General features: G+C 32.8%; 45 protein-coding genes and 1 other RNA gene (2 of these 46 running past the window's edge). 24 read left to right on the top strand and 22 right to left on the bottom strand.

Features of this window, described 5'->3' with window-relative positions:
• The 7 genes from trpC to QBK95_RS02815 all read right to left on the bottom strand — a co-directional run.
• Window positions 1-298, bottom strand: the 5' end (the start) of a protein-coding gene (gene trpC / locus QBK95_RS02845; RefSeq protein WP_280930346.1) for an indole-3-glycerol phosphate synthase TrpC. Its footprint begins 488 nt before the window's first position; only the first 298 of its 786 coding nucleotides appear in the window; its start codon is at window positions 296-298; its stop codon lies off the left edge, out of view.
• Window positions 298-819 carry a hypothetical protein gene (locus QBK95_RS02840; RefSeq protein ID WP_280930344.1) on the bottom strand — a complete coding sequence of 174 codons (522 nt, stop codon included), beginning with the start codon at window positions 817-819 and terminating at the stop codon, window positions 298-300. The genes trpC and QBK95_RS02840 overlap by 1 nt, the downstream gene beginning before the upstream one ends.
• 9 nt (window positions 820-828) lie before the next feature.
• Complete coding sequence (gene trpD / locus QBK95_RS02835; protein ID WP_280930341.1) at window positions 829-1824, bottom strand: anthranilate phosphoribosyltransferase; 996 nt, start codon at window positions 1822-1824, stop codon at window positions 829-831.
• A gap of 2 nt (window positions 1825-1826) precedes the next feature.
• Window positions 1827-2396 carry an anthranilate synthase component II gene (locus QBK95_RS02830; RefSeq protein WP_280930339.1) on the bottom strand — a complete coding sequence of 190 codons (570 nt, stop codon included), beginning with the start codon at window positions 2394-2396 and terminating at the stop codon, window positions 1827-1829.
• A 27-nt stretch (window positions 2397-2423) separates the two neighbouring features.
• The gene (locus QBK95_RS02825; protein WP_280930337.1) at window positions 2424-3821 is read right to left on the bottom strand and encodes an anthranilate synthase component I family protein; all 1398 of its coding nucleotides are present in this window, start codon (window positions 3819-3821) and stop codon (window positions 2424-2426) included.
• Window positions 3822-4049: 228 nt separating this feature from the next.
• Window positions 4050-4616, bottom strand: coding sequence for a YceI family protein (locus QBK95_RS02820; protein WP_280930335.1), 567 nt, complete (start codon window positions 4614-4616; stop codon window positions 4050-4052).
• 29 nt (window positions 4617-4645) lie between these two features.
• Window positions 4646-5098 (bottom strand): MarR family winged helix-turn-helix transcriptional regulator, encoded by a 453-nt coding sequence (locus QBK95_RS02815; RefSeq protein ID WP_280930333.1) that lies wholly within the window; start codon window positions 5096-5098, stop codon window positions 4646-4648.
• Window positions 5099-5318: 220 nt separating this feature from the next.
• Between QBK95_RS02815 and QBK95_RS02810 the strand changes: the two genes are divergently transcribed.
• From QBK95_RS02810 to QBK95_RS02795, 4 genes are all read left to right on the top strand, one after another.
• Window positions 5319-5840 carry a TlpA disulfide reductase family protein gene (locus QBK95_RS02810; RefSeq protein WP_280930331.1) on the top strand — a complete coding sequence of 174 codons (522 nt, stop codon included), beginning with the start codon at window positions 5319-5321 and terminating at the stop codon, window positions 5838-5840.
• Window positions 5841-5891: 51 nt separating this feature from the next.
• A complete protein-coding gene (locus tag QBK95_RS02805) occupies window positions 5892-6518 on the top strand; it encodes a thioredoxin family protein (protein WP_280930329.1) in 627 nt (208 codons plus the stop codon).
• Window positions 6519-6633: 115 nt separating this feature from the next.
• Window positions 6634-6948: a rhodanese-like domain-containing protein gene (locus tag QBK95_RS02800; protein ID WP_280930327.1), complete on the top strand. Its 315-nt coding sequence runs from the start codon at window positions 6634-6636 to the stop codon at window positions 6946-6948.
• An 18-nt stretch (window positions 6949-6966) separates the two neighbouring features.
• Entirely contained in the window at window positions 6967-7368 is a 402-nt protein-coding gene (locus QBK95_RS02795; protein WP_280930325.1) for a rhodanese-like domain-containing protein, read from the top strand.
• Window positions 7369-7583: 215 nt separating this feature from the next.
• On the opposite strand, the gene QBK95_RS02790 is transcribed toward QBK95_RS02795, so the two are convergent.
• The 5 genes from QBK95_RS02790 to QBK95_RS02770 form a co-directional block, all read right to left on the bottom strand.
• Window positions 7584-8897: a lytic polysaccharide monooxygenase gene (locus tag QBK95_RS02790; RefSeq protein WP_280930323.1), complete on the bottom strand. Its 1314-nt coding sequence runs from the start codon at window positions 8895-8897 to the stop codon at window positions 7584-7586.
• A 469-nt stretch (window positions 8898-9366) separates the two neighbouring features.
• Window positions 9367-10338: an aldo/keto reductase gene (locus QBK95_RS02785; protein WP_280930321.1), complete on the bottom strand. Its 972-nt coding sequence runs from the start codon at window positions 10336-10338 to the stop codon at window positions 9367-9369.
• 166 nt (window positions 10339-10504) lie between these two features.
• Entirely contained in the window at window positions 10505-12316 is a 1812-nt protein-coding gene (locus QBK95_RS02780; protein ID WP_280930319.1) for a sodium:solute symporter family protein, read from the bottom strand.
• Between the two features lie 107 nt (window positions 12317-12423).
• On the bottom strand, window positions 12424-13152 hold the full coding sequence (locus tag QBK95_RS02775; RefSeq protein ID WP_280930317.1) for a LytR/AlgR family response regulator transcription factor: 729 nt from the start codon (window positions 13150-13152) through the stop codon (window positions 12424-12426).
• Window positions 13149-13952, bottom strand: a complete 804-nt coding sequence (locus tag QBK95_RS02770; RefSeq protein ID WP_280930315.1) for a sensor histidine kinase — start codon at window positions 13950-13952, stop codon at window positions 13149-13151. The genes QBK95_RS02775 and QBK95_RS02770 overlap by 4 nt, the downstream gene beginning before the upstream one ends.
• A gap of 475 nt (window positions 13953-14427) precedes the next feature.
• Here QBK95_RS02770 and QBK95_RS02765 point away from each other — a divergent pair, with 475 nt between their 5' ends.
• The 14 genes from QBK95_RS02765 to QBK95_RS02700 all read left to right on the top strand — a co-directional run bounded on the left by QBK95_RS02765 (window position 14428) and on the right by QBK95_RS02700 (window position 38818).
• A complete protein-coding gene (locus QBK95_RS02765; RefSeq protein WP_280930312.1) occupies window positions 14428-17538 on the top strand; it encodes a SusC/RagA family TonB-linked outer membrane protein in 3111 nt (1036 codons plus the stop codon).
• Window positions 17539-17578: 40 nt separating this feature from the next.
• Window positions 17579-19114: a SusD/RagB family nutrient-binding outer membrane lipoprotein gene (locus tag QBK95_RS02760; protein ID WP_280930311.1), complete on the top strand. Its 1536-nt coding sequence runs from the start codon at window positions 17579-17581 to the stop codon at window positions 19112-19114.
• 128 nt (window positions 19115-19242) lie between these two features.
• The gene (nagB, locus tag QBK95_RS02755; protein ID WP_280930309.1) at window positions 19243-21168 is read left to right on the top strand and encodes a glucosamine-6-phosphate deaminase; all 1926 of its coding nucleotides are present in this window, start codon (window positions 19243-19245) and stop codon (window positions 21166-21168) included.
• Window positions 21169-21248: 80 nt separating this feature from the next.
• Window positions 21249-22100 (top strand): SMP-30/gluconolactonase/LRE family protein, encoded by an 852-nt coding sequence (locus tag QBK95_RS02750; RefSeq protein WP_280930307.1) that lies wholly within the window; start codon window positions 21249-21251, stop codon window positions 22098-22100.
• Window positions 22101-22127: 27 nt separating this feature from the next.
• Complete coding sequence (locus QBK95_RS02745) at window positions 22128-23006, top strand: N-acetylglucosamine kinase (RefSeq protein WP_280930305.1); 879 nt, start codon at window positions 22128-22130, stop codon at window positions 23004-23006.
• Window positions 23007-25340, top strand: coding sequence for a family 20 glycosylhydrolase (locus QBK95_RS02740; protein WP_280930304.1), 2334 nt, complete (start codon window positions 23007-23009; stop codon window positions 25338-25340).
• 9 nt (window positions 25341-25349) lie between these two features.
• The gene (acs, locus tag QBK95_RS02735; RefSeq protein ID WP_280930302.1) at window positions 25350-27266 is read left to right on the top strand and encodes an acetate--CoA ligase; all 1917 of its coding nucleotides are present in this window, start codon (window positions 25350-25352) and stop codon (window positions 27264-27266) included.
• A 138-nt stretch (window positions 27267-27404) separates the two neighbouring features.
• Window positions 27405-29027 carry a carbohydrate-binding protein gene (locus tag QBK95_RS02730; RefSeq protein ID WP_280930300.1) on the top strand — a complete coding sequence of 541 codons (1623 nt, stop codon included), beginning with the start codon at window positions 27405-27407 and terminating at the stop codon, window positions 29025-29027.
• Window positions 29028-29326: 299 nt separating this feature from the next.
• Window positions 29327-33901: an Ig-like domain-containing protein gene (locus tag QBK95_RS02725; RefSeq protein WP_280930298.1), complete on the top strand. Its 4575-nt coding sequence runs from the start codon at window positions 29327-29329 to the stop codon at window positions 33899-33901.
• A 765-nt stretch (window positions 33902-34666) separates the two neighbouring features.
• Window positions 34667-36517, top strand: a complete 1851-nt coding sequence (locus QBK95_RS02720) for a hypothetical protein (protein WP_280930296.1) — start codon at window positions 34667-34669, stop codon at window positions 36515-36517.
• Window positions 36518-36526: 9 nt separating this feature from the next.
• Window positions 36527-36856 carry a hypothetical protein gene (locus QBK95_RS02715; RefSeq protein WP_280930294.1) on the top strand — a complete coding sequence of 110 codons (330 nt, stop codon included), beginning with the start codon at window positions 36527-36529 and terminating at the stop codon, window positions 36854-36856.
• A gap of 63 nt (window positions 36857-36919) precedes the next feature.
• A complete protein-coding gene (locus tag QBK95_RS02710) occupies window positions 36920-37618 on the top strand; it encodes a hypothetical protein (protein ID WP_280930292.1) in 699 nt (232 codons plus the stop codon).
• Window positions 37619-37911: 293 nt separating this feature from the next.
• Complete coding sequence (locus QBK95_RS02705; protein WP_280930290.1) at window positions 37912-38112, top strand: hypothetical protein; 201 nt, start codon at window positions 37912-37914, stop codon at window positions 38110-38112.
• Window positions 38113-38122: 10 nt separating this feature from the next.
• Window positions 38123-38818 carry a hypothetical protein gene (locus QBK95_RS02700; RefSeq protein ID WP_280930288.1) on the top strand — a complete coding sequence of 232 codons (696 nt, stop codon included), beginning with the start codon at window positions 38123-38125 and terminating at the stop codon, window positions 38816-38818.
• Window positions 38819-38943: 125 nt separating this feature from the next.
• On the opposite strand, the gene QBK95_RS02695 is transcribed toward QBK95_RS02700, so the two are convergent.
• The 4 genes from QBK95_RS02695 to ssrA all read right to left on the bottom strand — a co-directional run bounded on the left by QBK95_RS02695 (window position 38944) and on the right by ssrA (window position 42237).
• A complete protein-coding gene (locus tag QBK95_RS02695; RefSeq protein WP_280930287.1) occupies window positions 38944-39699 on the bottom strand; it encodes an HNH endonuclease in 756 nt (251 codons plus the stop codon).
• A gap of 425 nt (window positions 39700-40124) precedes the next feature.
• A complete protein-coding gene (locus QBK95_RS02690) occupies window positions 40125-40631 on the bottom strand; it encodes a hypothetical protein (RefSeq protein WP_280930285.1) in 507 nt (168 codons plus the stop codon).
• A 10-nt stretch (window positions 40632-40641) separates the two neighbouring features.
• A complete protein-coding gene (locus QBK95_RS02685; RefSeq protein WP_280930283.1) occupies window positions 40642-41613 on the bottom strand; it encodes a hypothetical protein in 972 nt (323 codons plus the stop codon).
• A gap of 227 nt (window positions 41614-41840) precedes the next feature.
• Window positions 41841-42237: a transfer-messenger RNA gene (gene ssrA, locus QBK95_RS02680) on the bottom strand.
• 145 nt (window positions 42238-42382) lie between these two features.
• On the opposite strand from ssrA, the gene QBK95_RS02675 reads away from it, so the two are divergent.
• The 4 genes from QBK95_RS02675 to QBK95_RS02660 all read left to right on the top strand — a co-directional run bounded on the left by QBK95_RS02675 (window position 42383) and on the right by QBK95_RS02660 (window position 46397).
• Window positions 42383-43591: an NAD(P)-dependent oxidoreductase gene (locus QBK95_RS02675; protein ID WP_280930281.1), complete on the top strand. Its 1209-nt coding sequence runs from the start codon at window positions 42383-42385 to the stop codon at window positions 43589-43591.
• Window positions 43592-43619: 28 nt separating this feature from the next.
• The gene (gene pyrF / locus QBK95_RS02670; protein WP_280930279.1) at window positions 43620-44441 is read left to right on the top strand and encodes an orotidine-5'-phosphate decarboxylase; all 822 of its coding nucleotides are present in this window, start codon (window positions 43620-43622) and stop codon (window positions 44439-44441) included.
• A gap of 301 nt (window positions 44442-44742) precedes the next feature.
• A complete protein-coding gene (locus tag QBK95_RS02665; protein ID WP_280930277.1) occupies window positions 44743-45525 on the top strand; it encodes an ABC transporter substrate-binding protein in 783 nt (260 codons plus the stop codon).
• 86 nt (window positions 45526-45611) lie between these two features.
• On the top strand, window positions 45612-46397 hold the full coding sequence (locus tag QBK95_RS02660) for an alpha/beta fold hydrolase (RefSeq protein ID WP_280930275.1): 786 nt from the start codon (window positions 45612-45614) through the stop codon (window positions 46395-46397).
• A gap of 5 nt (window positions 46398-46402) precedes the next feature.
• Here the strand turns inward: QBK95_RS02660 and QBK95_RS22930 are convergent, their stop codons facing one another.
• From QBK95_RS22930 to QBK95_RS02645, 4 genes are all read right to left on the bottom strand, one after another.
• Window positions 46403-46576, bottom strand: coding sequence for a Lacal_2735 family protein (locus tag QBK95_RS22930; RefSeq protein ID WP_445012616.1), 174 nt, complete (start codon window positions 46574-46576; stop codon window positions 46403-46405).
• A gap of 189 nt (window positions 46577-46765) precedes the next feature.
• Window positions 46766-48127 (bottom strand): RagB/SusD family nutrient uptake outer membrane protein, encoded by a 1362-nt coding sequence (locus QBK95_RS02655; RefSeq protein ID WP_280930273.1) that lies wholly within the window; start codon window positions 48125-48127, stop codon window positions 46766-46768.
• Window positions 48128-48175: 48 nt separating this feature from the next.
• Complete coding sequence (locus QBK95_RS02650; RefSeq protein WP_280930271.1) at window positions 48176-51190, bottom strand: SusC/RagA family TonB-linked outer membrane protein; 3015 nt, start codon at window positions 51188-51190, stop codon at window positions 48176-48178.
• A 280-nt stretch (window positions 51191-51470) separates the two neighbouring features.
• The gene (locus QBK95_RS02645; RefSeq protein ID WP_280930269.1) at window positions 51471-52190 is read right to left on the bottom strand and encodes a DUF4197 domain-containing protein; all 720 of its coding nucleotides are present in this window, start codon (window positions 52188-52190) and stop codon (window positions 51471-51473) included.
• A 60-nt stretch (window positions 52191-52250) separates the two neighbouring features.
• Here QBK95_RS02645 and QBK95_RS02640 point away from each other — a divergent pair, with 60 nt between their 5' ends.
• Window positions 52251-53183, top strand: coding sequence for an MBL fold metallo-hydrolase (locus tag QBK95_RS02640; protein WP_280930267.1), 933 nt, complete (start codon window positions 52251-52253; stop codon window positions 53181-53183).
• Here QBK95_RS02640 and purU read toward each other — a convergent pair.
• Both purU and QBK95_RS02630 read right to left on the bottom strand, forming a co-directional pair.
• Window positions 53178-54032, bottom strand: a complete 855-nt coding sequence (gene purU, locus QBK95_RS02635; RefSeq protein WP_280930265.1) for a formyltetrahydrofolate deformylase — start codon at window positions 54030-54032, stop codon at window positions 53178-53180. The genes QBK95_RS02640 and purU overlap by 6 nt on opposite strands.
• A gap of 186 nt (window positions 54033-54218) precedes the next feature.
• Window positions 54219-56831: a zinc-dependent metalloprotease gene (locus QBK95_RS02630; RefSeq protein WP_280930263.1), complete on the bottom strand. Its 2613-nt coding sequence runs from the start codon at window positions 56829-56831 to the stop codon at window positions 54219-54221.
• 273 nt (window positions 56832-57104) lie between these two features.
• Here QBK95_RS02630 and QBK95_RS02625 point away from each other — a divergent pair, with 273 nt between their 5' ends.
• Window positions 57105-57671: the 5' end (the start) of a methylmalonyl-CoA mutase family protein gene (locus QBK95_RS02625; protein ID WP_280930261.1), read on the top strand. The gene runs 2868 nt beyond the window's last position; 567 of the gene's 3435 nt are visible here — the first part of the coding sequence; the start codon lies at window positions 57105-57107; the stop codon falls past the right edge of the window.

Raw genomic sequence — 57671 nt, 5'->3', positions numbered from 1 at the left:
CTAAGGACCCACCAAAGTATTTTCCATCAGTTAACACAGACATACCGCAGACTCCAGCTGTTTGATAGCCTGTAGCTACATCTTGTACACTTACTTTTTGATTGATAACCGATTTTGAAGGCGATCTTCTTTTATGCTCAGCAATTATTCCTGTGTTACTGTTACGTAACGCAGTAGCTAATGAGTTTGTTTCACGATCAAACAAGATCGAATTCTCTAATTGAGTAATAGGGATTATGCTCTTTTTTAGAGCTACTTCCTTATATTTATCCGCTATTATTTTATCTAGTATGTTCATTACACTTTCTTTAATTGAGGAGCTCCTTTTAGTTCATCGTTCATTAATAAACGAACGGATTCAAAATAGTCAGACTCGAATCCAATGATTTGTATTTCTTCTGTTATGAATTCATAATCGTAATCAGGTTCTATTTTACCATTAACTTTAATCATATCTATGATAAAACGGTGATCTTCTGTAGCATTTAATTTTCCATAGAAAAGTTCAGATTCGTGATCCTGAAACTCAAACAATCCATAGGTTTTTTCGCTCCATTTTAAGATGTCTAGCTCATTACCAAAATTGAAGTTTGTTGGTTTTTCTATTGTGATGTTTTTTAATCTAAGAACTCTAGCAATTTTTTCTTGTTTAGCTTTTGATTTCCTTTTTTCTATATATTTCTTTTTATATAATCTATACCCATCAATAACATAATCAACAGGTATGTGTTTTACTAATATCCATTGATCATTTTCTGCAATGAGTAATCCTGTTTCTTTTTCAGGGTATCCTTCTATTGTATAGGTTTCTACAGTCATATCCAGTGTTTATGCTTTGCTAAGTTCCTGTACTTTATTCAGTGCTATTAGCCCTTTGCCAGAAAGTAACGATTCTTTTGCTTTTTCGAACCCTTGAATTGGAGAGAGGTTTTCTACTGTTGCAATCGCCATTCCTGCATTAGCACAAACTACATTATTTTGTGCCTGGGTACCTTTACCACTTAGGATATTCATGAAAATCGCAGCTGAATCTTCGATGGAGTCTCCACCTACTATTTCTTCCATTTTTAACGCTTTTACTCCAAAATCCTGAGGTGTCAACATCCCTTCAGTGTTGTTAGAAATGGTTTTGGTGTTTCCTGTAAGGGATATTTCATCATAACCATCTAATGCATGAATAATGGTAAAATTTTTATCTGTGTTTTGATATAAATAACCGTACATCCTAGCCAATTCTAAATTAAAAACACCCACTATTTGATTTTTAGGAAATGCAGGATTTACCATTGGACCTAGCATATTGAAAAATGTTTTGACTCCTAATTCTCTTCTAATTGGCGCTACGTTTTTCATGGCAGGATGAAATAGGGGAGCATGCAATACACAAATTCCAGCTTCGTCGATACTACGTTTTAGAAAATCTTTATCATTACTAAATTTAATACCTAAATGTTCCATAACATTAGAACTTCCGCACTTGGATGAAACACCATAGTTACCATGTTTAGTAACTTTGATCCCAGCACCTGCCGAGACAAAAGAAGAAAGTGTAGAGATATTAAAGGTATCTTTTCCATCTCCACCAGTACCGCAAAGATCTATGGGGTTATATTCTTGAAGATCTATAGCTACACATAGTTCTAATAAAGCATCTCTAAAACCTTCCAACTCTTCTACAGTGATACTACGCATCATATATACGGTAAGGAATGATGCAATCTGGCTTTGATTATAATCTCCTTTGGATATATTTACCAAAACCTGTTTGGCTTCTTCTTTAGAAATGGTTTCGTGATTGATTAATCTGTTTAATAAATTCTTCATGATTAATTGTTTATCCAGTTTTCTAACATTTTTTTACCATCAGGAGTAAGCACTGATTCTGGGTGAAATTGTACGCCTCTAACATCTAATTCTTTATGGCGTAAGGACATGATTTGTCCGTTTTCATCAAATGATGTTGGTTCTAGACAAGAGGGGAGATCATGGTCTGAAACTACCCATGAATGATATCTGCCAACATCAAAAGTATTATTAAGCCCTTTGAAAAGCAATTCATCTGATACTGTGAGTTTAACTTCTGTGGCAACACCATGATATACATCATTAAGATTAATTAGACTTCCTCCAAAAACCTCACCAATTGCCTGTTGTCCTAAACAAACGCCAAATATACTTTTGGTATCTGCATAGGTTTTAATAATCTCTTTTAATAATCCTGCTTCTTCTGGAACTCCTGGTCCAGGAGAAAGCAATATTTTATCAAAAGGAGCTACATCCTCTAATCTTAATTGGTCATTTCGTTTTACGATTACCTCACAACCTAGATCTTCTAGATAATGGACTAAATTGTATACAAATGAATCGTAGTTATCTATTACTAATACTTTTTTCATCTCATTTTGATGGAGTTTATAAGCTCCTTATATTTCTTCTGCTAGTTTTAACGCTTTGGTTAATGCTCCTAATTTATTATATACTTCTTGTAATTCGTTTTCTTCGTTTGATTCATTGACTAATCCTGCTCCAGCTTGCCAATGTAAATGATGGTTTTTACTTAAAAATGTTCTAATCATTATAGCATGATTAAAATTACCTGAGAAATCCATAAAACCAATTGCACCTCCATAAAAGTCACGATTTACAGTTTCGTATTTTTCAATAAGTTGCATTGCCATGTGTTTGGGAGCACCACTAAGTGTTCCCGCAGGAAACGTATCAGCTACGACCTGCATAGTTGTGGTGTCTTTATGTTTTTTACCTGTTACTTTACTTACCAGATGAATGACATGAGAGTAAAATTGTACCTCTCTATAAGTGTCTACGGTAACTTCACTTCCATTACGACTTAAGTCGTTACGTGCCAGATCTACTAACATGACGTGTTCGGCATTCTCTTTTTCATCAGCGGATAGTTTTTTTGCCAACTCAGCGTCCTGCTCATCATTACCAGTTCTTTTAAATGTACCAGCAATAGGATGGATTTCTGCAATTTCGTCCTTAACTACCAATTGTGCTTCTGGAGAACTCCCAAAAATTTTGAAATCACCGTAGTCAAAATAGAATAAGTAAGGAGAAGGGTTGATACTTCGTAATGCTCTGTATACATTAAATTCATCGCCTTTGAACTTCTGAGAAAAACGTTTTGATAAAACCAATTGAAAAACATCACCACGCTGGCAATGTTCTTTCGCTAAGGCTACGTGTTCTTTATATTGTTCATCATCTAAATTAGATGTGGTTTCGTTAACAGAGGTAAAGTTATAAGAGGCAAAGTTCTTGACTTTTAATAAAGATTCTATTTCATCGATATTACTTTCTGATTGATAGCAATGGGCAAAAATACAGGCTTCGTTTGTGAAATTACTAATCGCAATTATATTTTGATATACCGTGTATTGCATGTCAGGAATATGTAATCCACCTTTTTTTTTGGTAATCTTAATATCTTCAAAATAACGAACAGCATCATAAGATATATAACCAAATAAGCCATTGTTTATAAACTTAAAATCACTTTTTGTAGTTTCAAACCTTTGACCAAATTGCTCAATCAATAATGGGATATCTGTAGATGCAGTTATAGGGGTTTCTTTGGTAGTTTTATCAGGAAACGATTCATAAATGATTTCATTTTCAATCTTAATAGTAGCGATAGGATTACAGCATATATAAGAGAAACTGTTTTCACTTCCTCGGTAGTCATTATTTTCTAATAATAAACTGTTGGGAAATCGATCCCTAATTTTTAGATAAACACTTACTGGAGTAATAGTATCCGCAAGAATTTGTTTGAAATGTGTGGTTAATGTATAACTCATGTTACATTTTGATATTAATAATTTATAAAACCCCTGATTTATATGAACAAAAAAAAGGCTTGTCGTGATTTGACAAGCCTTTGATATGTTTACTTAACTATATGACAGGATCTATCTCACGACGTTTTCGTTATAAGATGACCACCACCAAGTATTAGTTAAGATTAAATTCATTTTTTTATTTATTGAGTCAAATATATAAATTTATTATAATTCAGAAAACAAAAATTACATTTTTAAATTTATTGCTAGTTCGAACTCATCACTAATAGCTTTATCTCCTAGATTGTCAAAGAAACTTCCAGATCCATATTTGATGTCGTATTTAGTTCTGTCCACATTAAGAGTGGTCTTTGCAGAACCACGATTAACTTCTAAATCAAAGGTAATAGGATTTGTTTTTCCTTTTATGGTAAGATCACCAGTAACTTGGTAACCTCCATTTATTCTTGTAGATTTTGTAATTACTAACTTAGCATCTGCATGATTTTTGATGCCAAAAAAGTCATCTGAGCTAAGGTGTCCTTCTAATTTTTCTTTTCCTTTTCCAGCCTCAAGATCTGTTACCTCTATTGAAGTCATATCAACAACGAACTCTCCTCCGCTTAAAGCGTTATTTTCAAAAGTTAAGAATCCACTAGTAAAATTAAGAGTTCCAGTATGTTGACCTGTAACTTTTTTACCTGTCCAATTAATAGTACTTTCTGAGGTCTTAATTGTTTTTTGCTGAGCATAAAGAGATGCAGTTGCAATCAAAGTTATAGCTAGGATTAATGATTTAAGTTTAGTTTTCATGATTTTTAAAAATTAATTATTATTAGTATTTAGGTTCTAAGTTTAGTAAGCAATTGATCTAATTGCTCTAATTCTGTGTCTGTTAGATTAGCAGTAAGTTTGTGTTCTAACGAAGTAATTGTTTTACTTACCGAATCCAAAAATTTGCTGCCTTCTGACGTAATAATGATTTCTACTTTTCTACGATTTGAAGGACATATGTTTCTATGGACTAGGCTTTTTTTGATTAGTTTGTCTACCAGTCTTGTAGTGTTACTCATTTTGCTTACCATTCGATCTTGTATGGTAGACAAATTCGCAGGTTTTCCTTGTTGACCTTTTAATATTCGAAGTACGTTAAATTGCTGTATTGAAATGTCATAGGGTTTTAAGGAGGTGTTCATTTGTTCGGTCAGCCATTTTTCTGTAAAGAATAAATTTACAATCGCTTTTCTCGATAAGGGCATCTCCTTATTAGTTTTTAAAATGGTTTCAATATTCATTTGTATGAACAATATTTGTATATACAAATGTATGATATTGATTGCTTCAGGAACTACTTATAGATACTAATTCTTTGTTAAAGTTCTAATCAGTGCTATTCTTTAATATTATTATTGTTTAGTTAAACGATTATAAAAAAATGCTAAAATTCTCTTTATGAATTATATAAACCTTGTTAATTTCCTTTTTGATCATAAAGCGTTTTAATACATTAGTATTATGCAGAAGTGGATTTTATATATAGGATTGATGATATTGTTTGTAAATTGTAAAGGAGAGCAAAGGGTAGCTGCAGAAGCTACCAATGTTTTTTCTAGCAAAGGAGTAGAGATTCCAGTATATGATTTCAACAATTTTGAATCTTTACTGGATATTGATGATGGAAAAACATATATCATTAATTTTTGGGCTACTTGGTGTAAACCTTGTGTTGCAGAATTGCCTTATTTTGAGCTAATTAATAGTAGATATCCAAAAGATAAAGTGGAAGTGATATTGGTAAGCCTAGATCTACCTAATCATGTAGAATCAAAATTAATTCCTTTTGTAAAAAAACACAGAATAGAGAGCAGAGTTGTGTTGTTGGACGATCCAGATGCTAACAGTTGGATTCCTAAAGTAAACGAAAATTGGTCAGGTTCTATTCCTGCAACGATTATTTATAAAGGAAATTCTACCAATTTTTATGAAAGGTCTTTTACGTATAATGAGTTAGAAAAGGAATTAAAAAAAATGTTGTAAAACATATAGATATAGAATAACTCTTTTGAAGAAACATAATAGAACAAACAAATGAAAACTTTAAAAATTTTAGTAGTAGTTGCTTTGGTAATTGCAGTTAGTGCATTTGCCATTGATAAAGTTAATGTTCCAAACACTGATGCTGGATATTCGATAGGAGATACGGCAACAGATTTTAAGCTTAAAAATATTGATGATACAATGATCTCATTAGCCGATTATAAAGATGCTAAAGGTTTTATTGTCATATTTACCTGTAATCACTGCCCATATTCTGTTGCTTATGAAGATAGAATTATTGAATTAGATAAATCATTTAAGTCTAAAGGATATCCTGTAATAGCTATTAACCCGAATAACCCTAAGGCATATCCAACTGATAGTTTTGATCATATGAAAGTTAGAGCTAAAGAAAAAGAGTTTACTTTTCCTTATTTATTTGATGATGGGCAAAAAATATACCCACAATATGGAGCTACAAAAACACCACATGTATACATCTTAGAAAAAACTTCAGAAGGTAATAAAGTACGTTACATTGGTGCTATTGACAACAATTATAAGGATGCCTCTTCTGCGGATAAAAAATATGTAGAAGATGCTGTTAACGCCTTACTTAAGGGAGAAAAGGTTCCTTTAGAAACTACCAAAGCTATCGGTTGTAGTATAAAAGCATAATTCTGTATTATTTTTTGGATAAATGATTGTACGATTTCGTACATTTCATTTAGGACTCTTATATTTGTAAGTAATAGAATACTATATAGTCCAATACAAAAACATAAAATATACAATGGCCGAAGATATAACACAAAATCAATGGGAAGATTTAATTTCTAAAGACGATAATGCAATAATTTTGGATGTAAGAACAGAAGAAGAGGTAGAAGATGGCTTTATACCTAACATGCTTAATCTGGATATACGTCAGGGACAAGGTTTTCTGGATGAGGTAGAGAAATTAGATAAATCCAAGAATTACTATGTATATTGTCGATCAGGTGCAAGAAGTGCTCAAGCCTGTGCATTGATGAATCAAATGGGTTTTGATACAACATATAACCTTATTGGAGGTTTTATGAATTGGGATGGCGAAGTTGCCGAATAATATTACCTAACTATAATTATGAAAATTAAAACCATATTAACTATAACCCTTCTTTCTTTGTTGTTTTTTAATTGCAAGGAAAATAATAGTGGTGATACCGCAGCTGTAAAGTTGATTACAGTTGAAGAAATGGACTCATTATTAGAAATGGAGAAAGTACAGTTGGTAGATGTCCGCACACCAGAAGAGTATGCAGAAGGTCATATCGAAGGTGCAATAAATATCAATTTTAGTGATGAAAATTTTGAAACTTTGATTTCTACTGTAGATAAATCTAAACCAGTAGCGGTATATTGTGGACGAGGAGGAAGAAGTGGTAAATGTTCTGCATACATGAAAAAAGCAGGATTTACTAAGATATATGACCTTGATGGAGGAATCATTGAGTGGAAATATAAAGGTAAAAAAACAGTTAAATAAAATAGTATAATCACTTTATATATCAAAAAAGCATACTTCTAGAGGTATGCTTTTTTGATATATATCTTATCTAGAAATTTGTAGAGACAAAATCTTATTTTATCACCATTTAAAATTGTAAAGCTTTTACCTTTAAATAGATAATAAAAGGGCTGTCTACACTTTTCTAGACAGCCCTTTTGTAAATACAAGGTAAAATGATACTTCTTTTTATATTATTTCACAAAAACCTTATGGATCAGTGTCTTACTTTTTGTGGTAACATGAATAAAATAAATACCTGATGATAGATTATTTAGTGTTATTATTTGATCTACTTTAGCTGTTCCTTCTGGTGTTTTTAATTGTATGGTTTCTACAGTTTTTCCATTAATGTTTTTAATACTAATGGTAGAAGAAGATCGAAGATTGTAAATCTCCAGATTAAGAATATCTTTTGCTGGGTTAGGGAAAGCAATAAAATTTAACTCTTCGACCTGCGATGATTTATTATTGTCATTAGACCTTGAGATACAAGAACCAAGATTCTTCCAGACTTCCCATTGACCTGAGTTTTGCGCTGGATTTTTTCCTGTATTCCACCATTTGGCTTCATATTCGACCTCATTGTATACGACTTTGTTACTAATAACATAAATAGCATCAGAGGACCAGTTGTTTAAACCGTCACAACCGCCACCTCCTTCATTACATTCTCCTGTAGAAGTATAGGTCGTTTGATCGCAAACAATAGTAAAATTTCCTATTTGATTTCCTGAGGAATCCCGAGTTTCCCACTGGCTTCCTATAGTGGTATTTGCAGTATAAGAACCTCCTGCATTGGCAGACCCTTGTAAAGAGTTATTCTGGTAATATTGTAATGTACAATCTGTATTATTGGCAAAAGTAGCATTTGTAGCATCTCCAATAGAACATTCACCATCATTACGATTAACTACGATATCACTAACCGAATAAAATGCTTCATGGCTATCATTATAATCTCTTTGCCATATGCTTACTAAAGCTGCTCTTTTACCAGCATAAGAATCGGGAATAAAAGACCTAATAGTAGTAAATGATTCTGCAGGTCCTTGACCCACATGACCAATTTCAATCAGGTCATTCCACCGTAATGGTTTTGTAGGATCCCAATTTAACTGAGTAATGTAAACTTTAAAATATTGAGTCTTATGAGGTGCTGTATTTCGCCATCTAACATCGATATAACCATGATCTACCCTTGTTGTTGGCCAATCAGTAGTTAATGCATTAAGACAACTAAAATCTACTGCACTTCCGTTTCCACCACTGGCAATTTGACCATCTGGAATTAAAGCTTGGTGATTCCCGAAATTAGTATCGGGTTGTAGAACCCCCATCCAATCATAAATAGCGTTGCCGCAAGGAACGCAAACGGAGGAAGATGGATTATTGAAACAATTGTAAATCCTGCTAGGAGGATAAATAACAGTACCGTGTGATAATACTGGTTGAGATATACTCAACAAGAAAAGAAAAAATCCGAGAAGTTTAAGAGTTTTCTTCATAATTGAAAATGATATTAGGTTATAAATGGATTAGCTGTCTAAGATTTTATATAGCGATCTTAGGATTAATTTTTATTTGCTACAGTATATCCAAAATAGATGTATAAGTCATTTGTTAAAGAATAGTAATAATGCGAACTAATCAGTATAATGACTCTGAATATTACTATCTATTTTGTCTGTTAGATAATTGTTGACAGGCATTGTTAATCAATTCTTTATGCTACTGTAAAGCGTAACAAAAAATTGAATAATTCATATGTAATCTTGAAAAACTTTAGATAGGTATAGAAGTCTTTAAGAGTAGAAGATTAATTGTGTTCATGTTGGTTTTTGTTTTTAAGAGTTGAGTAAACTTAAACAGAACTTAAATCAAAAGGAAAATATTTAGACAAACGACAATACTTAATAGATATCACGTTTCTAAAATCATATAAACTGCTTTTTAGGTTTTAATGTTTGAGGGTATTTAACAAGACCAATTTGTAGGTACTCTATCCCATCGATGTTTTTTTAAATCTGATATCCATTGTTCGGATAAACCAATACCATCACTTATGGTCATATTAGCTTTTACGTTTTGTAATTGTCGCATTCCAGGAATCATCGTATTTACTATTGGATTAGATGCTATAAAACGCAATGCTAATTCTGCCATTGACATCTCTTCTCTTAGTATTTTTTTTAACCGCGAAATACGTTCAATTGTTGGAGGCAAATTTTCTATTCCAAAATATGTGTTTCTAAAATCACCTTGTTCCCACTTTGAGTCTATGGATAGTTTTCCGGTAAGAGAACCTTCGTCAAAAGGTACTCTGGCAATAACACCAATATTATTTCTTTTACAGTAAGGAAATAATTCATCTTCGGGAGATTGATCGAATATATTGTAAATAACTTGTACAGTGTCAATCAATCCGCTTTCTAAAGCTTTAATGCAATTAGAAGGTTCCCAGCGATTAACACTAATTCCGAAGGCAGAAGCTTTTCCTTCTTTTTTTAATTTCAAAATCATTTCTTTCCACTCATCATTATCCGCCCAGCTATCTTCCCAAACATGAAATTGTAATAAATCTATAGTTTCGACGCCAAGGTTCTTTAAACTTTTTTCTGTGGAAGAGATTATATGATCTGACGGATATATATCTTTTAGTAATGATAATTTGCTAGGAGGCCATTGATCTATTTTAGGTGGTATTTTGGTAGCAGTATATAATCGCTTACTTTTATGTCTGCTCAATAGACTAGATAAAATGCGTTCACTTTTACCTTCGCCATAAGCCCAAGCAGTATCAAAAAAATTACATCCTAATGCCACAGCTTTGTCAAGAGATTTGTGCGAAGTAATATCATTGGATTTTGACCATCCCGCCATTCCCCACATACCATACCCAACTTGACTAATTTTCCAGTCTAATTTTCCGAGTTTTTTATAAATCATATTTTATGAATTGATGATACTTTTATTTCTCATAGGTAAACGAAATGTAAGACTATAAAGGGTTAATTCACTAGTAAAAATATTAGTTCATCGAGTAGTTGATTAATGCTATTAAGTACAACAATAAATACCCTTTAGAAACTTATTGATGAAACTCTCACTTTGGTTATTTCATGAGATTTCTGCCTAGACTTTTCCACACTCTTTTAAGTAAAAAACCAGCTAGCAATGTTATAATACCCGTAATTAAGGCGTTTTGATATGCTCCATACAACAAATATCCTGTTGTAAATAGGGCACCATATACTAAACAACAACCTAATAACATTGCTAATACACCTGATGGAACTGTCCATTTTTCATCGTTTGTTATAAGGTCGATTTCTTTTTTATCAGCCTTATTTATTACATTTTTCCATCCTGGTCCTCCAGGCTGTATTTTTTTGTAAAAACTAAAAAGCTTCTCATCTGTATCGGGTTTGGTTATAAATGTTACCGAAACCCATATCAGTGTTGTTATAAGTACAACAAATGGTATGCTAAACCAGTTTGGAAAAACACCATCAGTACCAAAAAGTATTTCGTTTATTTCTGGTTGAGTGATTAGTAAGGATATAATTCCTGATGAAAACATGGCAGAGATTTCGCTCCAGGCATTGATTCTCCACCAAAACCATCTAAGGATAAAAATTAGCCCAGTTCCTGCGCCAAACATTATGATATAGGTAAATATTTGTTCAGCATTGTTTAAGGCTAATGCTAGCAAAACACTCAGTGCCATAAGTACTACCGTAGATAATCGACCAAATCGAACCATTTCTTTTTCAGATGCATCTTTTTTAATGAATTGACGATATACATCATTTACCAAATAAGAAGCACCCCAATTAAGATGGGTTGAAATACTAGACATATATGCGGCGATTAGTGAAGCAACTACAACACCTAAAAGTCCACTAGGTAATTTAGTTAACATTGCGGGATACGCAAGATCGTGCCCTAATTTATCAGCTGTTACATCAGGGAAAGCCTCTTGTATACTCGCTAAATCAGGAAAAATCACTAAGGATGCTAATGCAACTAATATCCATGGCCAAGGACGTAGTGCAAAATGCATAATATTAAAGAAAAAGGTGGCTCCAATTGCGTGATTTTCATTTTTTGCAGCAAGCATACGTTGGGCTACATATCCTCCTCCTCCTGGCTCTGATCCTGGATACCAAGAACTCCACCATTGAACGGCTAATGGAATTACTAATAGAGTTATTACGGCTTCTGTATTACCAAAATCAGGTAATAAAGAAATTTTGTCAACTACATTAGGGTGTGATATTAAGTTATTCAATCCGTTTACTTCAGGTAAGTTTACACAATAATATGCAGCACCTATTGCACCAGCCATTGCAACAAAAAATAATAAGAAATCCGAGTACACCACTCCTTTAAAACCGCCTAAAGCACTAAAAATTACAGTTACTACTGCAGCATAGCCTACAGTCTCTATTGCCGATAACCCAAGCATTACCTGTCCAATTTTTATAGCGGCTAATGTGATGCCAGACATGGCTAAAACATTAAAAATTAGACCTAAATAAACGGATCTGAAAATTCTTAAAAATCTGGCTGGTTTTCCAGAGTATCGTAACTCATAAAATTCCATATCGGTATTTACGTTTGAGCGTCTCCACAATCTAGCATATATAAAAACAGTCAGTAAACCTGTTAGTAAAAATGCCCACCAAGCCCAATTTCCAGCAACTCCTTTTTGTCGAACTAAATCTGTAACTAAATTAGGTGTGTCTGTAGAAAATGTGGTAGCAACCATAGAAAAACCTAGTAACCACCAAGGCATGTTCCTACCTGATAAAAAATATTCTGAAGTACTTTTTCCTGACTTTTTAGATACTATTAACCCTATAAATAATGTAGTTAAGAAAAAAAATATAATAATTCCGTAATCAAGTGTGCTTAAATTCATTGTAGTCGGTTATAAGTTTATTTTAATATGAAGGCAATACGGTAGCATGTCAGAGCGTATTACCCTAATTGATGTGAATGCTTAAAAGTGTTGTTGTTATTAAAGAATTACTCTTTTAAAAGATTCCCTTTGTTTTTCAATATTTTTTGTTTTGCATGAATTGTGTAATTCCTTCCAATAGGAATTCGTTTGTTCTCTATTTCTATTTGATTCCCTTCAATAGATTTTACTTTATCAATGGCAATGGTGTAAGATTTATGGACTCTTATAAAGTTTTCTTCGGGTAGTTCTTCTGTAATGCTTGTTAATGATTTGTGAGATACATAATTTCCTTCTATACTACATACTTTTATATAATCTCGTAGGCTTTCTATATACAAGATGTCATTAAGAAATACTTTCACGAGTTTTCGATCTACTTTCAGAAAAATATGAGGCGCTTGTGCAAATTCTGTAGATGATTTCAACTTTTCTAAAGAAGTAAAACGAGCCATTAACTTATTAATAGATTTCAGAAAACGACTAAAAGGAATTGGTTTTACCAAATAGTCTAATACTTCTAACTCATAACTTTCTATCGCATATTCTTTGTATGCAGTTGTTATAATTATCTGAGGGTATTTTTGTAAACTTTTTAAAAATTCTATACCATTCATTCTAGGCATATTAATATCTAAAAAAACAACATCAATTTCACCTTCCTCCAGAATTGGTAACGCTTCGATAGGGTTTTTATAAACTCCTACAATTTCAATGTTCTTAAATTCCTCTAAATAGGATTCAATTATACTTACCGCTAAGTATTCATCATCGATTATGATACTTTTAATAATCATGTCTTAGGAATTTTTAACGTTACTGTATACGTTTCATTAGTAGTATTTATATCTAAATTATAGTTTTCGGCGTATAAAAGTTCCAATCTTCTAACAACGTTTTTAATGCCAATACCGTTTTTAGATTTTTTAGTTTCTATTGGATTATAGTTATTTTCTGAAGAGAAAATTAGTTCTTTTTCAGTGACTTCAAAATTAACTTTTAAATCCATTGCACCATTATTTTTATAACCGTGTTTAAATGCATTTTCAATAAATGGTAAAAATAATAATGGAGTAACTTTTACGGTATCTATATTACCAATAATAGTTACTTCTGTATTGATTAATTCTCCATATCTAATATTTTCAAGTTCAATATAATTATCTATATAACGTATTTCTTGCAATAGAAATACCTCTTTTTTATTAGCATCATAAATAATATACCCCATAAACTCTGATAATTTAAGTACCACTTCTGATGCCTTTGATGATTTATGAAGAATAAGTGCATATAGGCTATTAAGCGTATTAAAAAAGAAGTGTGGTTGGATCTGGGCTTTGAGATATTGTAATTCTGTTTTATAATGTAATTCTTGCAGTTGTTGGGTTTTATTTCGTTCTAAAATAAAATCAACACTAAATTTTATTGAAGAGGTGATTCCTAAAACATATAATTCTCCAAGAGTAACTGCTATAATGTGATTAAATCCATAAGGTTGATTCTCTCCTTGCGCTTCAGGCCAAATATTTTCGGTTACTAACCAATAATTTAATCCTGATCGTATTAAATAATGAACTCCTAAGCTTAGAATCAATAAGAATATATAAGTCGAATATTTTTTTCTTAATAAATATTTAGGAATAAGGTAATATATATTAAAATAGACAATAATAAGGTGTAAAGGAAATTCTACTAAATTGGATTTTAAGGAATACCAATAATCATTAAAATAGCTTCCCCAACGTATCACATTGAAAATGAAGTAAACAATCCAAAAAAGAAAATGATACTTTCTTTTAATCGTCTTACTTATGGTATTATCATAAACGTTGCTTTTTTGCGAATACAAAATAGAATTTCTTAATTTATTATTAATTACAGGCAAAAAGTATTGCTATTTATATTAAAAAACAAAAAATATACAAATTGCGAAAAGTCAAAAAACGGGATGTCATACACCAAATGTCGTTTGTTGTCGTTTTGATGCAGTTGGCATAAAAAAGATTTTTAAGATTCTCTTAACTCCTATATTGGATTCGCAAATAAATAATCATACAAAAGGTGAAAACATGAAAAAACTATTTTTATTTCTTTTACTATTAAGCAATAGTATTTTCTCTCAAGAACAGCAAGTTTCTGGAGTTGTTACAGATGCTGAGGGTAACGTGCCTCTTCCTGGGGTTAATATAATAGTAAAGGGGACTTCTACTGGAACACAAACTGATTTTGATGGGGGTTATCAGATCACAACAACTAAAGGAAGCATCTTGGTATTTTCTTTTTTAGGTTTTAAAACAATAGAAGTTGAAATTGGTACATCCAATACTGTAAATGTTCAAATGGAACAGGATTCAGAGCAATTAGACGAAATTGTTGTTACTGCGTTTGGGATAAAACAAGAAGCCAAAAAACTTGGGTATTCTGTTCAGCAGCTAAAATCAGAAAGTATTGTAAGCACTGCCGATCCTAATATTGGGTCAGCGATCAAGGGAAAATTAGCAGGAGTAAATATTAATTCTAATGCAGGTGGTATTGGATCATCTGTTTCAATCAATGTAAGAGGAATCAGTTCATTGAGTCCTAATAACCAACCACTAATTGTTTTGGATGGTGTTATCATTGATGATAATCAAGGAGGTCAGGCAGATTTTGCAGATGGTATTGATTATGGTAACACACTTTCTAATTTAAATCCAAATGATATAGAGAATATATCATTATTAAAAGGAGGTAATGCTACCGCTTTATACGGATTTAGAGGAATCAACGGGGTATTAGTAATTACTACAAAAAAGGGAAGGTCTGATCGACCAGTTGTTGAGATAAGTTCATCGGTTACGGCAAGTTCTGTACTTGTTGCTCCGGAGTTTCAGAATGAATATGGTCAAGGAATTTATGATACTGCAAATAATCAATTGGTATATGATATCACTAACGGAAGTAGTTTTGGACCGCGATTAGATGGTTCTCAGCGAGAACGATTCGATGGAATCGGAACTTCATTATATGCTGCAAATGATAATGATTTCAAAGATTTTTTTAGAACAGGATATTCTTTCCTTAATTCTGTGGCTGTATCCCAAGGAACAGAAGCGTATGATTATCGTTTTAGTTATGCTAGATCTGATGATGAATCCATAGTTTCTGGGAGTAATTTAACAAGACAAAACTTTAGTATAAAAGCTGGAGCAAAAATCACAGACTGGCTTAAAGCGACAGGAAAGATAGATTATATCAATCAAGATGCGAGAAACAGACCAGAACTTACAGGAGGTCAAACAAACATAACGAGAGCACTTTCATTAAGGCCTAGAAATATTTCTAATGGTTTATTGAGAGATAATAGTACAGAAGCCGATGGAACTCCAAATAACTGGGCAGGTGCTTTTATAACGAACCCTTATTACACTTCTAATGTCTTACTAAATCAAGATGAAACCGATCGTTATTTAAGCTTGTTAGAATTAAATATAGACATCGTAAAAGGACTTAAGGCATTGACACGAATTTCGCAGGATCATATCACAACAAGTCAACAGATATTTAATCCATTAGGAGCCTTCGATATTGCAGGAAATGGTAGGTTTACAGATGTTAATTCTGTATCTAAAACCAACAACTATGACCTAATATTTACGTACAATACGTATCTAAATCCTAATATAAGTTTAGCTTCTACATTAGGGTTTAGTCACTCAGATGTTTCATTTAAAGCACTGCGTGCAGTAGGAGAAACTTTTTTAATACCTAACTTCTTTTCGTTAAACAATTTCGAAAGTACTACAGTTGCTCCAGCAGCAGCAAAAAACTCTTCTAATTCTGTGTTTGGTTCACTTACATTAGGACTTAATGATTATTTGTTTGCTGAATTTACAGCGAGAAATGATTGGAGTTCAACACTTCCAATAAACGAAGCTTCATTTTTCTACCCATCAGTAGGACTTAGTTTTGTCGCCACAGATGCTATTCCTGCTCTTAAAAATAATGATGTATTAACAAAGTTAAAGCTAAGAGGTAGTTACGCACAAACAGGAAACGCTACTGGTGCTTTTTCTTTGGTAAATACCTATAACGTTTCTTCAGGATTGTTTAATGGACAACGTTTTTTCTTTTTCGGTGATAATGAAGAAGGAGCAGGAGCTGGACCACAGTTAAGAAATCCTGACTTGGTACCAGAAATATCTAGTACTTTAGAGTTTGGTCTGGATGCAAGCTTTTTAGATAATAGAATAAACCTTTCTGCAACGTATTATAGTGTTAGAACCGAAGATCAGATTCTTAGATTGACGCTTCCACCTGCTAGCGGTGCCGCAAATCAAGTTATTAATGCAGGTTTAGTTACTAACAAAGGAATTGAACTATCGTTGGGAGCAGATATTATTAAAACTGATGATTTTTCTTGGTCGACAACTATAAATTATACTTCGAACGAAAATCAAGTAGAGGAACTTGCACAGGGAATCACGCGAAATCCTTTAATTACTGATTTTAATGGTCGAATTATACTAGCTGCAGAGGTAGGAACAAGCCCGCAAGCTTTATTCGGGCCTACATTTAATAGAGATGCTGCAGGAAATATTATTTATGATCCTAATGGATTACCTGAGATTGGCACTGTAGGAAAGATTGGAGACGCTGCACCTGATGCTTTTTTAAATTGGGGAAATAACTTTACTTATAAACAGTTTTCTTTAGGGTTTTTATTTGATGCTCGATTTGGAGGAGATATATACTCTTTTTCAGATAGTCAAAGACATACACAAGGTACTGCTGTAGAAACACTTCAAGGACGAGAGTTTTTTACAGGAGGTCAAGGAATTGCTGTTCCGGATAATGCGGTAATTAATGGAACTCTAGATCCAGACGTTGTTGCAAACGGTGTAAATCCACAAGCATATTGGGGTAGAGTAGGTCAGATTTCAGAAAACTGGATTGTCGATGGAAGTTTCGTGAAATTAAGAGAAGTTACTTTAGGGTATTCATTCCCTAAAAAAATGATTAAAAGATTAAGCTTATCAAACTTGTCATTGAGCTATGTTGGAAGAAACTTAGCGATACTGCATAGCAATACTGATAATTATGATCCGGAAACAGGGTTTAATACAAGCTTTAGCGGATTAGAGTTCTTCGGAATACCATCGGCTTCAAGCCACGGATTAAGAGTAAACCTTACTTTTTAAATGATTACAAATGAAAATGTTTGATGTAAATATAAAAAATATGAAAACTAAACAGAATATAATATTAGCATTAGCTACTGTTTTTATACTGACATTCGCTGTGTCTTCTTGCACCGAAGACTTTGAAGAAATTAATACAAATCCCGTTGACCCACAAAATGCAACTGTAGAAGGTATTATGGCTGGAGTTCAATACTTTGAGTTTGCAGAACCACGTTTTTTAACCTGGCGAGGTAATTTAATATACTCTAGTCAGTTTGCGAATCAGTTTAGCTATAATGCAGAAGGCTCATGGTTCGCAGGTGATGCTTACCAAAATAATCAAGGTTGGACCGATGCAGTTTTTAATGCTTCATATCAAAAAGTATCCTTGAATATTAGAAACTTATTGAAAACATATAAAGATCTTGGCGATTCTAATGGTGAGGCAGTAACGAGAATTATGATGTCCTGGTTTTATCAAAAGATGACCGATATCTATGGAGATATTCCTTATAGCGAGGTAATAGGAGATGAACTTATTTTAGATAATCCTCAACCCAAATATGATGCTCAAAAAGATATCTATATGGGTATTTTAACAAATCTTAAAGAGCAAATGGATGCGATTGGATCTTCTACTGAGACAATTGAAGGAAGTGAAGGTGATTTTGTATACGGAGGAGATCCTCAACAATGGAAAACTTTTGCGAATACACTAAGACTTAGATTAGCATTAAGATCTAGAGATGCGTTTATTCAATCAGGAGATCAATCTTTCATAGACGGTATTATTAATGACTGTTTAAACAATCCTCTAATTGATGAATCCAATCAGGCATTGGTATCTAAATCAGAATCTCCGTTAATATTATCATTCCTTGATGGAGGTTTTGAGGATGTGTATTGGGGATTTGGTGGATTTGGTTCTAAGTGGGTGTTTTCTGATCGATATATGAATCTGTTAAATGATAATAATGACCCAAGAAGAGAGCAAATGGCTGATCCTTCTTCTTCTGGTATGTACGAGGGAACGGCAATATCACAAAGAGGAATAATCCCTAGAGATGATCTTGCAATTCCATCCGAAAAAATAATAGGTGGTTCTACAACTGAGGTAACAAACGTGTTACCAACTCAGGTATTTTCTGCCGCAGAATCATATTTTTTACAAGCAGAAGCAGCTCTATTAGGATACTCAGGAAATGCGCAATCTTTATATGAACAAGGAATTAGAGCAAGCATGAGTTTTTGGGGAGTTCCTTCAGGTGATATTGAATCCTTTATACTCAATGAATCTATTGTTACATTAACAGGTTCAACAGAACAACAGCTTAACAGTGTGTGGAATCAACGTTGGTTAGCGCTTTTAATGAATGGTTATGAATCTTGGTCTTTAGTAAGAAGAACCAATTTAATACCTGTGCTGACTGATAATACCACTTTTTTCGTTACAGAACCGAATAATGGCAGTGTTCCTAAAAGACTACCATACTCTTCAACAGAAGTGGTAGCTAATGAAGCGAACGTTCAACAAGCTATTCAAAATCAAGGTCCAGATTTAATGACCACCAGTTTGTGGTGGGATATCGATTAATCTCACATACAAAATATAAGTATTTAAAACATTCATACCCAATCACATCACAGATGCATACATCCTCGTGATGTGGTTGGTAATCTCAAAAAAGTATTTGCTATACAACATCAAAATTAAAATTGAGTATGATAAAAGATATTAAATTTAGGCAAGTAGGTAAGTTTGAAGACACCAAATTTGAAAAAATTCACAGTGAGATTTTTCAAGATTCTTTATATGCCTCTAAGCTAGTTGCGCAGGAAATTGCAGATCTCATAAAGCAAAAAGAAAAGGAAGGAAAACCTTGTGTTCTTGGATTAGCTACAGGATCATCTCCAATTAAAGTGTATGAAGAATTAGTCAATTTATATCGTCAGGGCGAAGTGAGCTTTAAAAATGTGATCACTTTTAATCTGGATGAATATTACCCAATGAACCCTGATAATCAGCAAAGCTATTATCATTTTATGCATCAACATCTTTTTGATCATATTGATATAAACCCTCAAAACATTAACATACCTTCTGGAAATGTTGTTCTGGAAGAGATTGATCAATATTGTATTGATTACGAAATGAAAATTAAGCAATTAGGAGGACTAGACTTTCAATTGCTAGGTATAGGAAGAACTGGACATGTTGGTTTTAATGAACCTGGATCACATCAGAATTCTGGAACAAGAGTGATTACCTTAGATCACATTACAAGACGAGATGCGTCATCAGATTTTAATGGATTAGAGAATGTGCCCAAACGTGCGGTTACCATGGGAATAAGCACAATAATGAATGCCAAACGGATTCTACTTTTAGCGTGGGGACATAAGAAGGCGTTTGTTGTAAAAGAAATGATAGAAGGAGATGTTACTTCTACGATACCAGCTTCTTTTTTGCAAGAACATAAAAATGTTACGGTTGTTATGGACAGCGAAGCAGCTGGCGAATTAACCAGAATTAAGACTCCTTGGTTAGTAGATCAATGTATATGGGAGGAAGAACTAAAGCTGAAAGCAGTTACTTGGTTAAGTCAAATAGTGAATAAACCACTACTGAAGCTAACAGATAAAGATTATAATAATCATGGGCTATCAAGTTTACTTACTCTAGAAGGATCTGCTTACGAATTAAATATAAAAATGTTTAATCATCTACAACATACCATCACAGGATGGCCAGGTGGGAAACCTAACGCAGATGACAGTAACAGACCAGAAAGATCACTTCCATCCAAAAAAAGAGTATTGTTATTTAGCCCTCATCCAGATGATGATGTTATTTCAATGGGTGGTACGTTTTCTAGGTTAATAGATCAAGGACATGACGTTTATGTAGCATATCAAACTTCAGGTAATATCGCAGTAACTGATGAAGAAGCACTTAAGTTTGGAGAAGTAGCTAAAGAATTATCCAACTTATCAGGAAACGAATGTAAGATTTTTCAAGATATAGTAAATGCGATTGAATCTAAAAATAAAGGAGAAATAGATTCACCTCAAGTTCGTAAAACAAAAGGGTTAATTAGAAGAATGGAATCATATGCCGCAACTAGGTATATAGGTTTGCCAGATGACAAAGTCTTTTTCTTAGATCTACCTTTTTATGAAACTGGAAAAATCAAAAAGAACCCAATTGGAGATGAGGATATCAATATTATTTCAAATTTAATTTCAGAAATCAAACCACATCAAATATATGCAGCTGGTGATTTAGCAGACCCTCACGGAACTCATAAATTATGTTTGGATGCCATATTTGAATCGCTAAGTAAGCTCAAAAATCAAGAATTCATGCAAGATTGTTGGGTATGGTTATACAGAGGAGCTTGGCACGAATGGGATATCCACGAAATAGAAATGGCCGTACCACTTAGTCCAGATGAGGTAAGTAGAAAAACAAATGCCATCCTTTTTCATCAATCTCAAAAAGATCAGGTGATGTTTCAAGGAGAAGATTTTAGAGAGTTTTGGATGAGAGCACAGGATAGAAATAGAAACACAGCGCTCTTATATGACAATCTTGGATTGGCCAACTATGAAGCTATAGAAGCTTTTAAAAGATATCATTTTATGTAATCAAAACGTATCATACTCTATAATATTCAAGCCGAAAAAGAAACGCACTCAAAAAAATAAAGATTCCAATTTTCAAACCTATGTACGCAAGTAAATATTTTATACTCTTTCTGATTCTTATGAGTTGTTCTAAAAGAATAACCAGTAAAGATTTTACAAAAGAAGGAGAGTTTACGGATGGTATTGAAGGGCCTGCAACTGATACCGAAGGGAATATTTATGTGGTGAACTATAAGAAACAAGGAACCATTGGAAAAGTCACAAAATCAGGCAGTACTTCACTATTTCTCGAACTTCCTAATGGCAGTATTGCTAATGGAATTCGATTTATGCAAGAAGACGAAATGTATGTAGCAGATTATACGAATCATAATATACTCAAAATTAATACGAAGAATAAAGAGATAAAAGTAGTAGCAAATCAACCTTTGGCGAATCAGCCAAATGATTTAGCAATTTCTCCAAACGGAACAATATATGCGAGCGATCCCAACTGGCAGGAACAAAACGGGAACTTGTGGAGAGTAACAGAAGAAAAAGGCTTTGAGTTACTAGAATCCGATATGGGAACCACCAATGGGATAGAAGTTAGCCCAGACGGAAAACACTTATATGTAAATGAATCAATTCAGCGAAAGATATGGGTATATGATATCACCAACAATAATGATATTACGAACAAACGTCTTTTTGCAAAATTCGAAGATTTTGGAATGGATGGTATGCGATGTACACGATCAGGACATCTATTCGTGTGTCGATATGATAAAGGAACTGTCGTTGCCTTTACTCCAGAAGGAAAATTAGTTAAAGAGGTTTTTTTAAAAGGAAAAAAACCAACGAATATAACATTTAGTAATGATTCGAAAATAGCATATGTAACTCTTGAAGATAGAGGTTGTTTAGAGATGTTTCGAACAACAATTTTTTAGCTTTTAATATAAAACCAATAGAACCTAATGATATTAGTAGTAGATAGTGGATCATCCAAATGTGACTGGATAATTGCTGATAAAGCAGGGAAATATGTAGCCAAATCTAAAACAAAAGGGCTAAATCCATTGATTTTATCTAGTAAAGAAATAGAAGAGACATTATGGGAAGCATCAGAAATAGTTTCTTTTAAAAACTTAATTTCTGAGATCTATTTTTATGGAGCAGGATGTGGTACTGTAGAAGCTAATTGTAAAATAAAAGGATGCTTATCCTCGGTATTTAAAAACAGCAAAACAATTGATATCAAAGAAGATATCGTTGGAGCTGTATACGCGGCAACAAAAAAACCAGGAGTTATTGCGATTTTAGGAACTGGTTCTAATTGCTGCTACTTTAATGGGGATGAGATAATTCAGAAAGCACCTTCATTAGGATACATGATTGCGGATGACGCAAGTGGCAATTATTTTGGCAAAGAATTATTGAAAAGTTTTTATCTACATCAGATGCCAGAAGATCTTGCCTTTAGTTTTATAGAACAATACGATGCTGATCTTAATACACTTTTTCAGAAATTATATAACTCTCGATATCCTAATCGATATTTAGCATCATACGCGAGTTTTATTTTTAAACATAAAGAACATCCATTCATTCAAAAAATATTAGATAAAGGAATCCGAATGTTCGTTGAAAATTATTTGATGTTATATGTCGAAGAATTGAAAAATACGCCTATTCATTTTGTAGGATCGGTAGCTTATTATGCTCAAGATACCATAAATAAAATATTACAAGAAAAAGGTTATGTAGTTAGGAGTTTTATACAAAGACCTATCGACGAACTTATTAAAACACTCATTTTTAGTTCAACTTCTACCTCACTCGAAAAAATATCATAAATGAAAAGACACATTGCAATTATAGGTTTTGTATTGTTTTTTGGGTCGTGTACGCAAATCCAGGAAAATACTATAGCTTCAGATGAGGTAGCTATTATTCCCATACCTCTTTCAATTCATAAAAAGGAAGGAAGTTTTATTCTAAATAACAAAACCTCATTCTTTTATGAAAACCCTTCTATACAACCGATTGCCGATTTTTTTGTAAGCAAGATTCATCATTTAACTGGATTGCAAATTTCTGTACGGGATAAAAAAGAAAAGAATGATATACAACTTCTTCTGAATAATGAATTAGAACTTAACGAAGAAGGGTATATTTTAAATTTAGAAGATGACCATGTAATTGTAGAAGCAAAATCTCCAAAAGGAATATTTTATGGATTACAATCCCTTATGCAATTATTACCAGTAATTCCTGAAGAAAATACTTCTCAAAATATAACTATTGATATACCAAAAGTGAGGATCAAGGATGAACCGTCTTTTAGATGGCGAGGTACTATGTTAGATGTTTCAAGGCACTTTTTCTCTGTTGATTTTATAAAAAAGCAACTAGATGTTCTTGCCGCATTCAAAATCAATAAATTTCACTGGCATCTTACTGATGATCAAGGTTGGCGAATAGAGATAAAAAAGTACCCTAAACTAGTTGAGATTGGAGCAAGGAGAGGAGAAATTAATGATCAGAAATATCATGGTTTTTATACTCAAGAAGAAATTAGAGAAGTAGTTTCATATGCAAAAGAAAGATTTATAGATGTCATACCAGAATTTGATATTCCTGGCCATGCTTCTGCTATTTTATCAGCGTATCCAAGCTTAGCTTGTACAGAAGGGCCTTTCGAGATTAGACCAATTTGGGGAGTGGATTATAATATCCTTTGTGCAGGTAATGAGCATGTATATCAATTTATTGAAGATGTAATTGATGAAATGTCAACCTTATTTCCTTATCAATACTTTCATGTAGGCGGTGATGAAGTACCTAAGAGAAGCTGGAAGCAATGTAAGTTATGCCAGCATACCATAAAAAAAGAAGGTTTGAACGATGAAAATGAATTGCAAAGTCATTTAATGGCTCGTGTAGAAGGCATGCTGTATAAGAATAACAAAAAAATGATAGGTTGGGATGAGATTTTAGAAGGAGGTATTACAGCAACAACGAGCATTATGTCTTGGCAAGGAGAAGAAGGAGGTATTAAAGCCGCTAATGAAGGACATGATGTGATCATGACACCATCTCAATTCACTTATTTAAATTTTTACCAAGGAGATCATGTAGTAGAACCAATGGCATTTGGTGGTTATATCCCTTTAGAAAAAGTATATAATTACAATCCAGTACCAGAAACTATTGAAAAAAACAAAAGACATCATATTCTTGGTTTACAAGGTAATTTTTGGACAGAACATGGAGATAGCAATACTATCGCCGAGTATCAATTGTATCCCAGAATATTAGCCATCGCAGAAGTAGGTTGGACTTCTAAGAAGAATAAAGATTATCATAATTTCTTAAGTAGATTAGAAAAAACATATCGCCTATTAGATCGATATAATCTTCAGTATCATATACCAATGCCAGAAGGACCAATAACCGATCATATTGTTTTTGAGAACGAAACAACCATTGAATTTAGAACAACAGCACCAGTAAAAATGGTATATACAACTGATGGTAGTGTACCTAACAAGAATAGCAATGTGTATACAAAACCACTAACTTTTAATAAGTCAACTTTCTTAAAAATTGCTTCGATATTACCTCATGGAAAAATGAGTAATACTAGAGAACTATCACTCCAGAAACAAGAGTTAATTCCTTCTTTAGAGAATATGAATAATCTGGATAGAGGACTTAATGTCAAAACTATAAAAGGTCATTTTACTCATGTAAATGAAATAGTAGATTCAATAGAACCTATAGAAAGAAAGATTACCGAACTCAAAGATGTAAATGTGACATATGATTGGGGACATGAGATTAACAAAGAAAATTTTAAAGCAGCATTGGTTGATGGATATATAGAAATACCTGAAGATGGAGTGTATTTTTTCTCGAGTAATCAAGATCAGGTTTGGATCGCGGATCGATTAGTGATTGATTATAAAAAAAATATAAAAAAACATCCAGAAACTAGTTCAATTCCATTAAAAAAAGGAAAGCATACACTAAAAATAGTATACCTCAATAATATAGTAAATGGATGGGCTACGGATTGGAATACTGTAGAACTGAAATATAAAAAAGAAAGCGATTCTATATTTAACATAGTCGATAAAAGCATGATTTTTTATAAGAATCGTACTTCTAATCTTTCTTTAAAATAATATTACTTTATGGAAACATTTGTGAAACATAAATTAAAAAGGATTTCTTCCTTTGATGAGTATAAAAAAAGCTACCAAAGAAGTATTACGGATCCTGAGTCTTTTTGGTCAGAAATCGCAGAAACTTTTAATTGGCATCAAACCTGGGATAAAGTATTGGAGTACGATTGGACAATTCCTAAAACAAAATGGTTTACGAATGCGAAATTGAATATTACTGAAAATTGTTTGGATAGACATTTAGCACAGAATGGAGATCAAACTGCAATTATTTGGGAGCCCAATGACCCCGATAAATCTTCCGAAAAATATACATATAGAGAACTCCATGCAATGGTTTGTCAATTTGCGAATGTGTTAAAAAGCAAAGGAATCAAAAAAGGAGATAGAGTATGTATATATATGCCTATGGTTATCGAACTTACGGTTGCAATGCTGGCATGTGCACGAATTGGGGCAGTACATTCTGTGGTATTTGCTGGTTTTTCTTCTGAAGCTTTGGCAACTCGAATAAATGATGCCGCTTGTACAATGTTAATTACTGCTGATGGATCCTACAGAGGAACTAAAAACATTGCTTTAAAAAACATAGTTGATGAAGCATTACTAAAATGTCCTTGTGTACTATCTACGATAATTCTGAAAAACACAGGACAAGATGTTGATTGGATACCTGGTAGAGACTCTTGGTGGCACCTAGAAATAAAAGGCGTTTCAGAGTATTGTGAGGCCGAACTCATGGATGCAGAAGATCCTTTGTTTATTTTATATACATCAGGGTCTACAGGAAAACCAAAAGGAATGGTACATACTATTGCTGGATATATGGTATATACCTCCTATTCCTTTCTAAATGTATTTCAATACGAACAAAATAATATTTATTGGTGTACAGCTGATATAGGATGGATTACTGGACATAGTTATATTGTCTATGGACCGTTATCGGTAGGTGCTACATCGATTGTCTTTGAAGGAATTCCAAACTATCCTGGTTACGACCGATTTTGGCAAGTATGCGAAAAACATAAAGTATCCCATTTTTATACCGCTCCAACTGCTATTAGAGCATTAAAAAAACATCCTTCGTCACTTGTAGAGAAATATGATCTTTCAAATCTTCAAGTTTTGGGAACCGTAGGAGAACCAATTAATCTCGAAGCATGGGAATGGTATAATGATATCGTTGGAAACAATAACTGCCCAATTGTAGATACTTGGTGGCAGACAGAAACAGGAGGAATTATGATTTCTTCTTTAGCAGGTGTAACTCCTCAGAAAGCTACTTTCGCAACATTACCATTACCAGGAATTCAACCAGCATTATTAACCCCAGAAGGAATTGAAATACAAGAAAAAGAAGCTGAAGGAATATTGGCAATAAAGTTTCCTTGGCCAGGAATTGCTCGCACAATATACGGAGATCAGGATCGATATAAGGATGTTTATTTTTCTGCATATCCCGAATACTATTTTCCTGGAGATGGAGCATTAAGAGATCAACAAGGGAATTATAGAATTACGGGTCGAGTAGATGATGTAATTATAGTATCAGGTCATAATTTAGGTACTGCTCCCATAGAAAATGCAATCAATCAACATCCGTTAGTAGTAGAGAGTGCACTGGTAAGCTATCCACATGAAATTAAGGGTAATGCACTATATGCATATGTGATCACATATAACAAAGATGAAAAAGAAGAAAAGTTACATACAGAGATAAAAGAAACAGTGTCCCGTTTGGTTGGTCCGATCGCAAAGCCAGATAAAATTCAAATCGTTACAGGCTTGCCTAAGACTCGAAGCGGAAAAATTATGCGAAGAATATTAAGAAAGATTGCTACAGATGATATAAAAACGATAGGAGATACATCTACTCTTTTAAATCCAGATGTAGTGGATGAGATTATTAAAAATAAAAAATAAATCAATAAAAAAAGAAGGCTAAGCTCTTTGATGATTAATTCAAAAATACATACTCAACGTACAAGCAACATACTATGACTCAAAACTACACTATCAACGATAGTTAACATAATTATTAACCTTTAACACAAACATTTTATGAATTATTTTAAAAACCTTATTTGGAGAATAGCAATTATACCAATGCTGTTTTTATCCTGCACAAATGAAAGCTTTATAGAAAACGAAAGCCTAAGTACAATTGAATCAAATGCAATTAAGACTTCGATTAATGAACCCATCATATTAGGATATTTTCCTTCTTGGTCAGAGAGTTGGACATCTGGTAATAACGGATCTAAACTAAGAGATATTCCAGAGCATGTAACTCATGTATTCTTAGCTTTTGCCAGACCTAACCTTAGATATCAAAAAGGTTCTTTGGATATCACCAATACAGGGATTCAAACACCTTATGATGGAGCAACGCTAAAAGGATCTGTTGCGGCATTAAAGTCCAAAGGGACTAAAGTAATATTATCTATCGGTGGAGAAACCTATTGGGGTTCAGATGCAGCTTACAATATCAACTATCAGGAAATAAAAGATTTGGTGGATGATATGGGATTTGAAGGAATTGATTGGGATTTTGAACCTAATGGTAGTTTCGCTACAATAGGTGACCCAATTAATGTGCAACGATTTATTGACTTTTTCAATAATTCTAGAGCTATTATGCCAAAAGGACAATATCTTCTTGCTTGTGCACCCGCTGGAGTTGGTGCCTTAGGAGGTGTAAATAATGATGATCCTTCATCCCCTTTTGCACATAGCAATCGAAATACTTTATCTGGAGAATCTGATGCGAATCTTTATAATGCAACCACACCAAATCAAGCTATTAGTTTATTTGGATTTGCTACTACGGGTCATATGATACCAGTTATGGAAGCAGTTGGAGATAAAATCGATTTAATTGCCTATCAAGGTTATAACACAGGAGCTGCAAGTAATAGAAAAATTATGTATGATGCCTATAAGCATTATGCAGATAAATATGGTTTCTCAATTGCTGCTGGAACACATTATCCTAATGAACCTTGGGGACCATATTATACATATACGTATGATAATATGGCAGAACTTTCTGCACATATAGGAGCTAATAATACGAATAATGACGGGATAATGATCTGGCAAATGTTATTAAAAGGAAATTCATCTTCTGCTTATGGATATTTACATATTGCTAGTCAAGTACTTAATGGAGTATCTCAATCTCAGGCTATAGCGAATGCAGAAAATTATCCAGAATCACCTTATGATGGAGGTGGTGATGGTGGCGGCGATGGCGGCGATGGTAATGGAACAGGTTGCGATAATGCGGCACAATGGAGTAGTACAACTGTATATAATGGAGGACAAGAAGCAATAGAACAAAATAAACTGTATAGAGCAAAATGGTGGACACAAGGAAACAATCCAAGTTCGAGCACAGGTAGTGGACAACCATGGGAATTTGTAAGTGATTGTGGTGATGGAAATGGAGACGGAGACGGAAATGGTGATGGAAATGGCGATGGTGATGGAAATGGTGACGGAGATGGTGATACAGGAAGCTGTAGCTCTAGTCAATGGAATTCTTCTACAGCATATACTGGAGGAGCCGAAGCTGTATATCAAAATGCTTTGTATCGAGCAAAATGGTGGACACAAGGAGACATACCACCATCTAATACAGGTGATGGGAAACCATGGGAGTTTATTCAGAATTGTAATTAAATCTTTTATTTCATAGAATTTAATTAGCCAACTTCTAGTTAAACGATTGTTCTAAATAAAAACTCCGAAATATACTCAGTCAGTATTGAGCTTATTTTCGGAGTTTTTTAAGGGCATCTATATGCGAACTCCTCTGTTATGTATTGCAGTTTTCTCTCAATACTATTCAAACTGAATATAATCTAATATCGTTAGACCACAGCTTCAATCGGGTCTGCTAAGTTTTACTTTTTTCAGATGTAAAGTAGCAATTCCGAGAATTCAAAAATATAAAAAAATGTAAATCAAACTTTTTAATCATGAAAAATAACTCCCATTATTTATTCAAAAATTTGTGCATACCTATAGCATTGTTCATGCTAATGACCTTGTGTAGTATTGGTAATAGCTACGCAAATATTATAACATCTAAACATGTTAATGATATTAATGAAATTATAAAAGGAACCTTAGCCAAGACAGAATATACATTGATTCAAAATGATTGTGCAAATACTCCAGTATGGTCCTCAGCTAATACATACACTCAAGGAAATGAAGTAAAGCTTAATGGTAATAAATACCTTGCAAATTGGTGGACTCAAGATAATCCTGAAACCAATAATGGACCTACAGGAAGTGGTCAACCTTGGACGTTAATAGGAGCTTGTAGTGGGCAAAATCAAGCGCCATCGGCTAATATTACACTTCCTGCGAATGGAACTGTTTTTGACCAAGGAGATACTATTACGATAGCGGCAGAAGCTTCAGATTCAGACGGATCTGTTTCTGAAGTTGAATTCTTTGCTGGTACAACAAGCCTTGGGATTGATACGACAAGCCCTTATAGTCTAAACTGGACCAATGCTGCTCCAGGGAATTATAATATTACTGTTACAGCGAGAGATAATAATGGAGCCGTAACTACATCATCTGTAGTTGCAATAACAGTAAACCCTGTGGGTCCTCAATCGCCTGTGGTAAGCATTACCTCTCCTTCTAATAATGCTAGTTTTATAGTTGGTAATAACATAAATATTACTGCAGATGCTTCAGATACTGATGGTTCTGTGGTTTTGGTAGAATTTTTTCAAGGTACTACTAAATTAGGTGAGGATACGTCTGCGCCATATGCTTTTACTTGGTCTGGAGCAGCCGAAGGGAATTATTCTATAACAAGTGTTGCAACAGATAATGATGGTAACACAACCACGTCTTCTATTATTGAGATACGAGTTAGACCTACAGGAGGATCGGATGGAGAATTACCTGATCGCGTAATTGTTGGGTATTGGCATAATTTTGATAATGGATCTGGTTTTATTAGCCCTGAAAATGTATCATCTAAGTTTGATGTAGTAAATATTTCTTTTGCAGAACCAGTTTCGGGTAGTACATCCCTTATAGATTTTACACCTGATCCAGCTAATATTTCTGATGCAAATTTTAGAAGTGGCATTCAAGCTTTACAAAGCAGAGGGCAAGAGGTAGTGATTTCTATTGGAGGAGCAAATGGAACAGTGCAATTAAATACTGTTGCAGAGAGAGACGAATTTGTTAGCTCTATGATTTCAATTATCGAAAACTATGGTTTTGATGGGATGGATATAGATTTCGAAGGTCAATCGTTGTCACTTAATTTAGGAGATGATGATTTCCGAAACCCAACCACTCCTCGTATTGTAAATCTAATCGATGCTATCAATACTATAACGGATCATTTTGGAGATAAATTCTTGCTTACCATGGCACCAGAAACATTTTTTGTGCAATTAGGGTATAGTTTTTATGGAGGTATTTCGTCTGGGGCAGATAGAAGAGCTGGAGCTTATCTTCCAGTAATTCATGCATTACGAGATAAGCTTACCTTTTTACAAGTTCAATATTATAATTCTGGATCGATTACGGCTTTAGATGATCAGTTTTATGCAATGGGTAATGCAGATTTTTATGTGTCGTTAGTTGATATGTTGCTAAAAGGGTTTCCTATTACCAGAGATACTTCTAAGTTTTTTCCAGCTCTTAGACAAGATCAGGTTTTGATAGGTCTTCCAGCTAATGCTAATGCAGGTGGTGGTTTTGCTCCACCAGCAGAAGTACACAAGGCATTGGATTATTTAATTAAAGGAATTCCTTTTGGAGGAAACTATACACTTACTCAAACATACCCTAACCTTAGAGGTTTAATGACTTGGTCTGTGAATTGGGACGCCTTTAATAATTTTGAGTTTTCTAATGAGCATAGAGCATATTTAGATGCTTTAGATAATAGTAATCCGCTACCCACAGTAAATATCACATCTCCTTCCAATAATTCTAGTTTTGGGGTTGGAGAACCTATTAATATCTCTGCTAATGCCTTTGATAATGGTAGTATTACCCAAGTTGAGTTTTTTGCTAATGGCACAAGTATCGGTGTGGATACAACCAATCCTTACAGTACTGTTTGGGATACAGGAGGAATAGGAACGTATAGCCTTACAGCAATAGTTACAGATAATTTAGGAGCTACAGGGACATCTAGTCCGATATCCATTAGTATTACCAATAATTCTAATGATGTTCCTGTAGTGACTATATCTTCTCCGTTAGCAGGAGCGACTTTTGATCAAGGAGTTAATATTACAATAACCGCAAATGCAACAGATGCAGACGGAACAGTTGATACTGTTGAGTTTTTTGTTGATAATGTAAGTATAGGAACGGATACTTCTAGTCCATATAGTTTTATATGGAATAATGCCACCGTTGGTTCACATAACGTAACTGCGGTAGCAATAGATAATCAAGGAGCATCGGGGAATTCTGCCTCTGTAGAAATTATTGTAAATCCTATTTCAAACGAAGGATGTACTGGCATACCTATATGGTCATCATCAGCGACGTATACTCAAGGAGATGAGGTACAGCTTAATAATAAGAAATACCTAGCGAATTGGTGGACACAAAACAATCCAGAAACTAGTAATGGTCCTACAGGAAGCGGTCAGCCATGGACGTTGTTGGGGTCTTGTTCTGGAGATACCAATCAACCACCTAATGTTAGTATTACATCTCCATCTAATGGTAGTGTATTTGAAGAAAATACGGTAGTAGAATTAGTTGCAAGTGCAAGTGATGATGATAGTATTTCTCAAGTAGAATTTTTTAATGGAAGCACAAGTTTAGGAACTGATACAACAAGTCCTTATAGTGTAAACTTGACCAACACTACTGTTGGGGATTATGCAATATTTGCTATAGCCACTGATAATGAAGGTGTAACCACAACTTCTAGCACCATAAACATCTCTGTTACTGAGGGATCAAGTACGTTATCTGTGTCTTTAACATCACCAAATACAGGATCGGTATTTACACAAGGAGATGCAATTTCTATAACAGCGAATGCATCAGATACTAATGGGAATATCACTTTAGTTGAGTTTTTTGATGGTACCATAAAACTAGGAGAAGATGCTACTGCTCCGTTTGGGATTACATGGTCTTCAGGAAGTTTAGGAAATCATACATTGACAGCTAGAGCTACTAGCAGCACTAACGAAACTGTTACTTCGGGAGTAGTAAATGTTTCTATAACAGATGGCACACCTCCACCACCATCAGATCTGGCTAAACATATTATGGTTGGATATTGGCACAATTTTAATAATGGTTCGGCTGTATTAAATTTAGGAGATGTATCTACTGATTGGGATGTTGTAAATATTGCATTTGCAGAACCTGCAACTTTTGGACAAGCGGATATGGCTTTTGTGCCAAGTACAGATGTTACGACCGATGCACGATTTCGTCAGGATGTAAGATTATTACAAAGTAGGGGACAAAAAGTGTTGATTTCAATTGGTGGGGCTAACGGAAGAATTGAATTACTTACACCACAGGATGCACAAACCTTTGCAAGCGCTATGATCGCTATTATAGAAGAATATGGTTTTGATGGAATGGATATAGACCTTGAAGGAACTTCGTTAGGATTATCTACAGGTGATAACGATTTCCGAAATCCAACATCTCCCAAAATCACTAATTTTATTGCTGGTACACAGGTAATTATAAATCATTTTGGGTCTGATTTTATTTTGAGTGCTGCACCAGAAACAGCCTTTGTTCAAGGAGGAAATAGCACATATGCGGGTTCATTTGGAGCGTACCTACCAGTGATTTATGAATTTAGGAATAGATTAGATTATATCCATGTACAGGATTATAATTCTGGGTGTATGTTAGGTTTGGATGGTGTATGTTACTCACAAGGTAATGCTGATTTTCATGTGGCAATGACTGAAATGCTATTACAAGGATTTCCCGTAGCTGGACATTCAGTGAATTTTCCAGCATTACGACCAGATCAGGTGGCTTTTGGAATACCAGCTTCTCCACAAGCAGCTGGAGGAGGATATACATCTCCTGCTGAGGTTAAGCAAGCATTAGATTATCTAATTAAAGGAATTCCATTTGGAGGTAGATATACCATGGTTAACACTAACGGTTATCCTGAAATGAGAGGATTAATGACTTGGTCTATCAATTGGGATGTTACCTTTAATACAGAGTTTTCTTCAAACTACAGACCATATTTTGATGCTATTTTGGGAAGAAATGCAAATAAAGAAAGTGGGTTGTTGGAGAGCAAATCAAATTTATTTGAAGCATATCCGAATCCTATAAAAACAACAGCTAATTTTAAACTTAATTTACAAGAGAAAAGACAAGTTAGTGTAAGTATCTATAATATATTAGGTAACCGAGTTAAAGTGCTAACAAACTACGAATATCTAAAAAGAGGTGTTCATGAATATCAATTGGATATGGGTAGTTTTTCAGAAGGAATGTACTTTCTTCAGTTAAAAATCGATGGAGAAACTAGCACATATAAACTACTTAAGAACTAAGTCATAGTGATACATTTCACAAAGAGATCGTTTATAAACGATCTCTTTGTTTTTATAGGTGATTCCTGAAAATTAGTTTTATTTTAATCTTTCCGAAGAATGCACTGAAGCTAGATCAAAAGTTAAATAGCTTAATAATTTACTGCAACTACGGAAACCTTCTTAAAAAAGAGATGAATTCTTTGGTGTCTTCGCTTAAATTTATTGAAAAATATAGTACAGAGTAAACTTATTTTATGAAAAAAATGGATGTAAAAGGGTAACATATTCGTTTTAGAAGTTACTATATATTACCCAGGGAATTTATAACATTAAAAGAAGTAAAATATGAAGAAAAAAAGATTAAGAGGAAGCTATCCTCCAAGAGGAAAAAAATAATATTTTTCTAAAGAAAAGTGTTTGTTAAACTACCATCGCTAAATCTAAAACATAAAAAAACTTTTTTGTTTTAGATATTACTTTGTAATATTGATTTTTTGGCATTTAGTAACAATTTTAAGATTAACAGTTTAAAAGGGAAACCTTTCTATTTTATTAATAATAAGTTTTACTAATTAGATTATTTACGCCTGTATTAAATTTCAATTTAATTTGTTTTAAGGTGATTTTTTCTGCTAATAATTAATATTCATAGTTGACATGTACGCTTTTTTTGTTCAGGAACATTTTAGAACCATTTTTCTAGATAGTCTGTCTTGGGAAAACAATGAATTAGGGGGAGTACTGAAAACCTAAAAAGAGTAAGCGAAATAAAAAAATATGAATATGACAATTAACAGAAATTATTTAACGAAATTATTATTACTATTTCTTTTAGTAATATCTTTTTCATGTGAAAAAGAATCTATCGTTTCTCAAGAAGTAACAAATGAGTTAATAGTTAAAACGATTGGGTCGAAAGAGCTTGAAAAAAATGATTTAGTTTTTCAACGAGTATCAGAACATTTTAATAATGGGGTTTCTAAAGCTTCTGGTAACAGCTTCCTAATATCTAATGAGAATATTAAGTATATGGAAAAGGGAGCATATCACTCATACACCTTTAGTGTCTTAGAAGAAGAATCGAGTCATACACTTAAAAATCTTGTTTTTAGTTTAAATAAAGATGGTTTGTATGATTCTTATATGTACACTTATAATCTAACGAAAAAAGATAGAGAAGACTTGTATTTTGGAAATGAGTTTTCTACTGAAAACAAGGTTTCTATTCAAGAACTTGATTTAGATTTAAATTCGGTATATCAACAAAAAAACGATTGTTTACCTTATATTTTAAACTACACTATTTGTTATACAGTTGTTTCTTGTGACTATGGAGGTGAAGATCATCCTTGGGGACCTAATTGCACGGGGAATGAAGGGACAATGGAAGTCTGTATTCCTGTTACGGAAACCTTTCAACCTGCTGACGGGTGTAGTAGTTCTGGGGGAGGAAACAACGATACTGGAAACCCTGATGGAAATAATGGAGGTGTCGGTACTGGAGGAACAGGCACTACTGATAACAACGAGCCTAATTCTGTAATTACCACACCTGTCAATGATATTAGCACTTTTGCATTAAGGAGTCACTTAAATATTGAATTTGGAACACCTGCAGCATTATACCTAGACACTCACCCTGAAGAGGAAGCAGAATTAGCCAGTTTGCTTGCAAAGGAACAATATTCTGAAGCAGGAATAAAAGCAACTGATTTAACTCTTAGAGCTCTTCGTACAAATAATTTAGAAAAGCATAGCGATGACTTTCTGACTTCTATAAATAGTTTTTACGAAACAGATACTACCGATCCATTCTTTCAAATGCGTTTTTCAATGCGTTGTGCGGCTCTCAAAGCAATTCATCCTGAATGGTCAGACGCTAGAGTATATTGGGAAGCATCTAAAGATTTAATTCATTTAGGATTAGATATTGCAGGAATAGTTCCTTTCTTTGGAGAAGCTGCAGATTTAGTTAATGGAGGAATTTATTTTTTAGAAGGAGATAATATAAATGGCTCATTAAGTTTAGCTTCAGCTATTCCATTTGTAGGATGGGTTTCTACAGGAGCAAAAGGAGTGGTTAAAGTAGTTACTACTGAAGGAGGTGAACAAGGTTTAAAAATTATTGCAGAAGGTGCCGAAGAAATTGCAAAACTCGCTGAAAAACTAAAAAAGTTTAGCGATGAAATTGACGGTGTAATTGATTTATTATCAGGTATTGGAAGGTCTGTTAAAGAAGGGACAGGTGAATATGTAAAAGTTAAAGGTCATCATCCATTAGCAAAAAAAGCTTTTGAAGGAGAATCTGCATACGACTTTAGAGCAGCTTTTAGTGTTTCCGTCAATACACTTAAAAAAGTATGGAAAGAAGCAAATCCTTTAGCAGATTTAATAAATGTTCATGCCAAAATAACAGGTAAACAAAATAGTTTGTATTCTGCTTGGAAAAAGGCAAATCCGAACTCTACTATGACAATAGCGGATGTTGCAAATATAGAAATTCAAGCGATGGTCGATATTGGAATACCTCAAGACATCGCAAGATTTTGGGTAATTGAAGCTTTGAAAGACCTTAAAGAGCAAGGAGTGTCTATTATAGTGAATATCCCTTGGAATGGTATTAATTTAAACTAATTTAATAATATGAAATCGAATCAGGAAATACTAGATAAATTTGGAAAAATCTTAATAGAAAATGTTTTTGAAGACAATTATGAGATATTGTCAACCAATATTCTTAAAAATATAGAGTCAGGAGAATTAAAAGAGAAAACTTCTTCTCTTGTAAAAGATTCATTGGAAAGTTTGATCTTTGATTTTTTAAGAATCTTTGATGAAAACGAGGAATTTAAGATTATTCATAAAGAGGAAGGAAAAGAAGTTGACCTTTTAAAAATAAGTGAGGACCTTAAATCTGAACATATGATTGAAGATGGTTGGATTTCCCGATTTAGTCAAACTATTAAAAACTAATACTTATAGATATTGGCTAGGTGTATATTTCCATAGCCTAGCCAATATTCTTACAATAATTTTATGAAAAGAACTTTTTATTTATTAGCTCTATATTCTGTTATAGGATATTCTCAGGAAATTAGACAAATAAGCTTTTCTCAAACTAACACAGTTGACCCTTTGCAAGTCAAGAAAAGTATCGAAAAAGCTAACAAAGAGTTAGTTGATTTACAACTAACTAAACTTAAACAAACTAATGATTCTGTAAAAATCAAACAGGCCAGAGATTTTTTATTGGGAGAACTATTGAATAATATGATAGAGGAGATGCATTCAGACGTCCTTACTCAAGCTGAAAAACGAAACAATTCCATCTCTTTTTTAAAGGTTCAGGATTCTGCTATATATACTTTTAGAAAAAAAGACTCTATTGTTTTAAGTGAAAAAAAGATTTCAAAAAATAGCTTTAAAAATAGGTTGAAATGGCTTATAATTAATTCTAAAGAGATAAAAGAAGACAGAAAAACTATTGAAGGTTTTGATTGTTATAAGGTATATATTCAACAGGCAGAGGCTGATTCGGATATGCCTCTTACTTTTAGTTTTACAATTTTGGAAATGTATGTAACAGAAGAGATTCAAAGTGAAGTTCATCCAATTATTGATAACAAGGATATTCTATCTATGTATTATCCTTTAGAGATAAAAAAAGTCCAACAGATTACCAAAGGGGTAACGGATTTTTACAAGCTTAATAATTTGGAGTTTATTGAGGAATAAGAACGACTACTATAAAAATATTAATCGTTAGATATTATATAAATAATCCAATTCCTGTGATTTTTTGAAAAGATATATACCCTAAAAACCTTATCATTAAAATAATGATTATCCTTTATTAAAACTTTCTTTATCTGATTTTTTTCTATTGATAGAATAATTACTCATTTAGGTTATAATAAAAATCCAAGAACAGCTGGTATGCAATTATCCTACTGGTATAGAATTCAAGACTTTGATAATCTTTCTTTAAATTATATAGTGTTTGATAATGAAATATTTAATATCCGTATTTGATTGGACATTCAGCCTATAACAATGCAGTAAGAGAAGCTTTAGAACGATTACCATATAATAACATAGATGAAGCAGCTAAAGAAGTAGCAGAATTCCAGAATTTGTTACAATTACATATTGGTATGAGAGCTGGAGACCCTACCTTTAACTTAGGCTCATTTGATTTACTTGACGTAATAAATAATTATAAACTATAATTAAAATTTCATGAAGTTTTTTGTTTTAAAAAATAGTATTAATATTAACTTAATAGGAGCTTATCCCCAAGTTATCGAAACGTATAATGCTGATTATATAAAAAAACAAAAATGGGCTTATAAAGAGGAAGGGTGTATTTCCCTTCCTTCTTTACCTGAACTTGTTTTAGATCCAGAAGCAGGTTTTACAACTTTTCTGAACACAGCAGGAAAAACACCTGCTGGAAGTAGAGTTTTTGAAAAATCGTTTATAGAGTTTTTAAAAGGTTTTAAAACGCAAGAATTTCAATCTTGGAATATTCTAACACATCAAAACAAAAGAACTATAGAAGGGTATTCATTGTTTAGACTTTGTTATCAAAACAAAGAGTATATTTTAGATTACAAAAATAGTGTGTTTTATTTTCCAAGTAGATACCACCACTTTACGGATAAAACGAATAGAACTTACGTAGAAATAAATAATAATGAAGATTATGAAAAGCTACAGAAAGAAAAAAAAATATTTTACCCAGAAAAACTAAGAATAGATTTATCAAAAGTGACAGATGATCTATTTATTATGGGACATCATACTAATATTCCTGAATATATCGTTTCTGAAAAGCTTAAAGATGCAATTAAAAAACATGAAAAATTTACTGGTTTTAGATTTGTAGAAATAAAAGATAGGTTTAATAAGGAAATGGTTGATTTTAAGTATTAAGTGTATGAAAACAAACAAAGAAATATTAGATAAGTTCGGAAAAATCCTAATAGGAAATGTTTTTGAACTGTTTATAGCGATATTATCTTTCTTTAAAGTTTATTTTTTCATCGATTTACTAAATTTTAGTCATTCATTACTTTTAATGTAAAATCAATATCAAGAAGACTTTTTATAATTAATGCATTTTTGAATAAACCATCTTTTATTTCTATTGATTTGTGCATATAATTCTCAAAATCATTTTCATTAAAATCTCCTATTGGAAAGCCAAACACATGACTTAAAAACTCTATTTCATCGAAAGTCTTATTAGAAAAAAGGTATTCCATTCTATCAAAAAATAGAATAGGAGTTTCCGCCTCTCTTTTAAATAGTATCATAGCTCCAAAAGATCTTTCAAAATAAATTACAGGTAAATCGCCTCTATCATAACGAGCAAAATTTCTAATTATATCATATTTGTTATCATACCCCACTCCTTTCTGCCTGTTCAATTCTTCAAAATACATTTTATACAACCCCCTCTTAAAATTTCGACATAATCGTTGTTGGAATTGCCTATTAAATCTAAACGATTGTTTTATGATTAATCGTTTTCTGCCTTTTCGTTCTTTTATTTCAAAGAATCTCGACTTAAATTCCCCTATTTTCCTTTTACCATCTTTAGGGTTATATAGCATTTTTCTTGAGATAACGAAGGTTTCTTTTAAAGCTTCTTCTATAGAGTATTTATCATCTCCCTTTTCGCCAAAATATTTATTACATTCATCACAAACATTATTATTGTATTTCTGTCCGCCTAGTGATTTAGGAATTGTATGTGCTTTCTTTATAAAAGTTACATCTATTTCTGTTTTAAAACACCAAAGACATTTCATATTATTTATTTATTGAACTTTAGTTTGTTTTTAATTTTAAGTTAGAAGTTATTTAAGTCCAGTTGTCATCATTACCATTTATTAGTAAAGCCCAAATACCCATAAAACTACTTATAAGGAAATACATGTCGATAAAATTAAATACCTCAAAATCTATTTTACTAGAAAAAAAACTTCCTATATAAAATATTCCAATTAAAAATAAGATCAGCAATGTAGAGTACCCCAAAGACATTTTAATAAAAAAAAGAAACGCATTTTTCTTCCTTATGGTAATTGAAATACCTATAACTAAATATAAAAGAAAAAATATCAATTTAATAAAACTCACCATCGGTTTATTGAACTTTCATTTTTTTATTATAGCTTGGCAAAAAAAAGGAGATTTATCCTCTTGTATAATAATTAGTATTTCTCAAAAGTATTTAATTTGACTCTTTCTTAGGAACTACTTGAGTTTTTAAAATCAAAGAAAGAACATATAGACACCTCAAAAATGTAAGAAATATTATGATTAAACCAACTAAATCAAAGAATAACATATATTTAAAAAAAGAAATAGGTACGGTTAGACTTGTTACATACAATAGAATCGAAAGAGTGACTAAGGATATTATACCATACTTTAAAATATTAATGCTCTTCTTAAACAAAGGTGAAGCTAAGAAAATCAAAAATGCAGGGCTACTATTCTTTAGCTCCTTATCCATAATAATTTGATTCGATTTTAAGGATAAAAGTATGGTAACCATTGTTAAAATAAAACCAGATACAATTAAACCAGTTCTTCCAATATCAGTTGCTATTTTAACGTACTTCTCGGAGTTATCAATAGAAAACATTTTATAATATTCACAAATGATTATAGCTGTAATAACTATAAACGATATTAAATAATCATACAAAACAGGGCGATCATAATATTTATCCATTTGCAAATTATTATTTTTTAGAATCTAAATAACGATTAAATTCAACCATTATTCTATTGTATAATTCTTTAGTGTCTAAGTTTCCTGGAGATAAATAAGTACAATTAACACCTAGTTCTACTTTTCCGCTTATTAAACTAAAAGTATCAAAATTACCCTTATTATTTTCAAATTCTAAATAAAAGTCATCAAAATCATCACCAACCTGATTATCATTATTTATGGCGTTTAATGTTCGTTTTATGAATGTCTTTGCTTTATTGTTTTTTTTAAAAGCAACGTTGCCAAAATCTCTAAATGAAGCTTCCACTTTTATATAGTTTGGATCTACTGTATTTGCTAATGCATACATATTACCAACGAATGCAGCATTTACGCTATCATTTATGTATGCTAATCTTTGTGGCCTAACCTTAATTTTAAACTTAAGTACTTCAGAGATTGAAGTTAAAACATCATTAATGGGCATTTCCATATGTATATTAGCCTTACAAGCTTTTGATAATCTAAGCATGTTATGGGATGATATATATCGAAAATAGTACTCTATATCTGATATCCTTGGTCCTTGACTATGAAATTCGCAACAAACAATTGGAACTTTGGAATTCATATCTATGTAGAAATTAGTGGTTTCAGCAATAGAATTTGATCCCAGTTGATCAAACGAAGTTAGAGTATAATATTTTTTATCTACTAATGTCGGGATTTTGCCATCTCTAATAAGTGCAATTCTACATTTGTAAACCTTATCTTTTAATCTATATGCTGCGCTACTTACAAATAATTGTCTAGATTCGCTATCACGGTTTTCATTCCGATCAACAACAATTGCCTTGTTATTCTGTGTTCTTTCATTGTTTATCCTATCAATACAAGATTTCAAAATTGATGATGAATTATTAGAACTTTCATATTCTTTTAAAGGAGTAAATTTAAAATCAAACAAATGAAATTTGATCATTTTATTTTCTTTTGCCATACTTTATTTTAAATGCTAAAAATAGGGAAAATCCCCAATATAAATTGATGGCATTTTTGCTTTTTTTATTTTAGATAGTTTTTAGAACTCTAAACACCAAACCAATGATAAAGATGTTAGAATATTTTCTTTAATTTATAAGTTTACATTTTCTTTTGTGATTAATAAAATGTAAAACTAGCACCTGTAAATAAATAACCCCAAATCATTAATGATTTAGGGTTATTCTGTGGAGTCGGAGGGATTCGAACCCTCGTCCAAACAAGTAATACAATAGCTTTCTACACGCTTAGTTTTTGTTTAATTTTCGTCGATATGAAAGACCAAAAACCGCCAACGTATCGCTTATTCTCTTTAGTTTCGAAACTATATCGAGATACTATAATTTCTAGGTCTACTTTTACGATACTCAAAACCAAACGCCATAAACCAAGGCTTTTGAAGAGTATCCTGCTTGCTCACCTAGTGAGCCGAGGCATTATCCTACTATAATTCGGATTATGCAGCTAGGGCGTAGTTATTCTCGCCGTTTAAAAAAGGTGAAATATGATATTTACGAGCTATATCTCAGCGCTCGACGTGCTTACCACTCTATTAATCTCGCTGTCAAAACCAGTCGACCCCGATGTTCATTTTTAGCTGACCTTTCATTTGAAGTTAATTTGATCTAAAATCCTTCATTAGAAAGCCAAAATGGTTGGCAAAGATAATCATATTTGTCATATCTTAGCCGCGCTTTTACATAAACAAAATATATACCAAAAACTATATGACTACATTCGGTATTATCAGAGAACGAAAAAATCCGCCAGATCGTCGGGTTGTCTTCTCACCAAAGGGCCTTAGCGACACAGTATCTAAATTTCCGAAAGCATCTTTTAAGGTAGAAAACTCAGATATTAGGGTTTTTGATGATGCAGAATACAAAGCAATGGGCTTTGATGTTGTCAATGATCTTTCGGATTGTGAAGTGTTATTAGGTGTGAAAGAAGTTCCTATTGATGCATTAATTCCGAATAAAAAATATTTTTTCTTTTCTCATACTATAAAGAAACAACCTTATAACAGGGCGTTATTAAATGCGATCCTGGATAAGGATATAGAACTGTATGATCACGAGGTAATTGTAAATAAAAAAGGATTCAGACTTATTGGTTTTGGTCGATATGCTGGTATTGTTGGAGCATACAATGGCTTTAGAGCTTTAGGGCTTAAAAATGAAAGCTTCGAGCTACCTAAAGCAGAAACATTACCCGATCAAAAAACATTAGAATCCGAATTATCTAAAATAGATCTGCCGAATATAAAGATTGTACTTACAGGAAAAGGTAAAGTAGGATGTGGAGCCAAAGAAATTTTGGATGCTATGAAGATTAAAGAAGTTTCTGTAAAGGAATACCTTACGGATACTTTTGATGAACCAGTATATACACAAATTGATGTATTGGATTACAATAAACGCATAGATGGAAAGGTAATTGATAAGAAAGATTTTTATAACAATACTGAGGAATATGTGAGCGATTTTATGAAATTCGCTGAAGTTAGTGATATGTATATCGCGGGCCACTTTTTTGGAGACGGAGCACCTTTTTTATATACAAGAGAAGATGCAAAATCGGCAGAATTTAATATCAAAGTAGTAGCAGATGTTTCTTGTGATATCGATGGTCCAGTAGCAACTACTATTAGACCTTCTACGATAGCGGATCCAATTTACGGATACCATCCAGAGAAGGAACAAGAAGTGGATTTTAAAGATCCAGATGCAATTGTGGTAATGGCGGTAGATAACTTGCCTTGCGAGTTGCCGAAAGATGCTAGTGAAGGTTTTGGTGAAATGTTTTTGGAACATGTGATTCCAGCATTTTTTGATAGTGATGCTGATGGAGTTTTAGATCGTGCAAGAATGACACAAAATGGGAAGCTAACTACTAGATATGCTTATTTACAGGATTACGTAGACGGAAAAGAATAGTTTTATAAATTACAAATCATACTAAAAAATGACCACTCAGGAACTTGTTGATCAAATTTGGAAAAAGAAATCCTTTTTATGCGTAGGTCTGGATGTAGATCTTGCTAAAATTCCGAAACATTTATTAGAAGAGGAAGATCCTATTTTTGAGTTCAATAAAAAAATCATAGATGCTACACATCATCTGGCTGTAGGTTATAAACCTAATACTGCATTTTATGAAGCTTATGGTATTAAGGGATGGAAATCTTTAGAAAAGACCATAGAATACCTTAATACAAACTATCCTGAAGTTTTTACTATTGCCGACGCTAAACGTGGTGATATAGGTAATACAAGTTCTATGTATGCCAAAGCTTTTTTTGAGGATTTGGAGTTTGATTCAGTGACTGTAGCTCCTTATATGGGAAAAGATTCTGTAGAACCGTTTTTGGCTTTTGAGAATAAACATACGATTATGCTTGCATTGACTTCTAATCAAGGAGCATTTGATTTTCAAACCAAAACCGTAGAAGGAAGAGAGTTGTATAAGCAAGTATTAGAAACTTCCAAAGGTTGGGATAATGCTAAGAACCTGATGTATGTTGTGGGAGCAACAAAGGCAGAATATCTAGCTGAGATTAGACAAATTATTCCAGATAGCTTTTTACTTGTTCCAGGAGTTGGTGCGCAAGGTGGTAATTTAAAAGATGTATGTACGTATGGAATTAATGATCAGATTGGATTGTTGATTAACTCATCCAGAGGAATAATTTACGCTTCAGATGGATTGGATTTTGATATAGTAGCTGGGGAAAAAGCTAAAGAGCTTCAGCAGCAAATGGAAGAAATATTGAATGCACGAAAATAAAAAAGGAAACCGAATGTATACTCGATTTCCTTTTTCAATAATTTTTAATTAAAAAAATTAACGTCTATTGGCTTTAAATACTTGTTTAGCATAACCAACAAGTCCATATGTGATGAAAATCACAAAAAATGCCAAAAAACCGTAAACAATAATGTTTAGTAATATTGAATTCATAGCCCCAAGATTTTAAATTATTTTTATTTCCTACAATATAAAGATATTTTGTAGGAATTCCTAATTTTAATTAGTTAATTATTAGGTGTTTGTGATTTTTTTATGATATATGAAATGTCTGTAAAATATGGTGTATACTGATCAATTAGGAAGAGAATTTACAATAGCAAAAAAACCAGTACGCATTATATCTCTTGTTCCTTCGCAAACAGAACTTCTAGTTGCCATGGGATTATCTGATCATATAGTAGGAGTGACCAAATTTTGTGTACATCCAGATTCCATAAGAAAAGAAAAAACAATTGTCGGAGGAACCAAAAAAGTTCACTACGATAAAATTAAAGCCTTACGTCCAGATATTATTCTTTGTAATAAAGAAGAAAATACAAAGGAAATGGTCGAGACGTTACAAATGGAATATCCGGTTCATGTCTCGGATATTGGTTCTATGGAAGAATCACTGGAAATGATTGAACAGTACGGTGAGATATTTGAAAAGAAAACCGAAGCTGATGCATTAATTTCTAAAATCAAATCAGAGTTAAGATCATTTAAGAAATTTCTAAAAGACAAGCCGCAACAAAGAGTAGCATATTTTATATGGCGTAAGCCATGGATGGTGGCTGGTAGAGGTACATTTATTCATCATATATTAGAACTTAACGGATTTGTAAATGTCTATGGTAATCAAGAACGTTATCCAGAAGTAATTATGGAAGAGCTTCAAAACAGAGATGATCTGGATCTTGTTTTGTTATCATCAGAGCCTTTTCCATTTTCTAACGAACATTTGATAGAAGTAACTGAATTGGTTCCTAATACTAAAGTTTCTTTGGTAGACGGAGAATATTTTTCCTGGTATGGATCAAGGTTAGTAGATGCATTTAGTTATTTTAAGACACTTCATTAATTATAAAGATTAAACAATCCCTTAAATAGTGTTAACCCTTCTTATAGAGGGTAATAAGTCATTACTTTTATCTTTCTAAATATTATATGCTTAATTATTATTTATATCATCATTCAGAGAATGCTACTTGGGTAACTTTTGTACACGGTGCTGGAGGTAGTTCTTCTATATGGTTTAAACAACTTAGAGCGTTTAGGAAGTGTTATAATATATTACTTCTTGATTTACGAGGACATGGTAACTCTAAACCATTACTTAAGGATTCTTTTGATTCTAAATATACATTTGATACGATCACAGCAGATATTGTAGAAGTTCTTGATAAAGAAAATATAATTTCTTCTCATTTTGTTGGGATTTCTCTGGGAACCATTTTGATCAGAAATCTTGCAGAGAAACATCCACATCGAGTAGATAGTATGATTATGGGTGGAGCAATTATGAAATTAAATCTTAGATCCCAAGTACTGATGAGATTAGGTGTTGTGTTTAAATCTGTAATTCCTTATATGTTTTTGTATAAGTTTTTTGCATTTGTAATCATGCCTAAAAAAAATCACAAACAGTCCAGATTGCTTTTTGTTAATGAAGCAAAAAAAATATATCAAAAAGAGTTTTTGAGATGGTTAAGACTCACTTCAGAAATTAATCCGCTTTTACGTTTTTTTAGAGATAAAGAGATCAAAATCCCAACCTTGTATATTATGGGAGAAGAAGATTATCTTTTTTTGCCATCAATACAAAAAGTAGTAGCTCTACACGAATTTTCTAATCTTTTGGTGGTAAAAGATTCTGGTCATGTGGTAAATGTGGAGCAACCAGAAACTTTTAATAAAAAAGCTCTACATTTTATACATGATTTAAAGAGCTAATAGTATTATAGCTGATGTTCTATCTTCTTGATTTGGTCTAAAATTTTAATAGCTTCTTTGTGGAGATGATCACTCTTATCTTTGTCTTTAATCGCAAGATTATAGGAGCTCTTAACTAATTTACAGTATTGGCTCTGTAGCTTTTGAAGTTCAGTCTTTCCTCGTAGTCGATTCAACATGGTAACTTTCTTTGAATAAAATTTCGGTGCAAATATATTTTATTATCCTACTAGGTTTTCTTAATTTGAAGTTAAGCTTCTATAATTTGGTATTAAAAAATATAACTTCTTTTGAAGCGTATTAAGTTTAAAAAAAAGAAGGACGTAATTTATGATACATCCTTCTTTTAAAATGTTTGCTATGATGCACTAATATCCATCGTTCTGAATTAAATTGGGATTGATGTTTATTTCTCTTTGTGGGATAGGAAGTACCAAGTTATCATCATCAAAATTTAAAGCTCCAACTGGAATTTCTAGCCTTTTGAAATCGTGTAGTTTGTGTCCTTCAAATGACAGTTCTCTTAATCTTTCCAGTATGATATCTATAAACTCAACAGTGGATAATGCACTAGCGTTTGATCTAGCTCTTAATACGGCGATGTCATTAACTGGTGTATCTCCAATTGATGTTCCTAGTATAAAATTACTTTCAGCTCTTATTAACAACATTTCAGGTAATCTTATAAAAGGAATATTTGCATTCCCCAAAATCCATTTAGTAGAAGCAATACCAGAACCTGTTTCATTATCAATGTAAAAGAAGTTTGCTCTTGCGTCGTTAAAATCATCAAATATTCCAAAGAAAGCATTCTCGATAGAAATATCTGGATTCCCAGGTCTTCCTCCAAACCTATCCGTTGCCCAAAAAGTATTCATAGTATTAGCTCCATCAGAATCTGTCACTTGCCATGAAAAAATATCTTCAGAAGAATTATCACTGTTGTTATAGGCGTCGCTAAGAGATGCTGTAAGACTATATTGTCCAGATGTAATAACATCATTTGCCAGATCTCTTGCATTCTCATAGTTACCTATTTGTAATTGTATTCTAGCTAATAATGCTTTGGCTGCGTTGGATGAAGCAAAAGCTCCATTGTTTTCTGGAAGTAACACAATAGCGTCTTCAAGATCAGTGATGATGAATTCATATACTTCTGCTATTGTATTTCTTGATGGATACGTAATATCCGCAAAAGTAATAACAGATGTTTTAACAATCGGGACACCTAATTCAGAACCATTACCACCATTATTGTTGTGCTTCGCGAAAAACCTAACCAAATCAAAATAGGTTACTGCTCGTAAAAATTTTGCCTGCCCTTCTACAGAATTTCTTGTATCGATGTTTTCAAAAACATCCAAGTTGTCCAGTACAATATTAGCTTGATTACTTATGTCGTATCCGTTTAACCAAAAATTGGTGACGAATGTATTATCGGTACTTATATTTTTATTATTAAACTCTCCTGGATCTGTAAAAGTACCATTCCAGGCAAGTTCATTATTGTTTGCTAGAAGCTCAGAAATTGTATATATCTGGCCTCCATAACTAACGCCTTGTCCAGCTTGGGCATATGCTCCTACTAGTATATTGGATACTTTTTCTTCAGTATTAAATGCATCTTCAGTAGTAAGTGCCTGATCAGGATCAATATCTAACCTGTTTTCACAACTTATTGCTAGAAGAGAAATTACTGTATAGATGATAGTTTTTATATATGTTTTCATGATATTACTTTTGTATACGTTGAAAATAAGTTTGTACGACCTTTTAGTTTAAAATTCTATGTTTATACCAAAAGAATAGGTCTTTGCTGGTGGAGCAGAATAAAAAGCAATTCCTGTTCTGATACCAGAATTACCATTAAAATCTGCGGTAGATTCAGGATCATAACCTTCGTAATCTGTTATGGTAAGTAAATTAAGACCACTAAAATAGAATCTAACTTTGTCTAGATAAAATTTCTTTGAAAAAGCTGGATCTATTGTGTATCCAAGTGTAATGTTTCTTAGCCTGATGAAATCCGATTCTTCTAGGTATCTTGTAGAATCTTGTTGACCGTTTTCTTGATTTAGTCTAGCTTCAGGTACATTGGTAATATCTCCTGGATTCTGCCATCTATCAAGTTGATCTATCGTTTGATTGTCAAAAAACTGAGCATTACTAGAGCTAAATTTACCTGCTTGATCAAATATAGAAGCTCCAAATTCTCCTTGAAATGTAAAAGTAAAATCAAGATTTTTTATTTTAATGTTGTTCGTAAATCCAATTTGATAATCAGGAAAAGGATCTCCAGTTACAATCTTATTAGCTCTTGAAGTGTTTGTGGTTAATGTTCTATCAATAGATCCATCCGTATTTATGTTATTGGTATAAAAGAGGGCATCACCATTATCTGGATCAACACCTGCATATTCAAATAAATAGAATGAAGATAGTGGCTTGTTTTCTCTAAGAATATTAATACCATCTATAATATCACCGCTAGGTAAGCTTGTAATTTCATTTTTATTCTGAGTAAAAAGACCAGTCATACTCCACGAAAATGTGGGTTTAGAAAATAGGTTTGCTGTTAAGCTAATTTCATAACCTTTATTTACGATTTCACCAATATTTCTTACGATTGATGTGAACCCAGAAGTACCTGGTAGCGGTTGATTAAAAAGTAAATCATTAGTTGTCTTGTTGTAATAATCGAATTCTGCTGTAATTGTATTATTAAAAAGACCAAAATCTACACCAATATCGTATTGTGTAGTTTTCTCCCAACGTAGTTCTCTATCTCCTAATTGAATTGGCGAAACACCTAATCTTTCGTTATAAGTGGTTACTCCAAATAGATCTTTACTCGCAAAATCACCAATTTCCGCATTACCTGTGATCCCCCAACTACCTCTTAGTTTTAGATTAGAAATTGTATAAGAATTCGAAAGAAAATTTTCTTTAGATATTATCCACGCCGCTGATGCTGCAGGAAACCATCCAAATTGAGAATCTTCTCCAAACCTTGAAGAACCATCTCTACGTATACTAAGATTAATTAAGTATTTATTTGCGATACTAAAACGAGATCTCGCAAAGTAGGATAAGAAGTTGTATTTTGTTTTGTTAGATCCTCCATTTGTTATCAGAACCGCATTGTCTAAGGTTTGTAGATCATCAGAAGGAAACCCTTGTCCAATTGTAAACTGGCTTTTACGATTGGTTTCTTCGAAACTTCCTCCTAATGTTGCAGAAAAGTCAACAGTATTTCCAAAGTTTCTTTTATAGTTTAGGTAGTTTGTGAAAATGTAGCGTTCTGTTATGGCGTTACTAACGGTTCCTACTCCTCCAGCAGATGCAAATTCTGTTAAACTACCAGAAAATCGTTCTGCGTTTTGTTTATTCGTATCATATCCGATTTCAGATTTCCATCTTAGATGATCATTAATGTAAAAATCACCTTTAACATTTAGAGTAGTTCTCCAGATATCCGTTACAAATCTTCCCGTTTGTTCCTGGCCTAAAAAATTCTGATACAATGTTGAGTTCCCATCAACATTCGCCGTGCCATCTTCGAGTAATGCTGGAGTGAGAGGAGATTGAGCAATAGATTGTAATGGTGATATAAATGCATTATCGTTTGATAATCTATCTATAGTTACTTTAGAAATATTGATATTAAATCCAACCGAAGATTTGTCGGTAATATTGGCGTCAGCTTTACCTCTTAAAGTATAACGATCCAACTCATTACCGAGTATAATTCCTTCGGTTTTATTGTAGGATGTAGACATAAAGTATGAAACATTTTCAGTTCCTCCTGAAGCAGATAAATTGATGTTTTGCGATGTACTTTCTACAAGCGCTAGATCCTGCCAATCGGTATTTACTTCGCCATTTCTCCAATCTCTTCCTAGCGCAAGTTCATCAAAAATGCTTTCTATCTCGCTTAAAGCGATTCCACTATTTAAAGCTGCTTCGGTATATAATTCTACATATTGATCGGCATTTAGAAGTTCTCTTTTGTTAGTTGCAAAATTTCTTCCTGTGGAAGTGTTTAGCATAACTTTTGTTTTACCTTCTTTTCCTTGCTTGGTAGTAATAATAATAACTCCGTTTGTCCCGCGTGCACCATAAATGGCAGCCGAAGAAGCATCTTTTAAAAAATCAATAGATTCTATATCATTAGGATTTAACCCAATTAATGGATTAATAGGAGAATTGTTTATGGATTCATCATCATTTATTAAAGGAACACCGTCTAATACATATAATGGTTCTTGTGAAGCGCCAACCGTAGCAATACCTCGAATTCTTACCTTAATTCCTGATTCTACTTTACCCGAAAGTTGAGTGACTTGCACACCTGTAACTTTACTAGTAACTAAGGATTGAATACTGGGGATATTACTGTCTTCAAGACCATCGGCCTTGATGCTACTGATACTAGAGGTTATTCTTTTTTTGGAAGAAGTACCATATCCAATCAGAACTACTTGGTCAAGTCCTTCAACGTCTTCTTCTAAGGTGATATTTATAATGTTGGATGTACTAATTACAATTTCTTGTGTTACAAAACCGATATAAGAAAATATGAGAATATCTCCTTTGTTTGCAGTAACAGTATAATTTCCATCAAAATCACTCTGTACTCCATTACTGGTGTTTTTGACTAAAATATTTGTTCCAGGAAGCGGGATTCCTGACCTATCAAGTATTTTTCCTGTGATTGTTTTTTCTTGAGCGTGTACAAGACATACGCACATAACCATAGCTATCGCTATGCTGAGTTTGGTTAAGCTTTTCATTATTGGGTTTTTATAAATCGGGCACAAAATTACGTTAATCCCGTATTAAAAAAGACCCCTACAAAAGAATCGAATAGTCTAAGTAACACCCACGTCTTGCATATTTTTAAAATACGTCAGGAAGTGCATTTCTTTATTGTTAAGAAAAGTGTCAATAAACGGATTTTCTTTCAGTTAAATTGAAAAAAACATGTATATCTGTTAAAAATTTAAAAATCGTTAAAAGCATTGTTTGATTCGATAAAGAACAAAATCCTAGATGTCTTTACATACGATTATTTTACTTTCTATCCTGAAGTGCAAAAACCTTACGTAACAAATCAGTAGTTCTAGAGCTAAGTTTAGTTCTAATCTCAGCTTCTTCTACCGCAATCATTTTGTATACTCCATTTAAGGCTTCACTAGTTACATAATCCGTAAGATCTGGATTTACATTACTAGTAAACGGAATCGAATTGTATTTCTTTATAATATTGGACCAAACACGATCTGCACCTACTTTAGATAATGATTTGTTGATTACTGGATTGAATTTACCATAAAGCGCAGTTTTTGTAGTACCCTTTAGATATTGAGTTGCAGCATTATTATTACCTAATAATATTTGTTTGGCGTCGTTAAATGTGATTTGCTTCACCGCATTTACGAATATTGGAGTTGCTTCTTTTACAGCATCTTCTGCCGCTCGGTTAAGAACTTTAAGTCCTTCATCGGCAAGGTTGTCTAGACCGATATCTCTTAACGATTTATCTACTTTTCGTAATTCATCTGGCAGGACTATTTTAACCAACTCATTTCTAAAAAAACCATCTTTTTGAGTTAGTTTGGTCACTTGCTTATCAATACCTTTATCTAATGCTTCTCTTAAACCATTTCCTATATCAATATTGCTAAGACCTATAGCTCCCGTTGTTTCCTGTGGAAGACTTTCTATTACTTGTTGTAGTTCTGCACAACTTGATAGTTGAAATATAACGAGTACTAAAAAAATTCTTTTCATAATTTCTTATTAGATTTGAGATGATAATGATTTACTATGGATTCAAAGTTAATTTTTTTAATGCTATCTATTTTATTTATTTCTTGTAAAAATAAAGAAGAAACGACAAAAGACGAATTTCGACTACATAAAGACCTACACCAATATATCACTATTTTAGGAATTGCTCAGGATGGCGGATATCCACATATTAATAATGTTCAAGAGTTTAGTTCTGTTAGAAGCGGTGAAACATCAAGAGAACTTGTGGTGGCGATGGGTATCGTGGATCAACAGTCAAAAAAGAAATTTTTGATAGAAGCTACTCCTGATATGCCCGAACAACTTGCGATGCTAGAGGATAAACATTTAGAAAATGGTACTATTATTAATGGAGTGTTCTTAACACATGCACATATAGGACATTATACTGGCCTGATGCATTTTGGAAGAGAAGCTATGGGAGCGAATCATATTAATGTATATGCAATGCCACGAATGCAATTGTTTTTAGAAAATAATGGACCGTGGTCTCAATTAGTTGATTTAGATAATATTAAAATCAAGCCGATCAAGAACAAGGTTCCTGTATCATTAACTAAAAACATTGTAATAACACCGTTTTTGGTTCCTCATCGAGATGAATTTTCGGAGACAGTTGGTTATAGAATCGATGGAGAAACAAAATCAGCACTTTTTATTCCAGATATTAATAAATGGTCCCTTTGGGAAAATGATATTGTTCAAGAGGTTAAAAAAGTTGATTATGCATTTATTGACGCTACTTTCTATAAAGATGGAGAGATACCAAGACCAATGTCAGAAGTCCCACACCCGTTTATCGAAGAAACAATTGAGCTGTTTAAAAATGAACATAAAGACATAAAATCTAAGGTGATATTTATTCACTTCAATCATTCCAATCCTTTAATGCAAAGTAATGACAAAGAGCGACTTGGTTTAGAAGAAGAAGGATATAGATTTGCAAATACTGGAGATGTTTTTCCGTTATGAGAAAATTACCGTTTTATTACTATACACCAGTACTTTTCTCTCAATATGATATTTAATTGCTCTGGATAAAACGATTTTTTCCAGATCTCTACCTTTCAAAATAAAATCTTGTACGTTATGAATATGGGATACACGAACTATTTCTTGCTCAATAATTGGCCCTTCATCTAGATCAGAAGTTACATAATGACTTGTAGCACCAATAATCTTCACACCACGCTTGTATGCAGAATGATAGGGTTTAGCACCTGGGAAAGCTGGCAGAAAAGAATGGTGAATATTGATAATTTTATTCGGAAAATGGTTTACAAAATTAGAAGATAGAATCTGCATATACCTTGCTAAAACAATAAAATTTACTTTATGTTCCTTTAGTAATGCTAGTTGGGCAGCTTCTGCTTGCTCCTTATTTTCTCTATTTACAGGGATATGCCTAAACGGAATATTAAAATTGTCTGCGATAGGTTTTAAATCTAGGTGGTTACTAATGATAATAGGAATCTTTGCATAGAGTTCACCAGAAGCATGTCTACTTAAGATGTCATACAAACAATGGTCATATTTAGAAACAAAAAGCGCCATTTTTGGTTTTTTTTCGGCATTATATAACTCCCAATGCATATTGTAATTAAGGGCAACTTCTTTGTCAAAAGATTCTTTGAACAACTTTAGTTTCTCTTCGTCCTGATCAAACTCACACTCTAACCTCATAAAGAATTCACCTAACTCTCTATCCACGTGTTGTTCAATGTATACAGTATTTCCTTTTTTTGCTAAAATGAAATTCGTTACTGTCGCTATGATTCCTTTTTTATCAGGACAATTAATGAGTAAAGTTGTCTTTTTCATATACCTAAATTCTATAAGGTTTTCAGTTTTCTGGATATAAACTTACTACTTAAGAAGTTAAAGAGTAAACATCAGAAACGTTTTTACTTAATTTAAAGTATATCACTAATTTTACTAAAATATTAATAAAAAATAAAGGCTGATTTTAATAATAATCAGCCTTTATATATTGAAAATTTGTTGAGATTATTTAATCTCTTCGATAGTATTATTAATCAAAGTTCTTAAATGATCTTTGTGTGCCTTCGACAATTTATCTCCAGTTCCATTCGATACCATTGCTCTAATTCTTTTTAGATTGTATAGAGCCATTGATTTAGAGGCGTATGTATATTGTGGTCCTTTTGTTCCTGTTTTTGATACAATACCAATAAGCCTTTTAGTATACTCTAATTGTAAATTTTGTCTAAAAGTATTAATAGAACCAGCAGCATCCGCTTGAAAAATAGCTGTATTAAGATCTGTCATTAATTCTGATAATTTGTATGTATTACCATACAGTTCAGAATCCGTAATACGTTGTAATGTATTAGGATGCATAATATGGTTCAGAACTCTTTGTTGATAATTAAGAATCAATGCATGAATCTTAGGATCTTCTGGGCCACCAAAGAAGTTATAACCTCTTCTTTGCATAGCAATATGATTATATAGATCATTAGGTGCTTTGTAAGCATTAGGGGCAAAAACGTATTTCTTCAAAGCATTCATGGCTCTTTTTTGATCTTCATAACTTACAGGAGTAAATGGTTTTGCATTTGAATCTTGCCCTACCATACTTCGATCTACATATACACCACCAATAAATCTGGAAATAACATCTCCAGCTCTACCATATTGCCCTCTTAAAATGTAGAAGGATTGTCTTAACTCTTGATATGATTGTCCTTTTCTACTAAACTTAGATTTGATTTTAGGCATGAGTTCATTGACTAATTCCATTCTGTTGATTGAATATGTAATTTGATCATTAGAAAGATCACCAGTCATTACTCTTGGGTCGATTGCTTTACCTGGTGAACGCATATCATCTGCATCGTTTCCAAAGATTAGCTCAGCTTTATTGGATTGATTAGCGATGTTCTCCAATTCAGCCTTAGAATTTACAGGAGTATACCCATACTGAATAGCCCATTCGTCATATGGTCCTACAGTGGTAGAAAAGTATTGTCCTTGGTTTAGTTTATCGTTTGCGACATTAATTACCGTATAATCCATAACGGATCCTGTAAGACATTTACCCTTGATAAATTCAGGGTCATTCAATTGCTCTGGCGAGAATAATTGACTGGCTTTCATATTGTGATTTAATCCTAATGTATGACCTACTTCATGCATAATAAGCTCTTTCATAGCCTCCATACGCATACCTTTCATTTCATTGTCATTAGCTCCATAAGCCGCTAAAGCAGCTTGTCCAAAAAGAGAATTTTCCTGCATAATGTGGCCATAAGAACAGTGTAATTGTTTATTCTTAATCGCCGTTGGATAATTGTTCTGTTCTAATTCATTGTTAGCGGTAAGGTTAAATAATTTATCATACATTACTCTATTCGTATGATATACATATTCTAACATAATATCAGCTCCCATAATTTCTCCAGTTCTTGGATTTACAAAACTAGGGCCATATCCACCAAAAGGAGGTCTCGGAGAAGATGTCCATCGCAGTACATTATATCTAATATCTCCAGCATCCCATTCTGCATCGTCTGGTTGAATCTTTACCGCTACTGCATTTTTGAAACCAGCTTTTTCAAATGCTTTATTCCATTCTAGTACAGCTTCTTTAATAGTTTCTCTAAATTCTATAGGGGTAGTGTTTTCTATCCACCATGTGATAGGTTCTACTGGTTCTGATAATGCTAAACCTGGATCTTTTTTAATAAGATTCCAACGATGCACTAAATCTCTGTACGGTGTTGGACTTGCAGAAGTCATATCAGTAACCTGCGTAAAGAAATACCCAACTCTAGGATCATCAAATCTTGGTTTATAATCATTATCGGGCATAGCAATAAGACTATGTTCAACTTTAATAGTAACATTTCTACCATCAGTTACAGCACTTGAGCCTCCATTAATAATAGAAGATTTAGAATATACTAAGTGACTGTTAATATTGGTATTTTCTGGATAGTTCTTGATAGTCTTGATTTTAGTTTTCTCTTTGCTAAGGGAACCTAATTTAAAAGCAAAAGGAGATTGTCCTGGAAAATTTGGTGCTTTGATCTGTTCAAACGTCTCTTTTAGAAAAAGATCGTCAGATTTAATTAAATACAATCCTTTTTCTTCGTCTTTAGCTTCAATTTTTAAACTAGCCATAATTCCCTCACTAATATTAGCTTCGGCGGCTTTAGATAAAGCATTGTTTTTGTCAAAGTAGTAAGAAGCGTTCTGAGTTACAAACTCTATTTTATTATAGTGCTTTTCTATTTTAAAAACCTTATTATTAAGGTATGCTCCTCTAAATGCTCCTGCTTCCAATACTCCATCAGAAATTTGACTGAAATAGATGAATTCTTTACCAATTTGGTCTTTCTTGATCAACATTTTGGTCGAACCATCTGTTGAATCTCGATAAATTGTAAATAAACCTTCGATTTTTTTACTCTTTTTAGTAAGTTCTTCGATTGTTTTTTCTTTGGCGTCTTTTTTAGGAGTATCAACTTGTTCTGTCTCTCCTTTTTTTGATTTTTTCTTTTTCTTTTTCTGAGCTTGTATGTTTTGGATACCGATACCCAAAACAAAGACAATAGATAAGAAAAATAACTTGTTTTTTGATGATGAAATTTTCATTGTACTATGTATTTGTTTTTCAATAAGTGATCAAGATATCGTTTTATCGATATAGTAAGAAAGTGTTTAACAATTCTATTAACATTTTATTGATAACCTTTATTACACGTATTTGTCCCTTGATATGAGATAAAGAAAAGAATAAGTGTTAAATTTGAACAATAAATAATAAAACAACCGCTAAGGTTAAATAAATTATATAATTCTAAAAAAATAATCGTTTTTGGTGCATATTTCGTAAATTAGCACCTCGAAAAACATCTTTTATTGTCAATGGAACAAATTGCACCTTATAAACCCAAAAATAAAGTTAGAATTGTTACTGCAGCATCATTATTTGATGGGCACGATGCGGCTATTAATATTATGCGTCGTATTATTCAATCTACTGGAGTAGAAGTAATACACTTAGGTCATGATAGAAGTGTTGAAGAAGTTGTGAATTGCGCAATTCAGGAAGACGCCAATGCGATAGCTATGACTTCCTATCAAGGTGGTCATAATGAGTATTTTAAGTACATGTATGATTTACTAAAAGAAAAGGGAGCAACTCATATCAAAATATTTGGAGGTGGAGGAGGAGTAATCCTTCCCGAAGAAATTAAGGAGTTAATGGATTACGGAATTACTCGTATCTATTCTCCAGATGATGGTAGGTCCTTGGGGTTACAAGGAATGATTAATGATTTAGTAGAGCAATCTGATTTTCCAATAGGTGATAACCTTAACGGAGAAGCAGAGCATCTTGTGGAAAAAGAAATTGGAGCCATTGCCCGAGTTATTTCTGCAGCAGAAAATTTTCCTGAGATAGCAAAAGATACTCTAGATCAAATTCATGAA

The sequence above is a fragment of the Aquimarina mycalae genome (assembly GCF_029906345.1).
Taxonomy (GTDB): Bacteria; Bacteroidota; Bacteroidia; order Flavobacteriales; family Flavobacteriaceae; genus Aquimarina.
The sequence above is the reverse complement of the archived record's forward strand: the minus strand, read 5'-3'. Positions and strand labels throughout refer to the sequence as shown.

Bases quoted from the DNA above. Each gene is read 5' to 3' on its own strand.
- QBK95_RS02840 (WP_280930344.1), bottom strand. From the start codon at position 819: ATGACTGTAGAAACCTATACAATAGAAGGATACCCTGAAAAAGAAACA.
- trpD (WP_280930341.1), bottom strand. From the start codon at position 1,824: ATGAAGAATTTATTAAACAGATTAATCAATCACGAAACCATTTCTAAA.
- QBK95_RS02830 (WP_280930339.1), bottom strand. From the start codon at position 2,396: ATGAAAAAAGTATTAGTAATAGATAACTACGATTCATTTGTATACAAT.
- QBK95_RS02825 (WP_280930337.1), bottom strand. From the start codon at position 3,821: ATGAGTTATACATTAACCACACATTTCAAACAAATTCTTGCGGATACT.
- QBK95_RS02820 (WP_280930335.1), bottom strand. From the start codon at position 4,616: ATGAAAACTAAACTTAAATCATTAATCCTAGCTATAACTTTGATTGCA.
- QBK95_RS02815 (WP_280930333.1), bottom strand. From the start codon at position 5,098: ATGAATATTGAAACCATTTTAAAAACTAATAAGGAGATGCCCTTATCG.
- QBK95_RS02810 (WP_280930331.1), top strand. From the start codon at position 5,319: ATGCAGAAGTGGATTTTATATATAGGATTGATGATATTGTTTGTAAAT.
- QBK95_RS02805 (WP_280930329.1), top strand. From the start codon at position 5,892: ATGAAAACTTTAAAAATTTTAGTAGTAGTTGCTTTGGTAATTGCAGTT.
- QBK95_RS02800 (WP_280930327.1), top strand. From the start codon at position 6,634: ATGGCCGAAGATATAACACAAAATCAATGGGAAGATTTAATTTCTAAA.
- QBK95_RS02795 (WP_280930325.1), top strand. From the start codon at position 6,967: ATGAAAATTAAAACCATATTAACTATAACCCTTCTTTCTTTGTTGTTT.
- QBK95_RS02790 (WP_280930323.1), bottom strand. From the start codon at position 8,897: ATGAAGAAAACTCTTAAACTTCTCGGATTTTTTCTTTTCTTGTTGAGT.
- QBK95_RS02785 (WP_280930321.1), bottom strand. From the start codon at position 10,338: ATGATTTATAAAAAACTCGGAAAATTAGACTGGAAAATTAGTCAAGTT.
- QBK95_RS02780 (WP_280930319.1), bottom strand. From the start codon at position 12,316: ATGAATTTAAGCACACTTGATTACGGAATTATTATATTTTTTTTCTTA.
- QBK95_RS02775 (WP_280930317.1), bottom strand. From the start codon at position 13,152: ATGATTATTAAAAGTATCATAATCGATGATGAATACTTAGCGGTAAGT.
- QBK95_RS02765 (WP_280930312.1), top strand. From the start codon at position 14,428: ATGAAAAAACTATTTTTATTTCTTTTACTATTAAGCAATAGTATTTTC.
- QBK95_RS02760 (WP_280930311.1), top strand. From the start codon at position 17,579: ATGAAAACTAAACAGAATATAATATTAGCATTAGCTACTGTTTTTATA.
- nagB (WP_280930309.1), top strand. From the start codon at position 19,243: ATGATAAAAGATATTAAATTTAGGCAAGTAGGTAAGTTTGAAGACACC.
- QBK95_RS02750 (WP_280930307.1), top strand. From the start codon at position 21,249: ATGTACGCAAGTAAATATTTTATACTCTTTCTGATTCTTATGAGTTGT.
- QBK95_RS02745 (WP_280930305.1), top strand. From the start codon at position 22,128: ATGATATTAGTAGTAGATAGTGGATCATCCAAATGTGACTGGATAATT.
- QBK95_RS02740 (WP_280930304.1), top strand. From the start codon at position 23,007: ATGAAAAGACACATTGCAATTATAGGTTTTGTATTGTTTTTTGGGTCG.
- acs (WP_280930302.1), top strand. From the start codon at position 25,350: ATGGAAACATTTGTGAAACATAAATTAAAAAGGATTTCTTCCTTTGAT.
- QBK95_RS02730 (WP_280930300.1), top strand. From the start codon at position 27,405: ATGAATTATTTTAAAAACCTTATTTGGAGAATAGCAATTATACCAATG.
- QBK95_RS02725 (WP_280930298.1), top strand. From the start codon at position 29,327: ATGAAAAATAACTCCCATTATTTATTCAAAAATTTGTGCATACCTATA.
- QBK95_RS02720 (WP_280930296.1), top strand. From the start codon at position 34,667: ATGACAATTAACAGAAATTATTTAACGAAATTATTATTACTATTTCTT.
- QBK95_RS02715 (WP_280930294.1), top strand. From the start codon at position 36,527: ATGAAATCGAATCAGGAAATACTAGATAAATTTGGAAAAATCTTAATA.
- QBK95_RS02710 (WP_280930292.1), top strand. From the start codon at position 36,920: ATGAAAAGAACTTTTTATTTATTAGCTCTATATTCTGTTATAGGATAT.
- QBK95_RS02700 (WP_280930288.1), top strand. From the start codon at position 38,123: ATGAAGTTTTTTGTTTTAAAAAATAGTATTAATATTAACTTAATAGGA.
- QBK95_RS02695 (WP_280930287.1), bottom strand. From the start codon at position 39,699: ATGAAATGTCTTTGGTGTTTTAAAACAGAAATAGATGTAACTTTTATA.
- QBK95_RS02690 (WP_280930285.1), bottom strand. From the start codon at position 40,631: ATGGATAAATATTATGATCGCCCTGTTTTGTATGATTATTTAATATCG.
- QBK95_RS02685 (WP_280930283.1), bottom strand. From the start codon at position 41,613: ATGGCAAAAGAAAATAAAATGATCAAATTTCATTTGTTTGATTTTAAA.
- QBK95_RS02675 (WP_280930281.1), top strand. From the start codon at position 42,383: ATGACTACATTCGGTATTATCAGAGAACGAAAAAATCCGCCAGATCGT.
- pyrF (WP_280930279.1), top strand. From the start codon at position 43,620: ATGACCACTCAGGAACTTGTTGATCAAATTTGGAAAAAGAAATCCTTT.
- QBK95_RS02665 (WP_280930277.1), top strand. From the start codon at position 44,743: ATGGTGTATACTGATCAATTAGGAAGAGAATTTACAATAGCAAAAAAA.
- QBK95_RS02660 (WP_280930275.1), top strand. From the start codon at position 45,612: ATGCTTAATTATTATTTATATCATCATTCAGAGAATGCTACTTGGGTA.
- QBK95_RS22930 (WP_445012616.1), bottom strand. From the start codon at position 46,576: ATGTTGAATCGACTACGAGGAAAGACTGAACTTCAAAAGCTACAGAGC.
- QBK95_RS02655 (WP_280930273.1), bottom strand. From the start codon at position 48,127: ATGAAAACATATATAAAAACTATCATCTATACAGTAATTTCTCTTCTA.
- QBK95_RS02650 (WP_280930271.1), bottom strand. From the start codon at position 51,190: ATGAAAAGCTTAACCAAACTCAGCATAGCGATAGCTATGGTTATGTGC.
- QBK95_RS02645 (WP_280930269.1), bottom strand. From the start codon at position 52,190: ATGAAAAGAATTTTTTTAGTACTCGTTATATTTCAACTATCAAGTTGT.
- QBK95_RS02640 (WP_280930267.1), top strand. From the start codon at position 52,251: ATGCTATCTATTTTATTTATTTCTTGTAAAAATAAAGAAGAAACGACA.
- purU (WP_280930265.1), bottom strand. From the start codon at position 54,032: ATGAAAAAGACAACTTTACTCATTAATTGTCCTGATAAAAAAGGAATC.
- QBK95_RS02630 (WP_280930263.1), bottom strand. From the start codon at position 56,831: ATGAAAATTTCATCATCAAAAAACAAGTTATTTTTCTTATCTATTGTC.